The sequence below is a fragment of the Pseudomonas sp. GNP014 genome, from assembly GCF_054344005.1.
Genome location: NZ_JBTGUS010000001.1, coordinates 3226129 through 3283799, shown reverse-complemented (window position 1 = coordinate 3283799; position 57671 = coordinate 3226129). Strand labels below are relative to the sequence as shown.

General features: G+C 60.5%; 42 protein-coding genes (1 of these 42 running past the window's edge). 21 read left to right on the top strand and 21 right to left on the bottom strand.

The window, feature by feature from the left end; translation table 11 throughout:
• Nucleotides 1-64: 64 nt before the first annotated feature.
• Together ACXX9E_RS14795 and rlmKL are read right to left on the bottom strand one after the other, a co-directional pair.
• On the bottom strand, nucleotides 65-2446 hold the full coding sequence (locus ACXX9E_RS14795) for a sensor domain-containing diguanylate cyclase (RefSeq protein ID WP_128614965.1): 2382 nt from the start codon (nucleotides 2444-2446) through the stop codon (nucleotides 65-67).
• Nucleotides 2447-2591: 145 nt separating this feature from the next.
• Nucleotides 2592-4862, bottom strand: a complete 2271-nt coding sequence (gene rlmKL, locus ACXX9E_RS14790) for a bifunctional 23S rRNA (guanine(2069)-N(7))-methyltransferase RlmK/23S rRNA (guanine(2445)-N(2))-methyltransferase RlmL (protein ID WP_123463612.1) — start codon at nucleotides 4860-4862, stop codon at nucleotides 2592-2594.
• 530 nt (nucleotides 4863-5392) lie between these two features.
• On the opposite strand from rlmKL, the gene rmf reads away from it, so the two are divergent.
• The gene (gene rmf, locus ACXX9E_RS14785) at nucleotides 5393-5608 is read left to right on the top strand and encodes a ribosome modulation factor (protein WP_003223300.1); all 216 of its coding nucleotides are present in this window, start codon (nucleotides 5393-5395) and stop codon (nucleotides 5606-5608) included.
• 238 nt (nucleotides 5609-5846) lie between these two features.
• On the opposite strand, the gene ACXX9E_RS14780 is transcribed toward rmf, so the two are convergent.
• Entirely contained in the window at nucleotides 5847-6866 is a 1020-nt protein-coding gene (locus ACXX9E_RS14780; protein ID WP_128614208.1) for a quinone-dependent dihydroorotate dehydrogenase, read from the bottom strand.
• Nucleotides 6867-7092: 226 nt separating this feature from the next.
• On the opposite strand from ACXX9E_RS14780, the gene ACXX9E_RS14775 reads away from it, so the two are divergent.
• From ACXX9E_RS14775 to cobA, 8 genes are all read left to right on the top strand, one after another.
• The gene (locus ACXX9E_RS14775) at nucleotides 7093-8304 is read left to right on the top strand and encodes a CmpA/NrtA family ABC transporter substrate-binding protein (RefSeq protein WP_336347720.1); all 1212 of its coding nucleotides are present in this window, start codon (nucleotides 7093-7095) and stop codon (nucleotides 8302-8304) included.
• A gap of 15 nt (nucleotides 8305-8319) precedes the next feature.
• The gene (locus ACXX9E_RS14770; RefSeq protein ID WP_336347719.1) at nucleotides 8320-8895 is read left to right on the top strand and encodes an ANTAR domain-containing response regulator; all 576 of its coding nucleotides are present in this window, start codon (nucleotides 8320-8322) and stop codon (nucleotides 8893-8895) included.
• Nucleotides 8896-9601: 706 nt separating this feature from the next.
• A complete protein-coding gene (locus tag ACXX9E_RS14765; protein WP_458555608.1) occupies nucleotides 9602-10813 on the top strand; it encodes a nitrate/nitrite transporter in 1212 nt (403 codons plus the stop codon).
• Between the two features lie 7 nt (nucleotides 10814-10820).
• Nucleotides 10821-12491: a bifunctional protein-serine/threonine kinase/phosphatase gene (locus ACXX9E_RS14760; RefSeq protein ID WP_458555607.1), complete on the top strand. Its 1671-nt coding sequence runs from the start codon at nucleotides 10821-10823 to the stop codon at nucleotides 12489-12491.
• A gap of 421 nt (nucleotides 12492-12912) precedes the next feature.
• Nucleotides 12913-15366, top strand: a complete 2454-nt coding sequence (gene nirB, locus ACXX9E_RS14755) for a nitrite reductase large subunit NirB (protein ID WP_123463624.1) — start codon at nucleotides 12913-12915, stop codon at nucleotides 15364-15366.
• Entirely contained in the window at nucleotides 15363-15680 is a 318-nt protein-coding gene (gene nirD, locus ACXX9E_RS14750) for a nitrite reductase small subunit NirD (protein WP_123463626.1), read from the top strand. Before nirB ends, nirD begins: the two co-directional genes overlap by 4 nt.
• Nucleotides 15680-18391, top strand: a complete 2712-nt coding sequence (locus ACXX9E_RS14745) for a nitrate reductase (RefSeq protein WP_458555606.1) — start codon at nucleotides 15680-15682, stop codon at nucleotides 18389-18391. Before nirD ends, ACXX9E_RS14745 begins: the two co-directional genes overlap by 1 nt.
• 13 nt (nucleotides 18392-18404) lie before the next feature.
• The gene (gene cobA / locus ACXX9E_RS14740; protein WP_128616019.1) at nucleotides 18405-19172 is read left to right on the top strand and encodes a uroporphyrinogen-III C-methyltransferase; all 768 of its coding nucleotides are present in this window, start codon (nucleotides 18405-18407) and stop codon (nucleotides 19170-19172) included.
• 62 nt (nucleotides 19173-19234) lie between these two features.
• Here cobA and ACXX9E_RS14735 read toward each other — a convergent pair whose 3' ends face one another.
• From ACXX9E_RS14735 to ppsA, 8 genes are all read right to left on the bottom strand, one after another.
• A complete protein-coding gene (locus tag ACXX9E_RS14735; protein ID WP_128616020.1) occupies nucleotides 19235-20284 on the bottom strand; it encodes an OmpA family protein in 1050 nt (349 codons plus the stop codon).
• 107 nt (nucleotides 20285-20391) lie between these two features.
• The gene (sigX, locus tag ACXX9E_RS14730; protein ID WP_011333251.1) at nucleotides 20392-20982 is read right to left on the bottom strand and encodes an RNA polymerase sigma factor SigX; all 591 of its coding nucleotides are present in this window, start codon (nucleotides 20980-20982) and stop codon (nucleotides 20392-20394) included.
• 87 nt (nucleotides 20983-21069) lie between these two features.
• Nucleotides 21070-21894, bottom strand: coding sequence for a mechanosensitive ion channel family protein (locus ACXX9E_RS14725; protein WP_123463635.1), 825 nt, complete (start codon nucleotides 21892-21894; stop codon nucleotides 21070-21072).
• 2 nt (nucleotides 21895-21896) lie between these two features.
• Nucleotides 21897-22145, bottom strand: a complete 249-nt coding sequence (locus ACXX9E_RS14720) for a CrfX protein (protein WP_128616021.1) — start codon at nucleotides 22143-22145, stop codon at nucleotides 21897-21899.
• A gap of 63 nt (nucleotides 22146-22208) precedes the next feature.
• Nucleotides 22209-23204 (bottom strand): divalent cation transporter CmaX, encoded by a 996-nt coding sequence (gene cmaX / locus ACXX9E_RS14715; RefSeq protein ID WP_458555605.1) that lies wholly within the window; start codon nucleotides 23202-23204, stop codon nucleotides 22209-22211.
• 25 nt (nucleotides 23205-23229) lie between these two features.
• Nucleotides 23230-23721 carry a ribonuclease E activity regulator RraA gene (gene rraA / locus ACXX9E_RS14710; RefSeq protein ID WP_128616022.1) on the bottom strand — a complete coding sequence of 164 codons (492 nt, stop codon included), beginning with the start codon at nucleotides 23719-23721 and terminating at the stop codon, nucleotides 23230-23232.
• 226 nt (nucleotides 23722-23947) lie between these two features.
• A complete protein-coding gene (locus ACXX9E_RS14705) occupies nucleotides 23948-24937 on the bottom strand; it encodes an alpha/beta fold hydrolase (RefSeq protein WP_123463643.1) in 990 nt (329 codons plus the stop codon).
• Between the two features lie 98 nt (nucleotides 24938-25035).
• Complete coding sequence (ppsA, locus tag ACXX9E_RS14700; protein WP_186744811.1) at nucleotides 25036-27411, bottom strand: phosphoenolpyruvate synthase; 2376 nt, start codon at nucleotides 27409-27411, stop codon at nucleotides 25036-25038.
• A 174-nt stretch (nucleotides 27412-27585) separates the two neighbouring features.
• Between ppsA and ppsR the strand changes: the two genes are divergently transcribed.
• On the top strand, nucleotides 27586-28404 hold the full coding sequence (gene ppsR, locus ACXX9E_RS14695; protein ID WP_123463647.1) for a posphoenolpyruvate synthetase regulatory kinase/phosphorylase PpsR: 819 nt from the start codon (nucleotides 27586-27588) through the stop codon (nucleotides 28402-28404).
• A gap of 121 nt (nucleotides 28405-28525) precedes the next feature.
• Here the strand turns inward: ppsR and ACXX9E_RS14690 are convergent, their stop codons facing one another.
• The gene (locus ACXX9E_RS14690; RefSeq protein ID WP_458555604.1) at nucleotides 28526-29935 is read right to left on the bottom strand and encodes an aminotransferase-like domain-containing protein; all 1410 of its coding nucleotides are present in this window, start codon (nucleotides 29933-29935) and stop codon (nucleotides 28526-28528) included.
• Between the two features lie 91 nt (nucleotides 29936-30026).
• Between ACXX9E_RS14690 and ACXX9E_RS14685 the strand changes: the two genes are divergently transcribed.
• Together ACXX9E_RS14685 and ACXX9E_RS14680 are read left to right on the top strand one after the other, a co-directional pair.
• Nucleotides 30027-30947 (top strand): DMT family transporter, encoded by a 921-nt coding sequence (locus tag ACXX9E_RS14685; protein ID WP_458555603.1) that lies wholly within the window; start codon nucleotides 30027-30029, stop codon nucleotides 30945-30947.
• Nucleotides 30948-30980: 33 nt separating this feature from the next.
• On the top strand, nucleotides 30981-31733 hold the full coding sequence (locus ACXX9E_RS14680) for an alanyl-tRNA editing protein (protein ID WP_458555602.1): 753 nt from the start codon (nucleotides 30981-30983) through the stop codon (nucleotides 31731-31733).
• Nucleotides 31734-31924: 191 nt separating this feature from the next.
• On the opposite strand, the gene prpD is transcribed toward ACXX9E_RS14680, so the two are convergent.
• The 6 genes from prpD to ACXX9E_RS14650 all read right to left on the bottom strand — a co-directional run bounded on the left by prpD (nucleotide 31925) and on the right by ACXX9E_RS14650 (nucleotide 40530).
• Nucleotides 31925-33409 (bottom strand): 2-methylcitrate dehydratase, encoded by a 1485-nt coding sequence (gene prpD / locus ACXX9E_RS14675; protein WP_458555601.1) that lies wholly within the window; start codon nucleotides 33407-33409, stop codon nucleotides 31925-31927.
• A gap of 189 nt (nucleotides 33410-33598) precedes the next feature.
• The gene (prpF, locus tag ACXX9E_RS14670; protein ID WP_123463657.1) at nucleotides 33599-34789 is read right to left on the bottom strand and encodes a 2-methylaconitate cis-trans isomerase PrpF; all 1191 of its coding nucleotides are present in this window, start codon (nucleotides 34787-34789) and stop codon (nucleotides 33599-33601) included.
• A gap of 53 nt (nucleotides 34790-34842) precedes the next feature.
• Nucleotides 34843-37437, bottom strand: coding sequence for a Fe/S-dependent 2-methylisocitrate dehydratase AcnD (gene acnD, locus ACXX9E_RS14665; RefSeq protein WP_458555600.1), 2595 nt, complete (start codon nucleotides 37435-37437; stop codon nucleotides 34843-34845).
• Between the two features lie 206 nt (nucleotides 37438-37643).
• Nucleotides 37644-38771 (bottom strand): bifunctional 2-methylcitrate synthase/citrate synthase, encoded by a 1128-nt coding sequence (gene prpC / locus ACXX9E_RS14660; RefSeq protein WP_128615305.1) that lies wholly within the window; start codon nucleotides 38769-38771, stop codon nucleotides 37644-37646.
• A 146-nt stretch (nucleotides 38772-38917) separates the two neighbouring features.
• Nucleotides 38918-39811: a methylisocitrate lyase gene (gene prpB / locus ACXX9E_RS14655; protein ID WP_123463664.1), complete on the bottom strand. Its 894-nt coding sequence runs from the start codon at nucleotides 39809-39811 to the stop codon at nucleotides 38918-38920.
• Nucleotides 39808-40530: a GntR family transcriptional regulator gene (locus ACXX9E_RS14650; RefSeq protein WP_174377155.1), complete on the bottom strand. Its 723-nt coding sequence runs from the start codon at nucleotides 40528-40530 to the stop codon at nucleotides 39808-39810. The genes prpB and ACXX9E_RS14650 overlap by 4 nt, the downstream gene beginning before the upstream one ends.
• A 336-nt stretch (nucleotides 40531-40866) precedes the next feature.
• On the opposite strand from ACXX9E_RS14650, the gene rloA reads away from it, so the two are divergent.
• The 4 genes from rloA (at nucleotide 40867) to pabB (ending at nucleotide 46542) form a co-directional block, all read left to right on the top strand.
• Nucleotides 40867-41403, top strand: coding sequence for a retropepsin-like aspartic peptidase RloA (gene rloA / locus ACXX9E_RS14645; RefSeq protein ID WP_007916436.1), 537 nt, complete (start codon nucleotides 40867-40869; stop codon nucleotides 41401-41403).
• A gap of 5 nt (nucleotides 41404-41408) precedes the next feature.
• Nucleotides 41409-42944, top strand: a complete 1536-nt coding sequence (gene rloB / locus ACXX9E_RS14640) for an osmotic stress tolerance membrane protein RloB (RefSeq protein WP_123463666.1) — start codon at nucleotides 41409-41411, stop codon at nucleotides 42942-42944.
• A complete protein-coding gene (locus ACXX9E_RS14635; RefSeq protein WP_123463668.1) occupies nucleotides 42944-43930 on the top strand; it encodes an alpha-L-glutamate ligase-like protein in 987 nt (328 codons plus the stop codon). Before rloB ends, ACXX9E_RS14635 begins: the two co-directional genes overlap by 1 nt.
• A gap of 1268 nt (nucleotides 43931-45198) precedes the next feature.
• The gene (gene pabB / locus ACXX9E_RS14630) at nucleotides 45199-46542 is read left to right on the top strand and encodes an aminodeoxychorismate synthase component I (RefSeq protein ID WP_458555599.1); all 1344 of its coding nucleotides are present in this window, start codon (nucleotides 45199-45201) and stop codon (nucleotides 46540-46542) included.
• Between the two features lie 87 nt (nucleotides 46543-46629).
• Here the strand turns inward: pabB and thrH are convergent, their stop codons facing one another.
• Nucleotides 46630-47247, bottom strand: a complete 618-nt coding sequence (gene thrH / locus ACXX9E_RS14625) for a bifunctional phosphoserine phosphatase/homoserine phosphotransferase ThrH (RefSeq protein WP_123463671.1) — start codon at nucleotides 47245-47247, stop codon at nucleotides 46630-46632.
• Between the two features lie 163 nt (nucleotides 47248-47410).
• On the opposite strand from thrH, the gene ACXX9E_RS14620 reads away from it, so the two are divergent.
• The 3 genes from ACXX9E_RS14620 (at nucleotide 47411) to ACXX9E_RS14610 (ending at nucleotide 50958) form a co-directional block, all read left to right on the top strand.
• A complete protein-coding gene (locus tag ACXX9E_RS14620; protein WP_003223260.1) occupies nucleotides 47411-48145 on the top strand; it encodes a phosphoadenylyl-sulfate reductase in 735 nt (244 codons plus the stop codon).
• Nucleotides 48146-48636: 491 nt separating this feature from the next.
• Nucleotides 48637-50175 carry an NCS1 family nucleobase:cation symporter-1 gene (locus ACXX9E_RS14615; RefSeq protein WP_123463673.1) on the top strand — a complete coding sequence of 513 codons (1539 nt, stop codon included), beginning with the start codon at nucleotides 48637-48639 and terminating at the stop codon, nucleotides 50173-50175.
• Nucleotides 50176-50229: 54 nt separating this feature from the next.
• Nucleotides 50230-50958 (top strand): aspartate/glutamate racemase family protein, encoded by a 729-nt coding sequence (locus ACXX9E_RS14610; protein ID WP_458555598.1) that lies wholly within the window; start codon nucleotides 50230-50232, stop codon nucleotides 50956-50958.
• Nucleotides 50959-51089: 131 nt separating this feature from the next.
• On the opposite strand, the gene ACXX9E_RS14605 is transcribed toward ACXX9E_RS14610, so the two are convergent.
• Nucleotides 51090-52016, bottom strand: a complete 927-nt coding sequence (locus ACXX9E_RS14605) for a LysR family transcriptional regulator (RefSeq protein WP_123463692.1) — start codon at nucleotides 52014-52016, stop codon at nucleotides 51090-51092.
• A gap of 126 nt (nucleotides 52017-52142) precedes the next feature.
• On the opposite strand from ACXX9E_RS14605, the gene ACXX9E_RS14600 reads away from it, so the two are divergent.
• A complete protein-coding gene (locus ACXX9E_RS14600) occupies nucleotides 52143-52889 on the top strand; it encodes a 3-oxoacyl-ACP reductase family protein (RefSeq protein WP_128614918.1) in 747 nt (248 codons plus the stop codon).
• Nucleotides 52890-52962: 73 nt separating this feature from the next.
• Here the strand turns inward: ACXX9E_RS14600 and ACXX9E_RS14595 are convergent, their stop codons facing one another.
• Entirely contained in the window at nucleotides 52963-53658 is a 696-nt protein-coding gene (locus ACXX9E_RS14595; protein ID WP_123463679.1) for an HAD-IA family hydrolase, read from the bottom strand.
• A gap of 247 nt (nucleotides 53659-53905) precedes the next feature.
• On the opposite strand from ACXX9E_RS14595, the gene ACXX9E_RS14590 reads away from it, so the two are divergent.
• Nucleotides 53906-57671 carry the 5' portion of an RHS repeat-associated core domain-containing protein gene (locus ACXX9E_RS14590; RefSeq protein WP_458555597.1) on the top strand. Its footprint extends 1022 nt past the window's final position, so 3766 of the gene's 4788 nt are visible here — the first part of the coding sequence; its start codon is at nucleotides 53906-53908; the stop codon falls past the right edge of the window.

Sequence of the window (57671 nt, the reverse complement as noted above, 5' to 3'; positions counted from 1 at the left end):
TTTTGGCGACTGACCCGCCGCCTTCGCGAGCAAGCTCGCTCCCGCAGGGGAACCGCGTCGCGGCCTAACTCATCTGCTCGACGCGATCGCGCCCGCGCTGCTTTGCCATATACACCCCCGAATCCGCCCGCAGCAGCAACGCATCCGCGCCCTCCCCCGGCCGCCAGCTGGCGATGCCGAAACTCGCCGTCACCACCCCGACCACATCCACCGGCGCACTGCGCAAGCCTTGCCACAACTCCACCGCCAGCATGTACGCATGCTCACCGTCGATGTCCGGGCAGAGCACCATGAACTCTTCGCCGCCCAAGCGGCAAAACACATCGGTACGCCGCAAGCGATGACCAATGCGCTCGCACACCGCTTGTAACACCCGGTCGCCCATGGCGTGACCATACTGATCGTTGATGCGCTTGAAATGGTCGATGTCGAGCATGATCACCGACAACTCGCCGCCGCCCCGTTCGACGCGAGCCATTTCAGTGGTCAGGCGCTCCTGGAAATAGCGCCGGTTGTGAATCCCGGTCAGCGAGTCGGTTACCGACAGCGCACGCAATTCTTCTTCCACCCGCTTCAGGTCGGAGATATCCGAGATGTAGCCGTGCCACAACACGCCGCCACCCGGCAGTTCCTCCGGGGTCGCCTCGCCGCGCACCCAACGCAGGCCGCGCTCGGGTAATTGCACGCGATACTCCTCGCGCCACGGGCTGAGGCTGTCCGCCGAAGCACGAATCGAGGTGCGGACGCGGGTGACGTCCTGCGGATGAATACGCGTGAAGATTGCCTCGGCATTGAACAGCAACACGTCGGGTTCCAGCTCGTAGATCTCACGGATGCCGTCGCTGGCGTAGATCACGCTGAAACGCCCGTCGAATTCCATCTTGAACTGATAAATGCCGCCGGGCACGTGGGCGCTGAGTTTCTTCAGCAACACGTCCCGCGCCGCCAGCACTTCGTGCACACGCTTGCGCTCGGTGATGTCGATGCAAATCGCCAGATGGCCGACCCACAAGCCCTGCTCATCCAGCACCGGAGTCGCGAGCATGTTCACCGGCAAATGGCTGCCATCGCTGCGCACCAGCGTCCATTCGCGTGCTTCGTGGCCACCGACTTCACCGCCCTCGACCAACATCGCATGGCAGGTAGGAATGCTTTTGCCATAACGCGCGCTCAATTCCGCCGCCCGCGCACTCAACTCGCGGGGCAAGTGCAGGTTTTCCAGAGTCATGTGGCCGACGACATCGGCACTGCTGTAACCGAGCATCTGCTCGGCGCCGGGATTGAAGGTGTTGATCACCCCGCGCAGGTCGGTGGCGATGATTGCCACCTGGGTCGCGGCGTTCAACACCCCGCGCAACTGGCCGTGGGTGCCGCGCAACTCCTGTTCGCGCTCGTGCAATTCCTGGGTGCGCAACTGGACCATGCGCAAGGCACGCTGGCGCTGGCTGACCAGCACATACAGCAAGGCGCTCAGCAGCAGGCTGAGCAAACCACCGAGAATCACCACACTGCCGACCGACGAATGGTTGGCCTGCATAAAGGCTTCGCTCGGCAGGATGTCCACCTGGTAATCATGATCGGCCATGCGCAGCAAACGGGTGGCCGACAAATCGCTGGCCGCCGGCTCGTTGGTCGATTCGAACAGCACCTCATGCTGATCAGTGACTGACAGATCGAGGATGCGCACCGACAGGTAGTCATGAGACGCATCCGGCAAGCCGTCGGCCAGCAACTGGCGCATGCTGATCACGGCCATCGCGTAGCCGAACGGTCGCGGCTGGCCCTCGCGGCTCACCGGCGCCACCAGCAGCACGCCGCGGGCGTAAGACGGCTCGATGCTGACCAGATGCATCGGTTGCGACACCGCCAGACTGGCGAGCTTGTCCGCGCGCTGCAGGGTGTCGCGGCGCAGCGGCTGGGCCAGCAAATCGTAGCCCAACGGCGAGCCGAGACGGCTCTGGGTCTGGCTGTACAGCACCGGCACGTATTCGTCGCGGATCGCGGCCAGTTGCAACTCGCCCTGGGCATTAAGTTCGCGGATGGTAAACGTGCTCAGGCCTTCGTCACGCACGCGCTGCTCGAACGCGGCGCGCTCGGCACCGCTGACCCGCAGGGCAAACGAATAGGCCTGGGTGCGCAGCAACAGAGGGCGGGTATAACCGTCGAATTCGGCGCGGGACACCGACTCGGAGTTGGCGAAGAAGCGGCGCAGGCCATCCAGGCGTTGCTCCTGATCCTGAAAGCGCTCTTCGATGCGGCTGTAACGTTCATTGGCCAGCAGTTGAAAACGCTGACGCAATTGCTGATGGAACTGGTTGAGGGTGGCCCAGGCGAGCAGCCCCGTGAGAATCCCGCCGGCGAGCAATACCAGCAGCGCGACCAGCCAGGCCGAGACTTCTTCGCTGATAAAACCCAGGATCTTTGGGCGCACGGGGTGCAACGACATAAAGGCAACTCACTACGCCAGTGTTCCGGGGAAACCCCATTGGCCATGAGTTGAGTTATAGCTATTAGCCATTAATTTGGCTAGCACTGAACGGATCCAAGAGCCTTTAAAAATCAAGGCTCTGTGGATCCAACTTTGGCAAGTGTCAACGAGCCGTGATTTTCCAGGCGCGGTGGATCTTGGTGTTGCGGGCGAAATCCGGATCAATGGTTTGCGCGCTGATTTCCTCGACCGCATAGCGCTCGGTCAGGTTTTCCTCCAACTGGAACTTGCGGAAGTTGTTGGAGAAATACAGCACGCCACCGGTTGCCAGACGCGCCATCGCCAGGTCGATCAACTGCACCTGATCACGCTGCACGTCGAAGATGCCTTCCATGCGCTTGGAGTTGGAGAAGGTCGGCGGATCAATGAAGATCAGGTCGTACTCGTCGCGGCTGCTTTCCAGCCACGCCATCACATCGCCCTGCTCCAGACGGTTCTTGTCAGAGAAACCGTTCAGCGACAGGTTGCGGCGTGCCCAGTCGAGGTAGGTTTTCGACAGGTCGACGCTGGTGGTGCTGCGTGCGCCGCCCTTGGCCGCGTGCACGCTGGCGGTCGCGGTGTAGCAGAACAGATTGAGGAAGCGTTTGCCGGCGGCCTCTTTCTGAATGCGCATGCGCATCGGCCGGTGGTCGAGGAACAGGCCGGTGTCGAGGTAGTCAGTGAGGTTGACCAGCAACTTCACACCGCCTTCGCTCACCTCATTGAACTTGCCCTGCGCCGCCTGACGCTCGTACTGCTTGGTGCCACTCTGGCGCTCGCGGCGTTTGACCACCACGCGGCTCTTGTCGACATTCAGTGCCTGCGGGATCGCTGCCAAGGCGTCGAACATGCGCGCCGAGGCTTTTTCCGGGTCGATCGACTTCGGCGCGGCGTATTCCTGGACGTGCACCCAGTCGTGGTACAGGTCGATGGCCATGGCGTATTCCGGCATGTCGGCATCGTAGACGCGGTAGCAGTCGATGCCTTCGCGCTTGACCCACTTGCTCATCGCCTTGAGATTCTTTTGCAGGCGGTTGGCAAACATCTGCCCGCCCTCACTCAAGCGCGGCTGCTCGATCACCGGGGCCGGAGCGGGCGTCGGTTTGATCGGGTTGCCGTTCTTGTTGAACTTGCGCTCTTGCGGCTCGTCCGGGGTCTGGTCGTAAGCCGCTTGTTCGCGTTCGGCCTGACGCTGCTCCGGGGTACGACGCTCGCCAGTGACGAACTGATCCGGCAGCACCTTGATCAGCAGCAGCTTGCACGGCAGCGCGCCGTTCCAGAACGAATACTGTTTGTGGCTGCGGATGCCCATGCGCTTGCCCAGGTCCGGCGCGCCGGTGAACACCGCGGCTTCCCAGTTCAGGCAGGCCTGACGCAGGCGCTCGCCGAGGTTCTGGTAGAGGTACAACAGACTGGCTTCGTCACCCAGACGCTCGCCGTACGGCGGGTTGCAGATCACCAGACCTTTCTGGTTCTGGTCCGGACGCGGCTCGAAGGTCGCGACTTCGCCCTGGTAGATCTTGATCCACTCGCTCAGACCGGCGCGCTCAACGTTGTTGCGGCCCGGCTGAATCAGACGCGGGTCGGCTTCGTAGCCGCGAATCCACAGCGGTGGCTTGGCCAGACCGGCAGCGGCACGCTCGACGGCTTCTTCATGGAGCTTTTTCCACAGCGCCGGGACGTGACCGAGCCAGGCGGTGAAGCCCCACTGCTCGCGGCGCAGGTTCGGCGCCATGTCGGCGGCGATCATGCCGGCCTCGACCAAGAACGTACCGACACCGCACATCGGGTCAGCCAGCGCGCCGCCTTCGGCCGCAATGCGTGGCCAGCCGGAACGGATCAGAATCGCCGCGGCGAGGTTTTCCTTCAGCGGCGCCGCGCCCTGCTGCAAGCGATAGCCGCGCTGGTGCAGGCTGTGGCCAGAGAGGTCGAGGGAGAGGATCGCTTCGCCGCGATCCAGACGCAGGTGAATGCGCAAGTCCGGGTTGAGCTTGTCGATGCTCGGGCGATCACCCTGCGGGGTGCGCAGTTTGTCGACGATGGCGTCTTTGACTTTGAGGGCACCGAAGTGGGTGTTGTCGATACCCGAGCCGTGGCCGCTGAATTCGACAGCCAGGGTGCCGTCGGCCAGCATGTGATCCTGCCAGTCGATGTCGAGCACGCCGTGATACAGGTCTTCGGCGTCCTTCATCGGGAAACGCTTGAGCACCAGCAACACGCGGTTGGCCAGACGCGACCAAAGGCACAGGCGATAAGCGGTTTCCATGCTCGCCATGCCACGCACGGCGGAAGTGTGCTCGCGCGCTTCTTCAAGGCCAAGCCCGACGGCTTCCTCGATGAGCAGGCCTTCAAGGCCTTTAGGGCAAGTGAGGAAGAGTTCGAAACGGTCGGACATGGTATTTCCAGAGCCTTTGGCTAGTGAATCGGCAACGCATTGCCGATCCGGTTTTCAATCAGGCGCTTTTCTAAAAGAGCGCCCGCGTGGCACGAAGGTGTGCCGTTCCATCCCCGCTGCTCGGGTTAAAGGAGCTTAGATGCCGGGACAGATAAAAAAGTTGATGAAACAAAAAGTCTTAAAGCGACCCTTCGTCGCTTATTAACCTAGCGCAAACGTGGGTCATTCTCACTAAAGGATTAACCCCACCATCCGCCGCGGAGCCGATCATACCGGGGTTTGCTGAAAAAACGTTCATGAAACCCGTCGTTACTTATGGCTGTAGCACTATTTTCGTTACGTCCTTATGACAAAACGATCATTCCCTCGGTGTGACTCATTGGTTAGAACTGACCACAGGTTGACGTCGCAACGGCGTCAACACCTTGGCTCGCCACGCCGGCAGCGAGCCGCACCCCGGCAGAGTTTTCTGCCAGACCTCGGTTGAGGTCAACGCGACACAAACAGTCAACAAGTGAGGGAAACACCCTATGAGAAGACTTAAGCGTGATCCGTTGGAAAGAGCATTTTTGCGCGGATATCAATATGGCGTTGGTGGCAAATCCCGTGAGCTTTGCCCATTTACTCTACCGTCGGTACGCCAAGCCTGGATCAACGGCTGGCGAGAAGGACGCGGCGACAACTGGGACGGTATGACCGGCACTGCGGGAATCCACAGACTCAACGAACTTCACGCCGTTGGCTGACACAGGGCACTGACTGCAACACGACAATCTGAATTTCTAGCGACTTACCATGCACGTCCTTCCCGGACGGCGGGCTACGGCCCAAGGGCTCCTTCGAGGAGCCCTTTTTTATGCCTGTCACATTATTTGTGCTGCACACACCTGTGGGAGCGAGCTTGCTCGCGAAAGCGTCTATTCAGTCAATATCTACAGAGACTGACACACCGCTTTCGCGAGCAAGCTCGCTCCCACAATTGGATCAGCGCAGGGCAGCGATGGCGTCGACCGATTCGCGGATCAGCGCCGGGCCTTTATAGATGAAGCCCGAATAAATCTGCACCAGGCTCGCACCCGCCGTAATCTTCTCGGCCGCATGCTTGCCTTCAGTAATGCCGCCGGCCGCGATGATCGGCAACCGGCCACCCAGTTCCGCCGCCAGCACCTTCACGGTGTGGGTGCTCTTGTCACGCACCGGGGCGCCAGACAGACCGCCCGCCTCGTCACCGTGCTCCATGCCTTCGACGCCGACGCGGCTCAGGGTGGTGTTGGTGGCGATCACCGCGTCCATTCCGGTCTCGATCAGCGCCTGAGCCACTTGCGCGGTCTCTTCATCGGTCATGTCCGGAGCGATCTTGATCGCCAGCGGCACATGCTTGCCGTGGCGCAGGGCCAGCTCGGCGCGACGCGCCGCCAGATCCGCCAGCAACTGCTTGAGCGAATCACCGAACTGCAGGCTGCGCAGGCCCGGGGTGTTCGGCGAGCTGACGTTGACCGTGACATAGCTGGCATGGGCATACACCTTGTCCAGGCAGATCAGGTAATCGTCCACCGCGCGCTCGACCGGGGTGTCGAAGTTCTTGCCGATGTTGATCCCCAGCACGCCGTTGTATTTGGCTGCAGCGACCCGCGCCAGCAGGTTATCCACACCGAGGTTGTTGAAGCCCATACGGTTGATGATCGCCTCGGCTTCCGGCAGACGGAAGATTCGCGGTTTCGGGTTGCCCGGCTGCGGACGCGGGGTCACGGTGCCGATTTCGACAAACCCGAAGCCCAGTTGCGCAAAGCCGTCGATGGCCGCGCCGTTCTTGTCCAGACCGGCCGCCAGACCCACCGGGTTCGGGAAGTCCAGGCCCATGACCGTCACCGGCACGTGCGCCGGCTTCTTGCACAGCATGCCGTTGAGCCCCAGACGCCCACCCGCGCCGATCAGATCCAGCGACAGATCGTGAGAGGTTTCCGGGGAAAGTTTGAACAACAGCTGACGGGCCAGGGTGTACATGGGCGGCGATGACTCGGGCGGCGAAAAGAGGCGGCGATTATAGCCGGGCAACACCCCGGCGCGCGAGGCGCACGCGCAAATCGCCGCGAGTGGCATATGCCTTGCACCTTTCCCCGGTATCAGCCTGCAAGCCAACGACGGCGTGCGGCTCAGGACAATGGCGTCGTCCTCGGTTTTTGCCTGTGCAAAAGCCCGGGACGGCGTTTTTTTTTCAAGGTGGCTTTTTATGAATGATTCGTCCGTCGGGCCGCTGGCCTGGGTCAATGGCAGTGATGCCCCGGAAAAAAGCGCGATCGACCTCGGTTTCATGGCCCTGAGCGATTGCGCCTCGGTCGTCGTCGCTGCCACTCAAGGCTTCGCCCAGCCTTATGGCCTGACCCTCAACCTCAAGCGCCAGACGTCGTGGGCCAATCTGCGCGACAAACTGGTCAGCGGTGAACTCGACGCCGCCCATAGCCTTTACGGCCTGATCTACGCCGTCCATCTGGGCATCGGCGGCGTCGCTTCGACGGACATGGCGGTGTTGATGGGCCTGAACCAGAACGGTCAGAGCCTCAACCTTTCCCACGGCCTGCAAAACCTCGGCGTGATCAGTCCTGAAGCGCTGGATCGCCACGTGCACCAAAGCCGCGCAAAACTGACCTTCGCCCAGACGTTTCCCACCGGCACCCATGCCATGTGGCTCTACTATTGGCTGGCGAGCCAGGGCATTCATCCGTTGCAGGATGTCGACAGTGTGGTGGTGCCGCCGCCGCAAATGGTTGCGCACTTGCAGGCCGGGCGCATCGACGGATTTTGCGTTGGCGAACCGTGGGCAGCCAGCGCGGTGCAGCAGGATCTCGGTTTCACGATGGCGACCAGCCAGAGTATCTGGCCCGATCACCCGGAAAAAGTCCTTGGCTGCACCCGCGAATTTGTCGAGCAGTACCCCAATACCGCGCGGGCGCTGGTGATGGCGGTCCTGGAAGCCAGCCGCTTTATCGAAGAAAGCCCGGAAAACCGCCGCAGCACCGCACAATTGCTCAGCGCGCCGGAATATCTGGACGCTCCGCTTTCGTGCATCGAACCGCGTTTTCTCGGTGATTATGCCGACGGCCTCGGCAATCGCTGGCAGGATCCGCACGCGCTGCGTTTTCACGGCAACGGCGAGGTGAATCTGCCGTATCTGTCGGACGGTATGTGGTTCATGACCCAGTTCCGCCGCTGGGGCCTGCTGCGCGAAGACCCGGATTACCTCGCCGTCGCCCGCCAGGTTCAGCAACTGGATATCTACCGCGACGCCGCCACCGCTGTCGGCGTCGCCGCGTGGGGCACCGACATGCGCAGCAGCCAGTTGCTCGACGGCAAGGTCTGGGACGGCAGCGATCCGGCCGGTTTCGCCCGCAGCTTTAAGCTGCACGCCCTGAGCGATGACGCTCCCCTACTCGCCCGCCGCTGACAGGAGACCGCCAACATGTTGCGCATTCTGCTGATCAACGACACGGCGAAAAAAGTCGGGCGTCTGAAAGCCGCGCTGATTGAAGCCGGTTTCGAGGTGATCGACGAATCCGGTCTGACCATCGACCTGCCAGCCCGCGTCGAAACGGTGCGCCCGGACGTAATCCTGATCGATACCGAGTCACCCGGCCGCGATGTCATGGAACAAGTGGTGCTGGTCAGCCGCGACCAGCCCAGGCCGATCGTGATGTTTACCGATGAACATGATCCGGGGGTGATGCGTCAGGCGATCAGGTCCGGGGTCAGCGCCTACATCGTCGAAGGCATTCACGCACAACGCTTGCAGCCGATTCTGGATGTGGCCATGGCGCGCTTCGAAAGCGATCAGGCCTTGCGTGCGCAACTGCAGGCGCGCGACCAGCAACTGGCCGAGCGCAAGCGCATCGAGCTGGCCAAGGGGTTGCTGATGAAGATGAAGGATTGCAATGAGGAAGAGGCCTACACCCTGATGCGCCGCCAGGCCATGAGCCGGCAGCAGAAGCTGATTCAGGTGGCGGAGCAGATCATTGCCATGAGTGAGTTGCTTGGCTGAAAAGCTCTGGCTGCTTGAAAAGCCCCTCACCCTAGCCCTCTCCCGGAGGGAGAGGGGACCGATCGAGGTGTGCTGGCGTAAAACATCGACCTGAAAGACCGAGTCGATTATGGATTCACAGCAGAAATCACAGGTCGGCGTACTTCGCGAGCATCCCCCAATCAGTCCCCTCTCCCTCCGGAAGATGGAGAGGGGACTGATCGAGGTGTCTGGCGTCAAACATCGACCTGAAAGACCGGGTCGATTATTGATTCACAGCAGAAATCACAGGTCGGCGTACTTCGCGAGCATCCCCTAATCAGCCTCCTCTCCCTCCGGAAGAGGGAGAGGAGGCTGATCGAGGTGTCTGGCGTCAAACATCGACCTGAAAGACCGGGTCGATTATGGATTCACAGCAGAAATCACAGGTCGGCGTACTTCGCGAGCATCCCCCAATCAGTCCCCTCTCCCTCCGGGAGAGGGCTAGGGTGAGGGGCTTTTGATCTTTCACTTGTTGGCACAAATCTCGCTAAGTAAAACGCACAGGTAACCAACGGCGGTTGCCCCACCCACGACAAAGACGTCGCTCACCCGTTTGCCCTTCATGGCGAAACAGGTAGCGGCGTTTTTTGCGTTTTGGCCCCACAGCCCGGGGCCGGTGGTGCGGCCGTGGTGGCGCCCCACCTGCTGTGACTCCTATCGAGACTCTTTTCAGCTGAGGTGCGCGATGAATTCAAGCTTCTGGAAATCCGGCCATACCCCGACCCTGTTCGCGGCCTTCCTGTATTTCGACCTGAGTTTCATGGTCTGGTACCTGCTCGGCCCGCTGGCGGTGCAAATCGCCGCCGACCTGCACCTGACCACGCAACAACGCGGTCTTGTGGTGGCGACGCCGATTCTGGCCGGGGCGGTGCTGCGCTTTGCGATGGGCATGCTGGCTGATCGTCTGTCACCGAAAACTGCCGGTCTGATCGGCCAGGTCATCGTGATCTGCGCACTGTTCGGTGCGTGGAAACTCGGTATCCACAGTTACGAACAGGCTCTGCTGCTGGGTCTGTTCCTCGGCATGGCCGGTGCGTCGTTCGCTGTGGCCCTGCCATTGGCGTCACAGTGGTATCCGCCGCAGCATCAGGGCAAAGCCATGGGCATTGCCGGTGCAGGCAACTCTGGCACCGTGTTCGCCGCGCTGATTGCACCGGTGCTGGCGGCTTCGTTTGGCTGGAGCAATGTGTTCGGTTTCGCCTTGATCCCGCTGATACTGACACTGGTGCTGTTCGCCTGGCTGGCGAAAAACGCCCCTGAGCGGCCGAAAGCCAAAGCGATGGCTGACTACTTCAAAGCCTTGGGCGACCGCGATAGCTGGTGGTTCATGTTTTTCTACAGCGTCACCTTCGGCGGTTTCATCGGCCTGGCCAGCGCCCTGCCCGGCTACTTCAACGACCAATACGGCCTGAGCCCGGTCACGGCGGGTTACTACACCGCGGCCTGCGTATTCGGTGGCAGTTTGATGCGGCCGCTGGGTGGCGCGCTGGCGGATCGCTTCGGCGGCATCCGCACCTTGCTGACGATGTACACCGTCGCTGCCGTCTGCATCGCTGCCGTCGGGTTTAACCTGCCAAGTTCCTACGCCGCGCTGGCACTTTTCGTCTGCACCATGCTCGGTTTAGGGGCAGGCAACGGCGCAGTGTTCCAACTGGTGCCGCAGCGTTTTCGTCTGGAGATCGGCGTGATGACCGGGTTGATCGGCATGGCCGGCGGTATCGGCGGATTTGCCTTGGCCGCCGGCATGGGCGCGATCAAACAGAGCACCGGCAGCTACCAACTGGCCCTGTGGTTGTTCGCCAGCCTCGGCGTACTGGCGTGGTTTGGCCTGCACGGCGTCAAGCGTCGCTGGAGAACCACCTGGGGTTCGGCAGCCGTGACGGCGGCGCGGGTCTGAGGCGTCGATGGCCCTGCAACTGAGTTTTGCCGAAGCCAGCGCCACCGGGCCGCGTGCGGAGAATCAGGACGCTTTGCGTCTGGTCACGCCCGCTCCGGCACTGGCGGCGAGCAAGGGTTATCTGTTCGCTATCGCTGATGGCGTCAGCCAGTGTGCCGATGGCGGACTGGCTGCGCGTTCGACCTTGCAGGCGCTGGCGCTCGACTACTACGCCACACCGGAAACCTGGAGCGTGGCACAAGCACTGGATCGCCTGCTGCTCGCGCAAAATCGTTGGCTGCAGGCCAATGGCGGTGGCCAACCCTTGCTCACCACCGTCAGTGCTGTGGTCATGCGTGGTCGGCGTTTTACCCTCGCCCACGTTGGAGATTGCCGGGTGTATCGCTGGCACGGCGATAGTTTGCAGCGGATCTCTGAAGATCACGTCTGGGATCAGCCGGGTATGCAGCACGTGCTCAAGCGCGCGCTGGGGCTGGATCAGCATCTGGTGCTGGATTTTCTCGACGGAGAGCTGCGTGACGGTGAAAGCTTTGTGCTGCTCAGTGACGGTGTCTGGTCAACGCTGGGCGATACCGCGATTGCAGCGATTCTGCGTGATCAGCCGGATCTGCGCAGCGCCGCGCAAACACTGGTCAACGCGGCGCATCTGGCGGGGAGTCAGGACAATGCCAGTGCATTGCTGGTGCGCGTCGATGCGCTGGGTGAAGCAAATATCGGCGATGCATTGATTCATTTGCAGCAATGGCCGCTGCCGCCGCCGCTGAAACCTGGCCAATCCTTCGAAGGCTGGCAGGTTCAGGGGATTGTCGCTCAGAGTCAGCAATCGCTGCTGTATAGGGTTGTCGATGGACAAGGCCAGATGTGGTTGCTGAAAACCCTGCCGTCGCGCAGCGCCGATGATCCTCACGCCGGGCAAGCGCTGCTGTCCGAGGAATGGTTCCTGAAACGTGTGGCCGGCCGGCACTTTCCTGAAGTCCATGCCTGCCAGCAGCGTCAGCATTTGTACTACGTGATGCGGGAATATTCCGGGACGACGCTGGCGCAGCTGTTTCAACAGTACGGCCCATTGCCGCTGGCGCAATGGCAGGATATTGCCGAGCGCCTGCTGCGCGCGGTGGGGCTTTTGCATCGACGGCAGATTGTGCACCGGGACATCAAACCGGAAAACCTGCATTGGGGTGACGACGGTGAGTTACGTCTGCTGGATTTTGGTTTGGCGTATTGCCCGGGCTTGTCCGAAGACGCGCCGTCAACGCTGCCCGGAACCCCAAGTTACATCGCCCCGGAAGCGTTTCGCGGGGATCCGCCGAGTGTGCAGCAGGATTTGTATGCGGTCGGCGTGACCCTGTATTTCCTGCTCACCGGGCATTTTCCCTATGGCGAGATTGAGGCGTTTCAGCGGCCGCGCTTTGGCGTGCCGGTAAGCGCCAGTCGTTATCGGCCGGATCTGCCGGAATGGTTGGCGCAGAGTCTGGAGCGTGGTGTGGCAGCGGATCCGCAGCAGCGTTTTGAAACGGCTGAAGAGTGGTTGCTGGTGTTGGAACAGGGCGAGCGGCGCAGTTTGAGCGTGCGTCCTCGACCGTTATTGGAGCGGGAGCCGCTGAAGGTCTGGCGGACGATGGCGTTGCTGGCATTGCTCGGGAATCTGGTGCTGCTGGTTTTGTTGTTTCACAGTTGAACCGCATCGCGCCATTCGCGAGCAAGCTCGCTCCAACAGGGGATTTGTGAACACCACAGCCCCCAGTGGGAGCGAGCTTGCTCGCGAAGGCGCCCGCCCAATCACCACAAATTCAACTGCCTGAAGGCCCCACGAACGAGCAACCCGCTTCGAATCAGTGCAAAAAAACCATCCTCAAAATCCGTCACCCCCAATAAACCCGCCACCGTCCCCACTTGGCACAACCACTGCATTACCCCACTCAACACACACATAAAGCCCAACCTTCAACGACGAAGGCCGGGCTTCCCGAGAGAACGGGACCAGGACAAAGGCGTCCTCGCTAGGCAACTAGCGGGACGCCTTTTTTTGTTTGCGCAAAATTTCTCGAGCAAGGCCTGACTGCCCACAAGAGGCCAGCCGCCGCTCCCCGGAGACCCTGATGAAAAAACTCAAACTGGTGATGATCGGCAATGGCATGGCCGGCGTCCGCACCCTGGAAGAACTGCTCAAACTGAGCGACGAGCTCTATGACATCACCGTCTTCGGCGCCGAACCGCACACCAACTACAACCGCATCCTGCTCTCGCCAGTGCTGGCCGGTGAGCAGACTTTCGAAGAGATCGTCCTCAACGATCTGGACTGGTACCTGGAAAACAACATCAAGCTGCTGCTCAACCGCAAAGTGGTGGAGATCGACCGGGTCAAACGTCGGGTAATCGCCGAGGACGGCACCGAAGCTGAATACGATCGCCTGTTGATCGCCACCGGCTCGACGCCGTTCATCCTGCCGATCCCCGGTAACACTCTGCACGGGGTGATCGGCTACCGCGACATCGCCGACACCCAGGCAATGATCGACACCGCGAAAACCCACAAGCACGCGGTGGTCATCGGCGGTGGCCTGCTCGGCCTCGAAGCCGCCAACGGCCTGATGCTGCGCGGCATGCACGTCACCGTGGTGCACCTTGGTGAATGGCTGCTGGAGCGGCAACTGGACAAGACCAGCGGCCAACTCCTGCAAAGCGCCCTCGAATCACGCGGCCTGCATTTTCGCCTGTGCGAGCAAACCCAGGCACTGCATGACGCCGGCAACGGTCGGGTCGGCTCGGTGCAATTCAAGAACGGCGACATCATCCCGGCCGATCTGGTGGTGATGGCCGCCGGCATTCGCCCCAATACCGAACTGGCGGAAAAGGCCGGCATCCCGTGCAACCGCGGGATTCTGGTCAACGACACCCTGCAAACCTACGACCCGCGTATCTATGCCATCGGCGAGTGCGCCAGCCATCGCGGCATCGCCTATGGCCTGGTAGCACCGTTGTTTGAACAAGCCAAGGTCTGCGCCAACCACCTCGCACAATTGGGATTCGCCCGTTATCAGGGCTCGGTAACCTCGACCAAATTGAAAGTCACCGGCATCGACCTGTTCTCCGCCGGCGACTTCATGGGCGGTGAAGGCACGGAAACCATCACCCTCTCCGATCCGATTGGCGGCGTGTACAAAAAACTGGTGATCAAGGATGACGTACTGGTCGGCGCCTGTCTGTACGGCGATACGGCGGATGGCGGTTGGTATTTCCGGCAGATTCGTGAGAATCACGCCATCGGCGAGATCCGCGATCATCTGATGTTTGGGGAAAATGCGTTAGGCGATGTAGGACATCAAGGCCAGGACAAAGCCATGAGCATGGCCGACACCGCCGAAGTCTGCGGCTGCAACGGCGTGTGCAAAGGCACCATCGTCAAGGCGATCCAGGAACACGGCCTGTTCAGCGTCGACGAGGTGAAAAAACACACCAAAGCTGCCAGTTCCTGTGGTTCCTGCACCGGGCTGGTCGAGCAGATCCTGATCAACACCGTCGGCGGCGCGGCGGACGTCAAACCAAAAAGCGAAAAAGCCATCTGCGGCTGCAGCGACCTCAATCACGGGCAGATTCGCCAGGCCATTCGCGAGCAGCATCTGCTGACCATCGCGGGCGTCATGAGCTACCTCAACTGGCGTACACCCAATGGCTGTGCAACCTGCCGGCCGGCGCTCAACTACTACCTGATTTCCACCTGGCCCGGCGAAGCCAAGGACGATCCGCAATCGCGCCTGATCAACGAACGCGCCCACGCCAACATTCAGAAGGACGGCACCTACTCGGTGGTTCCGCGGATGTGGGGCGGCGTGACCAACCCTTCGGAACTGCGGCGGATAGCCGACGTGGCCGACAAGTACAACGTGCCCATGGTCAAGGTCACCGGCGGCCAGCGCATCGACCTGCTGGGGATCAAGAAGCAGGACTTGCCCGGCGTCTGGAAGGACCTCGACATGCCCTCCGGCCACGCCTACGGCAAATCTATCCGCACCGTTAAAACCTGCGTCGGCAGCGAGTTCTGCCGCTTCGGCACGCAGAATTCGACGCAGTTGGGCATCGAACTGGAACACGACCTGTTCAACATGTGGTCACCGCACAAAGTGAAGCTGGCCGTCTCCGGTTGCCCACGCAACTGCTCGGAAGCGGGGATCAAGGACGTCGGCATTATCGGCGTCGACTCCGGCTGGGAGATGTACATCGGCGGCAACGGCGGGATCAAGACCGAAGTCGCCGAGTTCTTCGTCAAGCTCAAGACCGCCGAAGAAGTCCGTGAATACAACGGCGCCTTCCTGCAGCTCTATCGCGAAGAAGCCTTTTACCTCGAACGCACCGTGCACTACCTGCAACGGGTCGGCATGGAGCACATCAAGCAAGCGGTGCTTGAAGACCCGGAGCGCCGCAAAGCCCTCAACGAACGCCTGCAATTCTCCCTGTCGTTCGAACAGGACCCGTGGAAAGAGCGTCTGGCGCAGCCGCAACTGAAGAAAGAATTCGACGTGATTCCCGTGAAAAACCTGGAGGTACCGGCATGAACTGGCTCGATATCTGTGCCCTGGATGAAATCAATGCGCTCGGTTCGCGGATCATTGCTGGCCCCAAAGGCGACATCGCGATTTTTCGTACAAGCGACGATGAGGTTTTCGCTCTCGATGACCGCTGCCCACACAAGGGCGGCCCGTTGTCGCAGGGTTTGATCTACGGTAAGCGCGTGGCCTGTCCGTTGCACAACTGGCAGATCGACCTGCAAACCGGCGAAGCCCAGGCCCCGGACATCGGCTGCGCGCACCATCATCCGGCCCGGGTCGAGAACGGCCGGGTGCAACTGGCGCTGCGGGATGCCGTCTGATGAACCGCCAGACGACCGCCTCGACCTGCTGCTATTGCGGGGTCGGCTGCGGCGTGCTGATCGAACATGACGGCGAGCGCATCCTCGGCGTCAGCGGCGATCCGGCGCATCCGGCCAACTTCGGCAAACTGTGCAGCAAAGGCTCGACCCTGCACCTGACTGGCGACCTTGCGGCCCGCGCGCTGTACCCGGAGCTGCGCCTGGGCAAGGGCCTGGCGCGCAGCCGCACCGATTGGGACACCGCACTGGAACACGCCGCCAACGTATTCGCCGAGACCATCGCCGAACACGGCCCGGACAGCGTGGCGTTCTATATTTCCGGTCAGTTGCTGACCGAGGACTACTACGCCTTCAACAAACTCGCCCGGGCGCTGGTCGGCACCAACAACATCGACAGCAATTCACGGCTGTGCATGTCTTCGGCAGTGGTTGGCTACAAGCGCAGCCTCGGTGCCGACGCGCCCCCATGCAGCTACGAGGATCTGGAACTCAGTGATTGCGTGATGATCGTCGGCAGTAACATGGCCTACGCACATCCGGTACTTTTTCGTCGGCTTGAAGAGGCAAAATCCCGCCGCCCACAGATGAAGGTCATCGTCATCGATCCCCGCCGCACCGACACCTGCGACTTGGCGGATCTGCATCTGGCCATTTTGCCGGGCACCGATGTCGCTTTGTTTCATGGGATTTTGCATCTGCTGTTGTGGGAAGACTGGATCGATCGCGACTTCATCAAGGCGCACACCGAAGGCCTTGCCGAGTTGAAGAACCTGGTGCGCGATTACACCCCGCAAATGGTTGCGCAACTGTGCGGGATCAGCCTCGAGCAATTGCAGCAATGTGCTGAATGGGTGGGCACGTCAGCGAGTTTTCTGTCCTTGTGGTGCATGGGCTTGAACCAGTCCACGGCCGGCAGCGCGAAAAACAGCGCATTGATCAATCTGCATCTGGCCACCGGGCAGATTGGCCGCCCGGGAGCAGGACCGTTCTCCCTTACCGGTCAGCCGAATGCCATGGGCGGGCGGGAAACCGGCAGCCTGGCGAATCTGTTGCCCGGCCATCGAGAGGTCGCCAACCCGCAACACCGCGCCGACGTGGCGCACTACTGGGGTGTAGAGCGGCTACCGGAAACCCCCGGGCTCAGCGCCATCGAACTGTTCGAGCAGGTGCGCAATGGCAAGATCAAGGCGCTGTGGATTGCCTGCACGAATCCGGCGCAATCGCTGCCGGATCAGAGCGCGGTGCGGGCAGCGCTGCAAGCCTGCCCGTTTGTCGTACTGCAAGAAGCCTTCCGCACCACCGAAACCGCTGCGTTCGCCGACCTGCTCTTGCCCGCTGCCAGTTGGGGCGAGAAGGAAGGTTCGGTGACCAATTCCGAGCGCCGTATTTCCCACGTGCGCAAAGCCATTCTCCCACCCGGTGAAGCGCGAGCGGATTGGTCGATCACGGTGGACTTTGCACAACGGCTGGAGAAACGCTTGCGCCCCGAGGCGCCAAGCCTGTTTGCCTTCGATCAATCCGCGCAGTTATTCGATGAATACAAACTGCTGACGCGCGGTCGGGATCTGGACTTGTCCGGAATCAGCCATGCGTTGATTGATGAGATCGGGCCGCAGCAATGGCCCTTCCCCATCGGCGCCCGAAAAGGGACGGCGCGCTTGTACGCAGACGGCATTTTTCCTACGGCCAACGGGCGCGCTCAGTTCATGGCCGAGCCTTACCGAGCTGCCAAAGAGCAGCGTGATGCGCGCTTCCCGTTGACATTAATCACCGGGCGCCTGCGTGATCAGTGGCACGGTATGAGCCGTACCGGTACCGCTGCTCAATTGTTTGGGCATGTCAGCGAGGCGCAGTTAAGCCTGCATCCGGATGAATTGCGTCGGCATCGCTTGCAGCCAGGCGATCTGGTCAACCTGAAAAGCCGTCGGGGCGCCGTGATCGTTGCTGTTGGCAGCGACGACAGCGTGCGTCCGGGACAGGCGTTTTTACCCATGCATTGGGGCGATCGTTTTCTCAAGGGCGGTGTGAACAATCTGACCCAACCGGCGTTCGACCCGTTGTCGAAGCAACCGGAGCTCAAACACAGTGGCGTGCGCCTGGAGAAAGTGGACTTGCCGTGGCAACTGTTCGCCCTGATCGAGGGCGATGTTCAACGGCATATCGAGGCCCTACGCCCCCTCTGCGAGGCGTTTTCCTACGTCAGTCTCAGCCTTGTCGGACGTGAACGATCAGCAATGCTGATACGCGCAGCCAGCCACGAGGCACCGGATGCGCCATTGCTCGGTGAAATCGACCGATGCCTTTCGCTCAGCGACGGCCCGGTATTGGCCTACGACGATCCGCGCCGTGCCATTGGCAAGCGTGTGCGCATTGAAAACGGCCGGATCACGGCGATTCGCCTCGCCGGCGAAACCCTCGCCCAGCATTGGCTGCAAGGGTTGTGGCTGGAAGGCCGTGCGGATGAACAACTGCGGCGCTGGCTGCTGGCGCCCATGAGCACGCCGCCGGGCAGTGCCGGGGCGCAAATGGCTGTGGATAAAACCCTGTGCAACTGCAAAAACGTCAGCCTCAACGCAGTCTGCGCCGGCATTCGCCGGGGCATGGACCTGCAGGGTCTGAAGAGCCAGCTGGGCTGCGGCACGCAATGCGGCTCGTGTGTCCCGGAAATAAAACGCTTGCTGGCTGCCAACCTGCAGCCAGCCGTCATCTGATGAGGAACACACCATGAATGCGAAAGTCTGGCTGGTGGGTGCAGGGCCGGGTGATCCGGAACTGCTGACCCTCAAAGCGGTACGCGCCTTGCGCGAAGCCGATGTGGTGCTGATCGATGACCTGGTCAACGGCGCGGTGCTGGAACACTGCCCTGCCGCGCGCATCATTGCGGTGGGCAAACGGGGTGGATGCCGATCGACACCGCAGGCCTTTATCCATCGACTGATGCTGCGCTATGCCCGCCAGGGCAAGTGCGTGGTACGGCTCAAGGGCGGCGATCCGTGCATTTTCGGACGTGGTGGTGAAGAGGCACAGTGGCTGCGTGAGCGTGGCGTTGAAGTGGAATTGGTCAATGGCATCACTGCCGGGCTGGCCGGGGCGACGCAATGTGATATTCCGCTGACGTTACGCGGCGTGGCGCGTGGGGTGACACTGGTGACTGCACACACGCAGGACGACAGCCAGTTGAACTGGCAGGCACTGGCGCAGGGCGGCACCACGCTGGTGATTTATATGGGCGTGGCCAAGCTGGGCGAGATTCGCGATCAACTGTTGGCGGGCGGGATGGCGGCGGATACGCCGGTGGCGATGATCGAGAATGCGTCGTTGCCAGCGCAGCGCGAATGCCGGAGCAATCTGACGTCAATGAGTGACGATGCGTGCAGGTTTGAACTCAAGAGCCCTGCCATTCTGGTGATCGGCGCAGTGGCGGCTGTTGTTGAAGATCAAAAGATCGCAGCCTGCGGCAGCACCTGCACAGGGACCGCGTGCGTCTCGTAAGCCCAAATCGCAGGCAAAGAAAAGCCCGGCCTGAGCCGGGCTTTTCTCGGAGCGGCAGCTAATTACTTAGCTTGAGCTTCAACCTGCGCTTCTACGCGACGGTTTACAGCACGGCCAGCTTCAGTTTTGTTGTCAGCAACTGGGCGGGTTTCGCCGTAGCCGATCGACTGAACGCGGGACGATTCAACACCGTACTGGTTGGTCAGAACTTGCTTAACGGCGTTTGCACGACGCTCAGACAGTTTCTGGTTGTAAGCGTCAGGACCGACGGAGTCAGTGTGACCTTCAACAGTGGTGTGAGTGGCTGGGTACTGCTTCATGAAGTCAGCCAGGTTCTTGATGTCAGCGTAGCTGTTTGGCTTGACGACCGACTTGTCGAAGTCGAATTTCACGTCCAGCTCTACACGAACAACTTCAGCAACTGCTGGGCAGCCATCAGCGTCAACAGTTACGTTGGCTGGGGTGTCCGGGCACTTGTCAACGTTGTCGCAAACGCCATCGTTGTCGCTGTCGGAGCAGACTTCAGCCGGAGCTGGAACTGGAGCAGCAGCTGGCTTGCCGCCGCCACCGAAGTTCACACCCAGACCAACCGATGGAGCGTAGTCCCAACGGCCGTTGTCCAGTTTGTAGTCAGCTTCTACGCCAGCACGGGCGAAGAAGTTTTCGGCGAAGTAGTACTTAACGCCAGCGCCTGCAGTCAGGAAAGTCGACTGGTCGCGACCGGTGTGACCGTCAGCTGCTACGTTGGTCAGAGTGCCGTGCTTAACGCCACCTTCAACGTATGGACGCAGAGCGTCGCCAGCGTTGTTGAAGTGGTATTGAGCGGTCAGACCAAAGTTGTCGCCTTTGATTTTCTGGCTGCCGGTGCCATCGTTCGAACGGGTGTGGTTGTTACGATCCCAGCCGAAGTTGATCGAGACGTCATCGGTCAGGAAGTAACCGATTTTGGCGCCTGGGTTGAAGCCGTCTTCGACATGATCAATGCTGTCGTTGTACTGCTTCTTGTAGTTGATCTCGCCTTCAACTGCGCCTTGGCCTTGTGCCAGTGCGCCGAACGAAGTAGCGGCAATAAGAGAACCAATGGCCAAGCCCAAGGTGTTTTTCAGTTTCATCCGTTAAATCCCCATCTGGTGATTGTGAAGCAGTCCCGCAAACCGGGGGACAACTCGGCGGCAAGTCTATCAGAACTTGCCTACACGTAAGAGATATTTGCGCTGAACTAAGTTTCAGCAATGCCTGCAAATTTCTCACGCAATTTATCTAGAGCACGTTTGTACCGCATTTTTGTCGCACTCAAACCCATGTGCATGATGTCTGCGATCTCCTGAAACTCCAGTTCTGCGACAAATCGTAGCACCAGAATTTCACGGTCAATCGGGTTCACATACACCAGCCAGCGATCGAGTCCGCCCTTCTCCTCGGGTTTCGGCGCCTTTTCTTCCGACGCTTCTTCCAGGGGGTCCAGACTCAAAGCGTCCATCAAGCGACGCTTGCGCCGTTCCTTCCGATACTGCGTGATGCATTCGTTGTAGGTGATGCTGTAAAGCCAGGTTTTGAACTTCGATTTCCCCTCGAAGTTCTTCAGGCCGTACAGCACCTTCAACATCACTTCCTGACAGACATCGTCTGCGTCGCGATCGTTCCCAAGATATCTCGCACAAACGTTAAATAATGTTCGCTGGTAACGCCGCATCAGCTCTTCATAGGCGCGCGTAACGTGAAACAGCTCGGTATGCGAGCGCGCGACCAACTCCTCATCAGAGAGCTCACGGGGGTCATAGCGCGTGGATAGCGTTTGGGCTTTATTCAAAACAAGTCGTGCCGACAGTCAGGTCAATGTCCGCCGCTACCCTCTCAGGGCATTTTGCGGCGGCATACATTAGCAGGGTTTGCCGGGTTAGCGGCTACTCACATGCTGTTCCAGCAGGATCCGATTGGAGAGTGAGACTAGCTCACCCTCATCGGTCAACAATGTGGTTTTAACCGTGCCGATCTCCTCGATCTGGCCTTCGACCTCACCAACACGCACTTGTTGCCCAACCTGATACAACTCACGCACATAGATTCCCGCAAGAATCTGACCGGCAATTTCCCGGCTGCCCAGCCCCATTGCCAGCGCAACCGCCAGACCAACGGTAATCAAAACGATGACGATCACATGGTTCAACAGGTCGGTCTTGACCTCGAGCTGGCTGATTGCGACCGAGATGCTGATGATGATCACCAACCCTTGGGCAATTCGACCCAAACCCGAAGCGTAGTCCAGCCCTACGCCTTCTGCCGCCCCGCGCACCAGCCCGTTGGCCAGTTGTGCGAGCAAAACACCCACCAGCAGCACCAGGCCAGCACCGAAAACCTTCGGCAAATACAACGCCAGCATGTCGAGCGTAGCTGAAACTCGCTCAAGCCCAAGAGACTCTGCCGCAGAAACCAGAAAAATCAGCAGAACGAACCAATAGACGATTTTGCCGATCAAGGTCGAAATCGGCACCTGCAACCCCGCCCGCGACATCAACTTGGTCAACCCGGTGCCACCCATCAGGCGATCGAGGCCCAGTTTGGCGAGCAATTTGGACAGCAAGGTATCGAGCAGCTTCGCCACCACGAAACCCAACAGCAGCACCACCAGGGCGCCGAACAGGTTCGGAATGAAGTTGGCGACTTTGGTCCACAACGCAGTCATTGCAGTGACGAGGCTCTGAGTCCAGAGATCAAGTTCCATATTCAATCAGCCTTATCAGCAGTGCGGTCAGCAGGTTTACGAAGACGGGAAACCGGCGATACGTGGGCCGATCCGTTATTCAGGGCGATCATCAGCGCGGGCAGCCAGCGGCCCAGCAGGCTGAACAGATCACCGGCGCCAACCTGGCGGTTGGCGGTTTTGAGTACGCGGCCCAGGCACGCGTCGTCGTCGCGGCCGGACGGCGAGGCGTTGAGCATGTCGCGCAAAGACTGTTCAAACGGATCGTGCATACGCACCTCTCGTGATGTCTGTGAAAGACGCGGGCAGATTTGGTCGGGTCACATGCGCCATCTTCATACCCAGCGCAAACGACGGAATAACCACCACTGACCGAAGGCCAGGGCGAGTACCGTCAGACAGGCAATCAGGAAACCATAAGGGCTGCTGGAGAACGGGATACCGCCGACGTTTATGCCCAGCAGACCGGTGATGAAACTCATCGGCAAAAAGATGCAGGTGATGATCCCGAAGCGGTACATGGTGCGATTCATGCGCTCGCTCAAACGCCGGTCTTCGGCCTCCAGCACAAGCCCCACGCGCTCTCGGGTCAATTCGAGCTCTTCGAGATAGCGGGTCAGGCTGTTGTTGAGTTCGTTCCAGTAATCGGCATCGTCATCGACAAACCACGGCAGTTTTGTCCGCGTGAGTTGTCCGAAAATATCCCGCTGCGGTGCAAGAAAACGCTTTAGTCCGGCCGCCCGACGACGGATGTGCAAAATGGCGCCATGCTCGGGAGTATACCGTTCGTCGGCATCCATCTTTTCTTCTTCCTCATCGGCGATTTCCGAGAGGCAAGTGACCAGATCCTGCACCTTGTTGGTGAGGAACTGCGCCAGATAAAGCATGAGTTCGGAGGAAGTTTTCGGGCCTTTGCCGTCCGCCAGTTGAGCCAGCAACTCATCGGTGGCACGCAATGGACGCAGACGCAGGGAGATCACACGTTGGGCGCTAGCAAAAATCCGCACCGAAACCATGTCTTCAGGTTCAGCCCCCGGATTGAGATTGACCCCGCGCAGAAACAGCAGCAGCTCGGAATCGGGCAACGGCAACAGACGCGGACGGGTGTTCTCTTCCAGCAGCAGGTCGCAGGTGAACTCGTTGAGACCACTGGACCGACGCAGCCAGGTCTGGGTTTGCGGATGGCTGCGATCCCAGTGCAGCCACAGGCTTTCATGCGCCTGCAGCTGCAAATCGTCGAGCTCGGTCCGGGCTATCGAACGCGCACCGCCTTTACCGTCCAGCACCAGGGCATGCACCAGCCCCCATTGCGCGTTTTCTTCCTCGAACATCCGCATCCCTTGGTCGTACCGCAGTTTATTCAGGCATCTTCAGCGGACTCGGCGAGACGATCACGCCGTTGTTGTCCGCATAAATGTACTGGCCGGGGTGAAACGTCACGCCCGCGAAGGTCACCGGGACGTTGAGGTCGCCGATGCCGCGTTTTTCAGTCTTCTTTGGATGGCTGGCCAGGGCCTGAACGCCCAGATCGGTCTGCGCGATCACGTCAACGTCACGGATGCAGCCGTAGATCACCAGCCCTTCCCAGCCGTTTTTCGCAGCTTTCTCGGCAATCATGTCGCCCAGCAGCGCGCAACGCAGCGAACCGCCGCCATCGACCACCAGCACCTTGCCATTGCCCTGGTGTTCGGCTTGTTCTTTGACCAGCGAGTTGTCTTCGAAGCATTTGATGGTCACGATTTCGCCGCCGAAGGAATCACGGCCGCCGAAATTGCTGAACATCGGTTCCAGCACCTGCACCAGCTCCGGATAGGCGTCGCACAGGTCAGGCGTGAGGTAATGGTTCATCGAAAAACTCCTGTAACAAGGAAGACGATCAAGGATGTCGCACTCTGTTGAAACGAGTCCCGGCGGTCGCTGTTTACCTTAGTTCATGCAATGGTCGCTGAACGAACCTGAACAATTGCTGAAACGTAATAGCTAAACAGCCACTAAATATGACCAGAATTGCACAATGCGTCATATCTTAGCCGCAAGCCGATCTGAACGAAATGGCCTTTTCAGCGCCTGCAGCTCAAACCGCCGCGGCCAGATCCGGTTTCTCGCCCAGCAGTGGCGTGTGCTGATCCTGCAGCCAGCGCGCAACCAGTGGCCAGACTTCGGCCTGCGCCGCTTTGCTGACCAGCATCTCGACATGCCCGAAGTTGTCGCTAAAGCCCTGCTCACGCCCCAGGTTGACGAACTGTTTGTGCTCGGAACCGATTTGCTCGAACAGCTTGCGACAGGCCCACGCCGGGTCCTGATGATCTCCCGCTGCCGTCACCGCCAGCACCGGCACCTGAACCTCGGCGAGACCGGCCCACCAATCCTTGTCCTTGTCGCCAAAACGGCCGAACAGGCCGTACCAGCGCATGCTTTCCAGCGCCAGACCGATCGGCTCGTCTTCCGGACCGCGCTTGAGACGCGAGCCGGACAATTGCGCGAAACGCTTGAGAATGAAGCGCCCGCTCCACTCCACTGGCGGGATCTTCAGCGGCCAGTAGGTGCGGCTGACCTGGGTGCCGAAAAACGCCGCAGAAGCTACGGCAGGCTCGCCAAGGTATTCGCCGCCGAGCGCCGCCGCCAGGGTGATGCCGCCCAGCGAATGGCCGATCCAGTGCGGCACCTGCCCGCTCTGCTCGCGCACGAACGCGGCAATCGCCGGCAGATCGTAACGGGCGTAGTCAGCCACACGATTGCGGCGGTAATCCTCATTGCGCTGCGACAGGCCGTGGCCGCGCATCTCCGGGATCCACACGTCGTAGCCCAGACGCGTGAGATACGCGCCCAATCCCAGGCCCTTGGGGGAAAACCAGAAACGCCGGTTGGAGAAACTGCCGTGCAGCAAGATCACCGGCACGCCACGGGACGCCGGTTCATCGGCCATGCCCAAGCGGGTCACGGCGATTTCCACGGACCAGTCCGGGCTGTTACCGGGTTTCAAGCGATACACGTCTTCGCTCAGATCACCGCGACGTTCGGCGCTGATCAGGGCGACGGGAAATAGGTTGCTGCTGCTTTGCATAATGCTCTTGCACAAAAAAGGGCGGCATCTACAGGAGCCCGCCCTACTTGAATTTCAAGGCTCCGCCCCCCGAAGGGAGCGGGCCGTTCACATACTGATCAGGCCTGCGCCTGACCTTCCGCCAGGAAGAACCAGGTTTCAAGCACGGTGTCCGGGTTCAGCGACACGCTTTCGATGCCCTGCTCCATCAGCCACTTGGCCAGATCAGGGTGGTCGGACGGGCCCTGACCGCAGATACCGATGTATTTGCCGGCCTTGTTGCACGCAGCAATCGCATTGGCCAACAGCTTCTTGACCGCCGGATTACGCTCGTCGAACAGGTGCGCGATGATACCGGAGTCGCGGTCCAGGCCCAGCGTCAGCTGAGTCAGGTCGTTGGAACCGATCGAGAAACCGTCGAAGAATTCGAGGAATTCCTCAGCAAGGATCGCGTTGGAGGGCAATTCGCACATCATGATCACGCGCAGACCGTTGTCGCCGCGCTTCAAGCCGTTTTCGGCCAGCAGATCGACAACCTGGCTCGCTTCGCCGAGGGTACGGACGAACGGCACCATGATTTCGACGTTGGTCAGGCCCATCTCGTTGCGTACACGCTTCAGCGCGCGGCATTCGAGTTCGAAGCAGTCACGGAACGATTCGCTGATATAACGCGAAGCGCCACGGAAGCCCAGCATCGGGTTTTCTTCTTCCGGCTCGTAGAGCTTGCCGCCGATCAGGTTGGCGTATTCGTTGGACTTGAAGTCCGACAGACGCACGATGACTTTCTTCGGTGCAAACGCAGCCGCGAGGGTGCTGATGCCTTCAACCAGTTTCTCGACATAGAAGCCGACCGGATCGTCGTAACCGGCGATGCGTTTATCGACGCTGTCCTTGATCTCTTGTGGCAGACCGTCGTAGTTCAGCAGCGCTTTCGGGTGCACACCGATCATGCGGTTGATGATGAATTCCAGACGGGCCAGGCCGACACCGGCGTTCGGCAGTTGCGCGAAGTCGAAAGCGCGGTCCGGGTTGCCGACGTTCATCATGATCTTGAACGGCAGCTCTGGCATGGCGTCGACGGAGTTCTTCTTGATGTCGAAACCCAACTCGCCTTCGAAGATGTAACCGGTGTCGCCTTCGGCGCAGGACACGGTCACGCCCTGGCCATCCTTCAGCAGTTGGGTGGCGTTACCGCAACCGACCACTGCCGGAATGCCCAGCTCGCGAGCGATGATCGCTGCGTGGCAGGTACGACCGCCGCGGTTGGTGACGATGGCGCTGGCGCGTTTCATCACCGGTTCCCAGTCCGGGTCGGTCATGTCGGACACGAGGACGTCGCCCGGCTGGACTTTGTCCATCTCGGACACGTCTTTGATGATGCGCACTTTGCCGGCGCCGATGCGCTGGCCAATCGCACGACCTTCAACCAGCACGGTGCCGGTTTCTTTCAACAGGTAACGTTCCATGACGTTGGCCTGGGTGCGGCTCTTCACGGTTTCCGGACGGGCCTGCACGATGTACAGCTTGCCGTCGTCACCGTCCTTGGCCCACTCGATGTCCATCGGGCAGCCATAGTGCTTCTCGATGATCATCGCTTGCTTGGCCAGCTCGCTGACTTCAGCGTCGCTCAGGCAGAAACGCGCGCGCTCGGCCTTGTCGACATCGACGGTCTTGACCGAACGACCGGCCTTGGCCTCGTCGCCGTAGATCATCTTGATCGCCTTGCTGCCCAGGTTGCGCCGCAGGATCGCCGGACGACCGGCCTCCAGCGTGCCCTTGTGCACGTAGAATTCATCCGGGTTCACCGCGCCTTGTACAACGGTTTCGCCCAGGCCGTAGGCGCCGGTGATGAACACCACATCACGGAAACCGGATTCGGTATCGAGGGTGAACATCACGCCGGCAGTACCGGTTTCCGAACGCACCATGCGCTGCACGCCAGCCGACAGGGCGACCAGTTTGTGGTCGAAGCCCTGGTGCACGCGGTAGGAAATCGCACGGTCGTTGAACAGCGAAGCGAACACCTCTTTGGCAGCGCGGATAACGTTTTCCACGCCACGGATGTTCAGGAAGGTTTCCTGCTGACCGGCAAACGAGGCATCCGGCAAGTCTTCGGCGGTGGCGGAAGAACGGACGGCCACGGCCACGTCAGGGTTACCGGCCGACAGCGCGGCGAATGCGGTGCGGATCTCGGTGTTCAGTTTTTCAGGGAATTCGGCGTCCATGATCCATTGGCGGATCTGCGCGCCGGTCTTGGCCAGCGCATTGACATCGTCGACGTCCAGGGCGTCGAGAGCCTTGTGGATCTGATCGTTGAGGCCGCTCAGTTCGAGAAAGTCGCGATAGGCCTGCGCGGTGGTGGCAAAGCCGCCGGGGACCGAAACACCGGCGCCTGCTAGGTTACTGATCATCTCGCCCAGGGATGCGTTCTTGCCCCCCACATGCTCAACATCGTGTTTGCCGAGCTTATCGAGGGAAACTACGTACTCTACCAAGGTGATCTCTCCACTAACTGTGTTGGAAAAGCTCAGAAACCGGCAGCTCGGGGGAGCGTTGGCCGGTTGTATGGCCTGGACCTGGAAAATAAGTGAGAATGCGGGCCAATGGCGGCCGACAAATCGCGCCTATCATATCCAAGATTGATGACTAGCTTAAGGCCTAAGGTGCAAATGAAACGATCTGCTTTCTTTATCTCCGATGGCACCGGCATCACCGCCGAAACCCTGGGTCAAAGCCTTCTGGCGCAGTTCGAAAACATTACCTTCACCAAGCTCACGCGGCCGTATATCGACAACGCGGACAAAGCGCGGGCCATGGTACAACAAATCAACAAAGCCGCTGAAACCGACGGCTTTCGGCCGATTATCTTCGACACCATCGTCAATCAGGACATTCGTGAGATTCTCGCGACCTCCAATGGTTTCATGATCGACATTTTCTCGACCTTCCTCGCCCCTCTCGAACAGGAACTGACCGAGCATTCGTCCTACACCGTCGGCAAGTCCCATTCGATCGGGCACAACTCCAATTATATGGAGCGCATCGAGGCGGTGAACTTTGCCCTCGACAATGACGACGGCGCGCGTACCCACTATTACGACAAGGCCGACCTGATACTAGTGGGCGTGTCGCGTTGTGGTAAGACGCCGACGTGTCTGTACATGGCGATGCAATTCGGCATCCGCGCCGCCAACTATCCGCTGACCGAAGACGACATGGAGCGCCTGACCCTGCCGTCCGCGCTGCGCGCCCACCAGCACAAGCTGTTCGGCCTGACCATCGACCCGGATCGCCTCACCGCAATCCGCAACGAGCGCAAGCCCAACAGCCGCTATTCGAGCTACGCCCAGTGCGAATTCGAAGTGCGCGAAGTGGAAAACCTGTTCCGCCGCGAGAACATTCCGCACATCAACTCCACGCATTTTTCGGTGGAAGAGATTTCGGCGAAGATTCTGGTGGAGAAAGGTGTGGAGCGGCGTTTCAAGTAGCTTTGCCGTGTCTGACAAGACGCCATCGCGGGCAAGCCACGCTCCCCCAGGGCTTTGTTGTGAATACAAAACCTGCAGGCGCCCAAAACCCTGTGGCAGCGGGCTTGCCCGCGATGAACGATTACACGGTCTCGGTCAATGCCCTGGCCAGGGCCTCGAACCCGCCGAGCAACAACCGATCATCCCCCACCGAATTGCACACACTCGCCCGAATAAACTGCGGCACTGCGGCATGCCCGACCGCAAACGCCTCGGCGGTGGACACCAAATAACTGTTTTCCTTCAGTTCCGCCGCAATCTGCGACGCGCGCCATGCCTCTGGCACTTCGATCCAGAAATGCGGGCTGTGGACGTGAGTCCGGTACACCAGGTCGGTCAGTGCGGGGCTGACCAACGCCTTGCGCCGGCCGATTTCACTGATTTGTTCGTTGAGCAGTTGGGTGGCAATGCCGCTTTCGATCCAGCGGCAGGCCACTTCCATTGCCAACGGATTGGCCATCCAGCACGTCCCGCGAATGGCTGAATTCAATCGCCCGAGCAACGCGTGCGGCGCGTGCAGGTAACCGACACGCAGCCCGGCCGAAACTACTTTGCTCAGGCTCCCGATCAGCACCGAGCGTTCTGCGGCAAACGCACTCAGGGGCAACGGTCGCTGGCGGTCCAGCAGCGCATGCGCCTCGTCCTCGAAAATCAGCAGATTGTGTTGCCGGCAGATTTCGGTAATGGCTTCGCGCCGTGGCACCGACATCACCGCCGCCGTAGGATTCTGGATGGTAGGCGTGCAATACAACGCCGACACCCGATGCTGTCGGCAGACGTCCTCCAGCGCTGACGGCAACAAGCCTTCGGCATCCATGGCGACACCGATCAGTTTGATCCCGAGTTGGCGTGCGACGCTGATCAACCCCGGGTAGGAAAGATGCTCGGTGACCACGGTGTCACCGGCCTTGAGCAAGCCCATCAAAGCGCACAGCAGTCCGTGCTGACCACCGTTGACACACAGCACCTGATTGGCATCCGCCTGAAATGCCCCATGACTCAGCCAGTACGCCCCCGCCTGCCGATGTCGGGGCAAGCCGCTTTCGGCGGTGTACCCGGTCAACTGCTGCAAGCTGTGCGAATCGTTGGCCAACGCCTGCAGCGTCAGACTCATAAACGCGCTTTCCTGCCCGGGAATTGGCTGATTCCGACTCATGTCGAAGCAGGCCCGCGGCTCTTCGCTGACATTGCGAAACCCCTTGTCCCGCAAACGCTCCAGGCCGCGCTCACGCACGTAAGTGCCATCGCCGACACGCGCCACCACCCGCCCGACTCGCTCCAGCTCGCCATAAGCGCGACTGATGGTGCCGATGGTCACACCCAGGCTGTCAGCCAACAGCCTGTGCGGCGGCAATTTCGCGCCGGCGGCGATCACGCCTTCGGCTAGGGCGCGTTCCACCGCATCCGCCAGCCGCTTGTACTTCACGCCGACGCCATTGGCGAGACCGTCACGCAGGATTGACACCGTGGCAATACTTATTTTGACAGTCATTGTCACCCCGAATAGCGTGCTGAAAACAGGTGCAATCAGGGATAGTCCTTTTCACCCACGAGGTCAATTCCTCTGCTGCGGAGCACAATGCATGTCGACTGTCATCAGCACGCCATTGAATGCCAGCAAACCCTGGCTCGCCGGATTGTTCACCTGCACGCTGTTTCTGATCGTCTGCCTGAGCTGGGGTACCACCTGGCTGGGGATCAAGATTGCCGTGGAAAGTGTGCCGCCGCTGACGGCCGCGGGCCTGCGTTTTCTGATTGCCTTTCCGCTGTTCCTGAGCTTTGCCGTGTGGCGCAAGGAGCCGCTGCTGTTCCCACGGCAAAGCCACTGGTTTTTCCTGTTCGTCACGCTGTCGTATTTCAGCCTGCCGTACTACTTGCTCAACTACGGCGAGTTGCATGTTTCGTCGGGCCTGACCGCGCTGCTGTTCAGCTGCATGCCGGTGTTTATCTTGGTGTTTTCCTCGTTGTTTTTGCGCGAGAAAATCCTCCCGACACAAATGCTCGGTATCGCCATCGGTTTCGCCAGCCTGTACATGATCATTCGCAGCCAGGGCCTGCATCTGGATCAAGCGGAATGGCTCGGCGTGCTGGCGATTCTGTGTGCGGCGATCCTGCATGCGCTGTGCTACGTGGTGACCAAGCAACACGGCAGTGCAATCAGCGTGATCACCTACAACACCCTGCCGATCGGCATCGCCGGACTGATGTTATTGATTGTCGGATTAAACCTGGAAACACCGGTCTTCAAGGACATCAGCGCACGCTCCTGGGGCGCCCTGCTCTACCTCGGACTGGTGGCGTCGGTAGGCGGCTTTATCGTGTATTTCATCCTGCTCAAACGCCTGAGTCCGGTACTGCTGTCGTTCGTGTTCATCATCTTCCCGGTGTTCGCCCTGCTCATCGGCGCCTGGTACGAAGGCACGCCGATCTCCCGGGACCTGATGCTGTACTCGGCAATCCTGCTCGCCGGTTTCGCGATCACCAAGCTGCCGCTTAAACGCTGACTCCCCCACAATCATTGAACATCGGAGGTTCAAATGTCGGTCCACACCCTGGAAACCCTGAGCCTGTTTAACGCAGAACCTTATCGGCGCGATTTCAGCGCGCGGGTGATCGCCGTGGTCGATCAGGCTGTGGTGCTCGAACATACGCTGTTCTATCCCAGCGGTGGCGGGCAGCCGGGAGACAGTGGCCACTTCAGCCTCGCGGACGGTACCCGGATTGATGTCACCGGCACCCTGCGCGACCCGGCGCTGCCGTCGATCATCTGGCATCAGGTGGCGCAATGTCCGCCGCACCTTGGCGTCGGCACCCAGCTCAACGCCAGCCTCGACTGGCAGCGGCGTTACCAGCACATGAAAATGCACACTTGCCTGCATCTGCTGGGCGCGCTGATCAATGCGCCGGTCACCGGTTGCAGCATCAGCGCCGACAAGGGCCGGCTGGATTTCGACCTGCCGGACATGACCCTCGACAAGGACCGCATCACCCACGATCTCAACGCGCTGATCGCACAGGCCTGCGCGGTCAACGCCCTGAGCCTGCCGGCCGCGGAATATCCTGCGCTGCTGGAAAGGATCGGCAGCAAGACCACCCGGCCAGCGGCGATCCAGGGCGATCTGCGGGTAATTGAGGTGGCGGGCGTTGACATTCAGCCGTGTGGTGGCACACACGTACTCAATACCCGCGAAATCGGCCGGGTGTATTGCGAAAAAATCGAGAAGAAAAGCCAACACAACCGCCGGGTGATCCTGCGTTTTGCCACCGATGACGCGGCATCCTCTGGATGAGAATTTCTTCACTCAAAACCGACACAGTCTTTACGTCCTTGTAACATCTGGAAATATGCAATCCGCGCAAGCAGCGCATGCGGACTAACCCCCCGATGCGCCCGCCCTCCCGGCCTGTCGAAAGCAACAGGCCGTTCAGCCTGGAGGATGCCGAGGGCTGCCTTTAGCCCTCGGCAACTCTGGCGCCGCACCTAAATCACAAACAGATCGACAAAGCGATTGACCGGGGTAGCTTCGAGCATTTGCTGATCCTTGCACAGGGCGAAGATCTGGTGGCTGCGCTGACCGGTGAAGCGCGTTGCCAGGTTGGCCTTGAACTTGTCTTCCAGTAACGGAATGCCTTCGGCACGACGGCGACGGTGGCCGATCGGATATTCGACCACCACGTTCTCGGTGCTGGAACCGTCCTTGAAAAACACCTGTACCGCGTTGGCAATCGAGCGTTTGTCGGGCTCCAGATACTCGCGGGTGAAACGCGGGTCTTCGACGATGACCATCTTCTCGCGCAGCACGTCGATGATCGGGTGCGCGGCGTGGAAGTCGTCCTCGTAATGCTCGGCCACCAGATTGCCGAATGCCAGTGGCACGGCGGTCATGTACTGGAGGCAGTGATCGCGGTCGGCGGCGTTGGCCAGCGGCCCGACCTTGGAAATGATGCGAATCGCCGACTCGTGGGTGGTGATGACGATGCGGTCGATGTCATGCAAGCGGTTGCGCACCAACGGATGCAATGCCACCGCCGCTTCGCAGGCCGTTTGCGCGTGGAACTCGGCGGGGAAGCTGATCTTGAACAGCACGTTTTCCATGACATAGCTGCCGTAGGGTCGCGAGAAACTGAAGGCGCGTCTGTTCTCAGGCTTGAGCGCCAGATCGTTATTGGTGTGGCTGAACGACACGTCATAGAAGCCCCACTGTCTGGCCGTCAACACCCCGGGAATGCCCATCTCACCTCTTAGGGCGATGTCGGCCAGACGAACGCCACGACTGGTTGCATCCCCTGCCGCCCAGGATTTGCGCGAACCGGCATTTGGCGCGTGGCGATAGGTGCGCAGCGCCTGGCCATCGGCGAAGGCATGGGACAACGCCGACAACAATTGCTCGCGATTGGCGCCCATCAGTTTCGCGGTGACGGCGGTCGAAGCGACTTTCACCAGCAGAACGTGGTCGAGTCCGACGCGGTTGAAGGCGTTTTCCAGGGCGATCACGCCTTGAATCTCATGGGCCATGATCATCGCTTCGAGCACGTCACGCATTGTCAGCGGTGCCTCACCGTTGGCAATGCGCTTTTGCGACAGATGATCGGCCACCGCGAGAATTCCGCCGAGGTTGTCCGACGGATGCCCCCATTCGGCCGCGAGCCAGGTGTCGTTGTAATCGAGCCAGCGCACGATGCAGCCGATGTCCCACGCGGCTTTCACCGGATCGAGGCGATACGACGTGCCGGGCACGCGCGCACCGAACGGCACGACGGTGCCTTCGACGAGCGGGCCAAGGTGTTTGGTGCATTCGGGAAAACGCAGCGCCAGCAGGCCACAGCCCAGGGTGTCAATCAGGCAGTTGCGGGCGGTGGCGAGGGCTTCGGCAGACTCGATGTTGAAGGTGAGGACGTAATCGGCGATGTCCTGCAGGACACGGTCGTAGTCGGGGCGGTTGTTCAGGTCGACGTTGGCGCTCATGTTCGATTCACTCTGGCAGTGTTCGTTGATGGGACCTCGGTTCAGGGCTAACTGTTTTCTTATGGTTGAAATGCAATCCACTGCAGGAGTGAGCCTGCTCGCGATGGCGGTGTGTCAGGCAACGTTGACGTTGAATGTCAGTCCACTATCGCGAGCAGGCTCACTCCTGCAGTTGTGTTCGGTGTTGGCTCAGAAGGAATCGCCGGGGATGCGCACGTAGCCTTCCATCAGCACCCGCGCACTGCGGCTCATGATGGCTTTCTTCACCACCCACTCGCCGTTTTCCAGACTGGCCTCGGCGCCGACGCGCAGGGTCCCGGACGGATGACCGAAACGCACGGCGTTGCGTTCAACGCCACCCGCTGCGAGATTCACCAGTGTCCCGGAAATCGCCGCCGCCGTGCCGATCGCCACCGCCGCCGTGCCCATCATCGCGTGGTGCAACTTGCCCATCGACAGCGCACGCACCAGCAAATCCACATCAGCGGCCGCAATCGCCTTGCCACTGGACGCAACGTAATCCGCAGGCTTGGCGACGAACGCGACTTTCGGCGTGTGCTGCCGCTTGGCTGCCTCATCCAGACTGGAAATCAGGCCCATGCGCAGCGCACCGTAGGCGCGGATGGTTTCGAACATCTGCAGCGCTTTCGGATCGCTGTTGATCGCGCTTTGCAGCTCGGTGCCGGTGTAGCCGATGTCTTCGGCGTTGACGAAAATCGTCGGGATCCCGGCGTTGATCATAGTCGCCTGGAACGTGCCAACGCCCGGCACCTCAAGCTGATCGACCAGGTTGCCGGTGGGGAACATCGAACCGCCGCCGCCCTCTTCTTCTGCCGCCGGGTCCATGAATTCGACCTGCACTTCGGCCGCCGGAAAAGTCACGCCGTCGAGTTCGAAATCACCGGTTTCCTGCACCTCACCGTTGGTGATCGGCACGTGAGCGATGATGGTCTTGCCGATGTTGGCCTGCCACACGCGCACCACCGCCACGCCGTTGTACGGAATGCGGCTGGCATCAACCAGACCATGGCTGATGGCGAACGAACCGACCGCCGCCGAGAGGTTGCCGCAGTTGCCGCTCCAGTCCACGAACGGCTTGTCGATGGACACCTGACCGAACAGGTAATCGACGTCGTGATCGGCCTTGATGCTTTTCGACAGGATCACGGTTTTGCTGGTGCTCGAGGTGGCACCGCCCATGCCGTCGATCTGCTTGTCGTACGGGTCGGGGCTGCCGATCACCCGCAGCAGCAAGGCGTCGCGGGCCGGGCCGGGAATCTGCGCGGCTTCAGGCAGATCCTTGAGGCTGAAAAACACGCCTTTGCTGGTACCGCCGCGCATGTAGGTGGCGGGGATTTTGATCTGTGGTGCGTGAGCCATGGTTGCTCCTCAAAGGACCAAGGGACTTATCATCCCTTGGTCGCTTAACTGGTTTAAACGGCAGCCGCCGACTCTTCGAGGAAGTCCTGGGCGAAGCGCTGCAACACGCCGCCGGCCTCGTAGATCGACACTTCTTCAGCGGTATCGAGGCGGCAGGTCACCGGCACTTCGACGCGCTCGCCGTTGTTGCGATGGATCACCAGCGTCAGGTCGGCGCGTGGCGTGCGGGCGCCGATCACGTCGTAGGTTTCGCTGCCGTCGATGGCCAGGGTGTGGCGGTCGGTGCCGGGTTTGAACTCCAGCGGCAACACCCCCATGCCCACCAGGTTGGTGCGGTGGATGCGCTCGAAACCTTCGGCGACGATCGCTTCGACGCCTGCCAGACGCACGCCCTTGGCCGCCCAGTCACGGGACGAACCCTGGCCGTAATCGGCACCGGCAATGATGATCAGCGGCTGCTTGCGCTCCATATAGGTTTCGATGGCTTCCCACATGCGCATCACTTTGCCTTCCGGCTCCACTCGCGCCAGGGAACCCTGTTTGACCTTGCCGTTTTCCACGACCATTTCATTGAACAGTTTCGGGTTGGCAAAGGTCGCGCGTTGCGCAGTCAGGTGGTCACCCCGGTGCGTGGCGTAGGAGTTGAAGTCCTCTTCCGGCAGGCCCATTTTCGCCAGGTATTCGCCAGCGGCGCTGTCGAGCATGATCGCGTTGGAGGGCGACAGGTGATCGGTGGTGATGTTGTCCGGCAGCACCGCCAGCGGGCGCATGCCCTTGAGCGGACGGGCCCCGGCCAGTGCGCCTTCCCAGTACGGCGGACGACGGATGTAGGTGCTCATCTCGCGCCAGTCGTACAGCGGCGTGACTTTCGGGCCGGTGTCTTCGTGAATGGCGAACATCGGAATGTAGACCTGACGGAACTGCTCCGGCTTCACCGACGACTTCACCACCGCGTCGATTTCTTCGTCGCTCGGCCAGATGTCTTTCAGGCGAACTTCCTTGCCGTCGACCACGCCCAGCACGTCCTTCTCGATGTCGAAACGGATGGTGCCGGCAATGGCGTAAGCGACCACCAGCGGCGGCGAAGCGAGGAACGCCTGCTTGGCGTACGGGTGAATGCGGCCGTCGAAGTTACGATTACCGGAGAGCACTGCAGTCGCGTAAAGATCGCGGTCGATGATCTCTTGCTGGATCACCGGATCGAGTGCGCCGGACATGCCGTTGCAGGTGGTGCAGGCGAACGCGACGACACCGAAACCCAGTTGCTCCAGCTCCGTGGTCAGCCCCGCTTCATCGAGGTACAGCGCGACGGTTTTCGAGCCCGGCGCCAGCGAGGATTTGACCCACGGCTTGCGGGTCAGGCCGAGTTTGTTGGCATTGCGCGCCAGCAGGCCGGCGGCAATCACGTTGCGCGGGTTGCTGGTGTTGGTGCAACTGGTGATGGCGGCGATGATCACTGCGCCGTCAGGCATTTGCCCCGGCACGTCATCCCACTGCCCGGAGATGCCTTTGGCCGCCAGATCCGCCACCGCGACGCGGGCGTGCGGGTTGCTCGGGCCGGCCATGTTGCGCACCACCGACGACAGGTCGAACGTCAGGCCGCGCTCGTATTGCGCGCCTTTCAGGCTGTCAGCCCACAGGCCGTTGAGCTTGGCGTACTGCTCGACCAGTTGCACTTGCTGATCTTCGCGACCGGTGAGTTTCAGGTAGTCGATGGTCTGCTGGTCGATGTAGAACATCGCCGCGGTGGCGCCGTATTCCGGGGCCATGTTGGAGATGGTCGCGCGGTCGCCGAGGGTCAGCGCCGAGGCGCCTTCACCGAAGAACTCCAGCCATGCGCCGACGACTTTCTGTTTGCGCAGGTACTCGGTCAGCGCCAGCACCATGTCGGTGGCGGTGATGCCCGGTTGCAGCTTGCCGGTCAGTTCGACGCCGACGCTTTCCGGCAGGCGCATCCACGAGGCACGGCCGAGCATCACGCTTTCGGCTTCGAGGCCACCGACGCCGATAGCAATCACGCCCAGCGCATCGACGTGCGGGGTGTGGCTGTCGGTGCCGACGCAGGTGTCAGGGAACGCCACGCCATCGCGCACCTGGATCACCGGCGACATTTTCTCCAGGTTGATCTGGTGCATGATGCCGTTGCCTGGCGGGATCACGTCGACGTTCTTGAAGGCCTTTTTGGTCCAGTTGATGAAGTGGAAACGGTCTTCGTTGCGTCGGTCTTCGATGGCGCGGTTCTTCTCGAACGCCTGCTTGTCGAAACCGCCCGCTTCCACCGCCAGCGAGTGGTCGACGATTAATTGCGTCGGCACCACCGGGTTGACCTGCGCCGGGTCACCGCCCTGCAAGGCGATCGCGTCACGCAGGCCGGCGAGGTCGACCAGTGCGGTCTGGCCAAGAATGTCGTGGCACACCACGCGCGCCGGGAACCACGGGAAGTCGAGGTCGCGTTTACGCTCGATCAGTTGTTTGAGGGAATCGGTGAGCGTGGCCGGATCGCAGCGACGCACGAGGTTTTCCGCCAACACGCGGGAGGTGTACGGCAGGGTGTCGTAGCTGCCGGGCTGAATCGCCTCGACCGCCGCACGGACGTCGAAGTAATCCAGGGAACTGCCGGGCAGGTTCTTGCGGAATGCTGTGTTCATCGGGTCAGGACTCGGGTCACGGTGGTTTCAAGAGGTGGGGCCGGACACTGACCTTGAAATTCACACTGAACCCTGTGGGAGCTGGCTTGCCAGCGATAGCGGTGGGTCAGTCGACATCAATGTTGGATGTGACTCGGTCATCGCTGGCAAGCCAGCTCCCACAGGGTCTTCGGTGAACATCGAGATTAGTGTTCGGCCCTCACCATTCAGCGACGTTCGATTGGCACGAACTTGCGCTGTTCTACGCCGATGTACTCGGCGCTCGGACGGATGATGCGGTTGTTGGCGCGCTGTTCGAACACGTGGGCGGCCCAGCCGGTCAGGCGCGAGCAGACGAAGATCGGCGTGAACAGCTTGGTCGGGATGCCCATGAAGTGGTACGCCGAGGCATGGTAGAAGTCGGCGTTGGGAAACAGTTTCTTCTGCTCCCACATGGTCTTGTCGATGGCTTCGGAGACCGGGAACAGCACCTTGTCACCGACTTCGTCGGCGAGTTTTTTCGACCAGCCCTTGATCACCTCGTTGCGCGGATCGCTGTCCTTATAGATCGCATGGCCGAAGCCCATGATCTTGTCCTTGCGCTCAAGCATGCCGAGGGTGCCCTTTATCGCCTCTTCCGGCGACGAGAAGCGTTCGATCATTTCCATCGCCGCTTCGTTGGCGCCGCCGTGCAGCGGGCCGCGCAGCGAACCGATGGCAGCCGTGACGCAGGAATACAGGTCAGACAGAGTCGACGCGCACACCCGCGCGGTAAAGGTCGAGGCGTTGAATTCATGTTCGGCGTAAAGAATCAGCGACACGTTCATCACTTTGACGTGGAGTTCACTCGGCTTCTTGTCGTGCAGCAGGTGCAGGAAGTGGCCGCCGATGGTCGGCTCGTCGCTGACGCAGTTGATGCGCTTGCCGTCGTGGCTGAAGCGATACCAGTAGCACATGATTGCCGGGAACGCCGCCAGCAGGCGGTCGGTCTTGTCGCGCTGTTCGGAGAAGTCTTTCTCCGGCTCGATATTGCCGAGGAACGAGCAACCGGTGCGCATCACGTCCATCGGGTGGGCGTCGGCGGGAATGCGTTCGAGCACTTCTTTCAGTGCTTGCGGCAGGTCGCGCAGCTTGCTCAGCTTTTGCTGGTAGGCGTCGAGTTGTGCCTGGGTCGGCAGCTCTCCGTACAGCAGCAGGTAAGCCACTTCTTCGAACTGCGCATCTGCCGCCAGTTCACGCACGTCGTAGCCGCGATAGGTCAGCCCGGCACCGGCCTGGCCCACGGTGGACAGTGCGGTTTGCCCGGCCACCTGGCCACGGAGCCCGGCGCCACTGAGTACTTTTGCTTCGGCCATTGCTGTCTCCAATCTTCTTGAATTTGTAGGGAAACTTGTAGGAGCGAGCCTGCTCGCGAAGGTGGCTGGAACACCTCGGCACATCAGGAACACCGCGTTATCGTTAACGCCCATCGCGAGCAGGCTCGCTCCCACAGGGGTCTTGGTCAGCCTTTCTTTTGTGCAAACAACGCATCGAGCTTCTGCTCGAAGGTGTGGTAGTCGATGCGATCGTAAAGCTCCATGCGAGTCTGCATGGTGTCGATGACATTCTGCTGCGTGCCGTCGCGGCGGATCGCGGTGTAGACATTTTCCGCCGCCTTGTTCATCGCGCGGAACGCCGACAGCGGGTACAGCACCAGCGACACATCCGCTCCCGCAAGCTGCTCGGTGGTGTACAGCGGCGTCGCGCCGAACTCGGTGATGTTGGCGAGGATCGGTGCCTTCACGCGGCTGGCGAACAGTTTGTACATCTCCAGTTCGGTGATGGCTTCCGGGAAGATCATGTCGGCGCCCGCCTCGATGCACGCGGCGGCGCGATCCAGGGCCGATTCCAGGCCTTCCACCGCGAGCGCATCGGTACGCGCCATGATCACGAAGCTGTCGTCGGTACGGGCATCGACGGCGGCCTTGATGCGATCGACCATTTCCTGCTGGCTGACGATTTCCTTGTTCGGACGGTGGCCGCAGCGCTTGGCACCGACCTGGTCTTCGATGTGAATCGCCGCCGCGCCGAACTTGATCATCGACTTGACGGTGCGCGCCACGTTGAACGCCGACGAACCGAAACCGGTATCCACATCCACCAGCAGCGGCAGGTCGCAGACATCGGTGATACGACGCACGTCGGTCAGCACGTCATCCAGGCCGGTGATGCCCAGGTCCGGCACACCGAGCGAACCTGCAGCGACGCCGCCACCGGACAGGTAGATCGCTTTGAAACCGGCGCGCTTGGCCAGCAGCGCGTGGTTGGCGTTGATCGCGCCGACCACTTGCAAGGGATGCTCGCTGGCGACCGCATCGCGGAAACGCTGGCCTGGAGTGTTCTGCTTGGAACTCATGACTCACCTCGTTCAGTGGCTGTCTTATTGTCGGCGCCGTCCTGGTAATGACGGGCGATGTTGCGTTTCGAGGCGCCGATGTGGCGGCGCATCAACAATTCCGCGAGCTCGCCGTCACGGTCGGCGATGGCATCGAGAATCCGGTGGTGTTCGGCAAAGGCCTGACGCGGGCGGTTCGGCGTGGTGGAAAACTGGATACGGTACATGCGCACCAGTTGGTACAACTCGCCGCACAGCATCTGGGTCAGGGTGCGATTGCCGCTGCCCTGGATGATCCGGTAATGGAAGTCGAAATCGCCTTCCTGCTGGTAGTAGCCGACGCCGGCCTGAAACGCCGCATCGCGCTCATGGGTTTCCAGCACCCGGCGCAGTTCGTCGATGTCTTCGACGCTCATGCGTTCGGCCGCCAGACGGCAGGCCATGCCTTCGAGGGACTCGCGGATTTCGTAGAGTTCGAGCAGTTCGGCGTGGCTGAGCGACACCACTCGTGCGCCGACGTGCGGTACCCGTACCAGCAGGCGCTGGCCTTCGAGCCGATGAATGGCCTCACGCAGCGGCCCGCGGCTGATGCCGTAGGTGCGCGCCAGCTCCGGCTCGGAGATCTTGCTGCCCGGGGCGATCTCACCCTTGACGATGGCCGCCTGGATGCGTCGGAAGACGTTTTCCGAGAGCGTCTCGGAATCGTCGCCGCTGATGACCGGGGGATCGAGTTGATCCAGCATGATTGTCGACACCTTTAAATCCAATGCGGCAAAAACTAGCCAATTCACCCGCATCCGTCAAAGGATAAATACACATTGTCGACAATCGTCTAATAACCACAGCCGATGGTCCTTTTGATCAGCCAATCACCTGTGGGAGCAGGAACCCCAGGGTTATAGACCGCCGCAGGCGCTGGCGCCATAAAACCACCGTGCTAGAATGCCGCCCGCATTTGCTGGCCATTTGTACGGCTTGTCATAAAAAGCTGATAGGCACACGAAGGTGCTGGCGCAGGCAGGAAAGCCTGCTGCCAAGCCCTTGAACCGAGAACGGAACGCTGCGCACCAGGATTTATGAGACTCAAGCCCTTCCCCACCTTTTTTGCTCTGTTTTGCCTGCCCGGCCTCGCCGCAGCGGGGGAAAAAACCGTGTACGGCCTTAACGAATACGCGTCGCTCGATGGCATCAATCTGGAAGTCGCGGCCAAACTCGACACCGGTGCGAAAACCGCATCACTGAGCGCCCGCGACATCAAACGCTTCAAACGCAACGGCGAGTCGTGGGTACGCTTTTATCTGGCGATCGACGCCGCGCATTCGCACCCGATCGAACGGCCGCTGGCGCGGGTCAGCAAGATCAAGCGCCGCGCCGGCGACTACGACCCGGAAGAAGGCAAAAAGTACACTGCCCGCCCGGTGATCGAGCTGGACATCTGCATGGGTTCGGCTTTGCGCAGCATCGAAGTGAACCTGACCGACCGTAGTGCGTTCCAATACCCGCTTTTGATTGGCTCCGAGGCGCTGAAACGCTTCGATGCGCTGGTCGATCCCAGTCTTAAATACGCTGCCGGCAAACCCGCCTGCACCATCGCCGCTCATACCGCCGAGTAATTTCCATGCGTTCTCTAACCTTCCACCTGAAAATCCTGATCACCATTCTGGTGTTGCTGGGCGTTTCGGTTACGGCCTATCAGATTTTCGTGCTCGGGATTCCGGTGACCGAAGACGCCACCGACGACTTGTGGAACATCGACGCCAAGGTCGAGTTCGTCGCCAGCACCAAGGATCCGGTGAAGATCCAGATGTTCGTGCCGCCCCTGAGCCGCGACTACGTCAGCCTCAACGAAAGCTTCATCTCCAATAACTATGGCGTCGCCGTCAACCGCGTCGACGGCAACCGCAAGGTCACCTGGTCGGCGCGCCGGGCCAAGGGCAACCAGACCCTTTATTACCGTCTGGTCCTGACCAAGCGCTACACCGCAGAAAAAACCAAGATCAAAGGCCCGACCTTCCGCGACAGCATCGCCATCGAAGGCCCGGAAAAAATCGCCGCCGAAGCCCTGCTCGCACCGATCCGCCAGCACTCGGCCGACGTCGAAACCTTTATTGGCGAGGCGATCAAGCGGGTCAACAACGTCAACGACGACAACGTCAAACTGCTGCTGGCCGGCGACCCGTCGACGCCACACAAGGCGAAGATCGTCGAGTTGCTGCTGTCCATCGCCCACGTGCCGGTGGAAAAAGTCCACACCATCCGCCTCGTTGCCGATCAACCGCAAACCCCGGAACTGTGGCTGCGCAGCTTCAACGGCAACGACTGGCTGTACTTCAACCCGGAAACCGGCGAGCAAGGCCTGCCGACCGACCGTCTGCTGTGGTGGACCGGTGACGAGAACCTGATCACCGTCGACGGCGGCAAGAAAGCCAACGTGACCTTCAGCCTGAACAACAGCGAGATGAACGCGATTCGTCTGGCCAAGCTGACGGATGAAAACACCGACGCCAACTTCCTCGAATACTCGCTGTACGGCCTGCCGCTGCAGACTCAACAGACGTTCATGATCATGGTGATGATCCCGATCGGCGTGCTGGTGATCCTGATCCTGCGCAACCTGATCGGCCTGCAGACCCTCGGCACGTTCACCCCGGTGCTGATTGCCCTGGCCTTCCGCGAAACGCAGCTGGGCTTCGGCATTCTGCTGTTTACCGTGATCACCGCGCTGGGCCTGTCGTTACGTTCGTATCTGGAACACTTGAAGCTGCAAATGCTCCCGCGCCTGTCGGTGGTGCTGACCTTTGTCGTGGTGTTGATCGCGGCCATCAGCCTGTTCAGTCACAAGCTCGGCCTGGAGCGCGGCTTGTCTGTTGCGTTGTTCCCGATGGTGATTCTGACCATGACCATCGAACGCCTGTCGATCACCTGGGAAGAACGTGGCGCCAGCCATGCGATGAAAGTGGCGATCGGTACGTTGTTTGCCGCCTCGCTGGCACACCTGATCATGACCGTGCCGGAGCTGGTGTACTTCGTGTTCACCTTCCCGGCGATCCTGCTGATCATGGTCGGTTTCATGCTGGCGATGGGTCGCTATCGCGGCTACCGCCTGACTGAACTGGTGCGTTTCAAGGCATTCGTCAACAAGGCTGATCACTGATGTTCGGTTTCTGGAAGACCTGGAAGGCTCTGGAGGCGCGGGGCATCATGGGCATCAATCGGCGTAACGCCGACTACGTGCTCAAGTACAACAAGCGCAGCCTGTACCCGATCGTCGATGACAAGATCATCACCAAGGAGCGCGCCATCGCAGCCGGCATTCATGTGCCGGAGCTGTATGGCGTGATTTCCACGGAGAAGGAAATCGACAAGCTCGACGCGATCATCGGCGGGCACAATGACTTCGTGATCAAGCCGGCCCAGGGTGCCGGCGGTGACGGCATCATCGTCATCGCCGACCGCTTCGAGGGCCGCTATCGCACGGTCTCGGGCAAGATCCTCGCCCACGAAGAACTCGAGCACCACATCTCGAGCATTCTCACCGGTCTGTATTCGCTGGGCGGTCACCGCGACCGTGCACTGATCGAATACCGAGTGACCCCGGATCAGATCTTCAAAAGCATCAGTTACGAAGGCGTGCCGGACATCCGCATCATCGTGCTGATGGGCTACCCGGTGATGGCCATGCTGCGCTTGCCGACCCGCCAGTCCGGCGGCAAGGCCAACCTGCATCAGGGCGCCATCGGCGTCGGTGTCGATCTGGCCACCGGCCTGACCCTGCGCGGCACTTGGCTGAACAACATCATCAACAAACACCCCGACACCACCAACGCGGTGGATGGCGTGCAACTGCCCTACTGGGACGGTTTCATGAAACTCGCCGCCGGCTGCTACGAGCTGTGCGGGCTGGGTTACATCGGTGTGGACATGGTGCTGGATCAGGAGAAAGGCCCGCTGATTCTGGAGCTGAACGCGCGGCCGGGACTGAATATCCAGATCGCCAACGATTGCGGGCTGACCCAGCGTACGCATGCGGTCGAGGCGCACCTGGAAGCGCTGAAGGCGCGTGGGGTGACGGAGTCGGTTGAGGAACGAGTGGCGTTTACCCAAGAAATGTTTGGGCATATTCCTGCTGTGGAAGGCTGAAAAGCCCCTCACCCTAGCCCTCTCCCAAAGGGAGAGGGGACTGACCGAGGTGGATGCTGGAAATACGCCGACCTGAAAGTCTTGAGTCGAACTCAGGCTTTGAAAAGCATGAAGATCTGTTCCCTTCCCCCTCGCCGCACTGAGGGAGAGGGGACTGACCGAAGTGGATGCTGGAAATACACCGACCTGAAAGTCTTGAGTCGAACTCAAGCTTTGAAAAGCATGAAGATCTGCTCCCTTCCCCCTCGCCGCCTTGAGCGAGAGGGGACTGACCGAGGTGGATGCTGGAAATACGCCGACCTGAAAGTTGTGAGTCGAACTCAAGCTTTGAAAAGCATGAAGATCTGTTCCCTTCCCCCTCGCCGCACTGAGGGAGAGGGGACTGACCGAAGTGGATGCTGGAAATACGCCGACCTGAAAGTCTTGAGTCGAACTCAAGCTTTGAAAAGCATGAAGATCTGTTCCCTTCCCCCTCGCCGCCCTGAGGGAGAGGGGACTGACCGAGGTGGATGCTAGAAATACGCCGACCTGAAAGTCTTGAGTCGAACTCAGGCTTTGAAAAGCATGAAGATCTGTTCCCTTCCCCCTCGCCGCACTGAGGGAGAGGGGACTGACCGAAGTGGATGCTGGAAATACACCGACCTGAAAGTCTTGAGTCGAACTCAAGCTTTGAAAAGCATGAAGATCTGCTCCCTTCCCCCTCGCCGCCTTGAGCGAGAGGGGACTGACCGAGGTGGATGCTGGAAATACGCCGACCTGAAAGTCTTGAGTCGAACTCAAGCTTTGAAAAGCATGAAGATCTGTTCCCTTCCCCCTCGCCGCACTGAGGGAGAGGGGACTGACCGAAGTGGATGCTGGAAATACGCCGACCTGAAAGTCTTGAGTCGAACTCAGGCTTTGAAAAGCATGAAGATCTGCTCCCTTCCCCCTCGCCGCCCAAAGGGAGAGGGGACTGACCGAAGTGGATGCTGGAAATACGCCGACCTGAAAGTCTTGAGTCGAACTCAAGCTTTGAAAAGCATGAAGATCTGCTCCCTTCCCCCTCGCCGCCCTGAGGGAGAGGGGACTGACCGAGGTGGATGCTGGAAATACGCCGACCTGAAAGTCTTGAGTCGAACTCAGGCTTTGAAAAGCATGAAGATCTGCTCCCTTCCCCCTCGCCCCCTTGGGGGAGAGGGCTGGGGTGAGGGGGTAGGCTTTTGATTTTGATCTGACAGCGGAGAGGACTACAATCCCTACCCCGCCTCGATGGCCGATCTGCCCCGCCCATGTTGACCTGTTCCGTACACCCGCTGCCTTACCGCGCCAATCCCGCCGACTACTTCGCGGCCATCCGTCATGCCCCCGGCGCCGTGTTGCTCGACAGCGGCCGGCCGAGTGCCGACCGTGGTCGCTATGACCTGCTCAGCGCCTGGCCGCTGGCACAACTGGCGGTGTTGCCCGACGAAAGCGGCAGCGTTTTCCTGCAACGCCTGCGGGACAATCTGACTCGTCTGGGCCAGGCGCAGCTGCCGGCGGAATATGAGCTGCCGTTCGCTGGCGGCCTGATCGGCTATCTGAGTTACGACTTCGGCCGGCACCTGGAACAGCTGCCCAGCCAGGCCCGGGATGATCTGCAACTGCCCGACGCACGCTTCGGCCTGTACGACTGGGCGCTGATCAGCGATCACCAGACCGCCACCAGCCAACTGGTTTTTCACCCGTCGTTGGCCGACAGTGAGCGGCAACGCCTGATCAGCCTGTTCAGTCAATCGGCCGCCGCCACGCTGACGCCGTTCAAGCTGAACACGCCGATGACCGCCGACCTGTCGGCCGATGACTATCGCCAGGCGCTGGAGCGCATTCATCAATACATCCAGGCCGGCGACTGCTACCAGGTCAACTTCGCCCAGCGTTTCCGCGCAACCTGTCAGGGCGATCCGTGGCTGGCTTATTGCGCTTTGCGTGAAGCCTGCCCGACGCCGTTTTCCGGCTTCCAGAGCCTGCCCGACGGCGGCGCGGTGCTGAGCCTGTCGCCGGAGCGTTTCGTCAAAGTCAGCCAGCGCCAGGTCGAAACCCGCCCGATCAAAGGCACCCGCCCCCGTGGTCTGACGCCCGCCGAAGACGCGGCCAATGCCGCCGAACTGCTGGGCAGCCCCAAGGATCGCGCCGAGAACCTGATGATCGTCGACCTGCTGCGCAACGACCTCGGCCGCACCTGCCGCATCGGCTCGGTGCGGGTACCGGAGCTGTTCAGCCTGGAAAGCTATCCCAACGTGCATCACCTGGTCAGCAGCGTGACCGGTGAACTGGCGCAGGATCGCGACGCTCTGGACCTGATCGCCGGCAGCTTTCCCGGCGGCTCGATCACCGGCGCACCAAAGATTCGCGCAATGCAGATCATCGACGAACTGGAACCGACCCGGCGTGGATTGTATTGCGGGTCGCTGTTGTATCTGGACGTGCGTGGCGAGATGGACAGCTCCATCGCCATTCGCAGTCTGCTGGTCAAGGATGGGCAGGTGTGTTGCTGGGGCGGCGGCGGGATCGTGGCTGATTCGGACTGGCAGGCGGAGTATCAGGAGTCGATAACCAAAGTGAAGATCCTCCTGGAAACCCTGCAAAACCTCTAAAAGCTATCGCGAGCAGGCTCACTCCTGCATTTGGAATGCGTTCCCTTGTAGGAGTGAGCCTGCTCGCGATGGCGTCTTTTCAGACGACTACAAACTCAACTCTCTGTTAGAAGCTTTGAGGAATTCCTGCTTCAACTCGGCAAACGTATGCACCGCCGGAAACTGCGGGAACTCCCGGATCACGTTGTCCGGCGCGTGGAACAGAATCCCGGCGTCCGCCTCACCCAGCATGCTCGTATCGTTATACGAATCCCCCGCCGCAATCACCCGGTAGTACAGGCTCTTGAACGACAGCACCGACTGACGCTTGGGATCTTTCTGACGCAGTTGATAGCTGGTCACCCGCCCGCTGTCGTCAGTGATCAGACGATGGCAAAGCAAGGTCGGGAAGCCCAGTTGTCGCATCAGCGGCTGGGAGAATTCGTAGAAGGTGTCCGAGAGAATCACCACCTGAAAGCGCTCGCGCAGCCAGTCGACGAATTCCACCGCGCCGTCCAGCGGCTTGAGCGTGGCGATCACTTCCTGAATATCCGAAAGCTTCAGACCGTGCTCGTCGAGGATGCGCAGACGCTGTTTCATCAGCACGTCGTAATCGGGAATGTCCCGGGTGGTGGCCTTGAGGGAGTCGATTCCGGTTTTTTCGGCAAAGGCGATCCAGATTTCCGGTACCAGTACCCCTTCAAGATCCAGGCAAGCAATTTCCACAAGACACTCCCGTTTGTATTGATTATTGAGTCGAGCGAGCCCGAACTCTAGCGACTCCCCCGCCACGGCGCAACGCAGCGACCACCCCGTACCCCGCCGCTTTTTGTTAACATCGCCGCCATATAGAGCGCCCAGCGCCACCGACCTGTAGGAAGCCGCCCTGATGAGCCCAACGTTCGACGTCGTGGAACTCGCCACGACCTATGCCAACAAATCCGCGCAGGACATCCTGAAACTCGCGTTTGCCGAGTTCGGCGACGAGCTGTGGATATCTTTCAGCGGCGCCGAGGATGTGGTGCTGGTGGACATGGCCTGGAAGCTCAACAAGAACGTCAAGGTGTTCAGTCTCGACACCGGCCGCCTGCACCCGGAAACCTACCGGTTCATTGATCAGGTGCGCGAGCACTACAAGATCGACATCGAACTGGTGTCGCCGGACTACACGAAACTGGAACCGTTCGTGAAGGAAAAAGGCCTGTTCAGTTTCTACAAGGACGGCCATGGCGAATGCTGCGGCATTCGCAAGATCGAGCCGCTGCGCCGCAAATTGTCCGGCGTCAAAGCCTGGGCCACCGGCCAGCGCCGCGACCAGAGCCCGGGCACCCGCAGCGCCGTGGCGGTGCTGGAAATCGACACCGCGTTCTCTACGCCAGAACGCACCCTGTACAAGTTCAACCCGCTGGCACAGATGACCAGCGAAGAGATCTGGGGTTACATCCGCATGCTTGAGCTGCCTTATAACAGCCTGCATGAACGCGGCTTCATCAGCATCGGCTGCGAACCCTGCACCCGTCCTGTGCTGCCGAACCAGCACGAACGCGAAGGCCGCTGGTGGTGGGAAGAAGCGACGCAGAAAGAATGCGGTTTGCATGCGGGGAATATCATCAGCAAGGCTTAAATCCCTGCCTAAATGATCTCCCCTACAGTGCTGTGCGGAAACCTCAAGAATGTGTACACACAAATGTCACCGTCGGTGCCATTTATGTGTGCACTTTTTTGTTTCCACGCCCTGAAAAGTTACATCCCGCCTGAAAATCCTTTCTCGTCACTCGCTGGCGAAATCCCCCGCCAAAAATAAATACCTGTTCATTCGGTCAATTTTTAACCACTTATTTTCAAACACTTAGCGCTTGTCGATAACTTTTCGAAATGAGCACTGCTACGCATAGATCGCTAATTGGCACAGATCTGGCTTTAGTGCATACATGTTTTGTATACAAAACTGCAAAACATGACCCCACACTTTCGATCCGCAAGCCTGAAGCGCCCTATCCCGTACAGGCTGCAGATGCCCCGTAACCAGTGATGTTTGCTGGCCGCGACGAAGATTTGTCGAGCCCCGGGCTCATGCACAGTCATCGCGGCCCCGTCCATCAGGAGCCTGCCGGAATGCGTACAAGTCTCTCCAACAACATCGCGCTGAATCTGCCCGCCTCTGCCCTCGATCAGCCATTGCCCGACGATGGCCTGACCGAACCGTTACAACTGAGTCCCCGCCTGCACAACAGCGATCTGGCACCGACCCGGGCCGAAGGTCGGCGCTGGGGCAAATACAGCATCTTCGCCCTGTGGACCAACGATGTGCACAACATCGCCAACTACTCGTTCGCCATCGGACTGTATGCGCTGGGCCTGGGGGGCTGGCAGATTCTGCTGTCGCTGGGGATCGGTGCGGCGCTGGTGTACTTCTTCATGAACCTGTCCGGCTACATGGGACAGAAAACCGGGGTGCCGTTTCCGGTGATCAGCCGGATCAGTTTCGGCATCCACGGCGCACAGATTCCGGCGCTGATCCGGGCGGTGATCGCCATCGCCTGGTTCGGAATCCAGACGTACCTGGCGTCGGTGGTGTTTCGCGTGCTGTTGACGGCGATTCACCCAGGCTTCGCCGAGTACGACCACAACTCGATCCTCGGATTGTCGTCCCTGGGCTGGGTATGTTTTGTAGCGATCTGGTTCGTGCAACTGGCGATCCTCGCCTACGGCATGGAAATGGTTCGTCGCTACGAAGCCTTCGCCGGGCCGGTGATTCTGCTGACCGTCGCCGCCCTCGCCGCGTGGATGTATACCCAGGCCAATGCAACCATCGCCTGGTCGATCCGTGAACCACTGACCGGTGGCGAAATGTGGCGCAACATCTTTGCCGGCGGCGCGTTGTGGCTGGCGATCTACGGCACGCTGATTCTCAACTTCTGCGATTTCGCCCGATCCTCGCCGTGCCGCAAGACCATCAAGGTCGGCAATTTCTGGGGCTTGCCGGTGAATATTCTGGTGTTCGCGGCGATCACCGTGCTGCTGTGTGGCGCGCAGTTCCAGATCAACGGACGGGTGATCGAGAGCCCGACTGAAATCATTGCGTCGATTCCCAACACATTCTTTCTGGTGCTCGGCTGCCTGGCGTTTCTGATTGTCACCGTCGCGGTGAACATCATGGCCAACTTCGTCGCCCCGGCGTTTGTCCTGAGCAATCTGGCGCCAAAGTACCTGACCTTCCGCCGCGCCGGGCTGATCAGCGCGACCATCGCCGTGTTGATCCTGCCGTGGAACCTCTACAACAGCCCGTTAGTGATCGTGTACTTCCTCTCCGGCCTCGGCGCCCTGCTCGGTCCGCTGTACGGAGTGATCATGGTCGACTACTGGCTGATCCGCAGAGGCCGGATCAACGTCCCGCAGTTGTACAGCGAAGATCCCAACGGCGCTTATTACTACAGCCGCGGGGTGAATATCCGTGCCGTGGCGGCGTTCATTCCTGCGGCGCTGATCGCCATCGTCCTGGCGCTGGTGCCGGGTTTCCACAGCATCTCGCCGTTCTCCTGGCTAGTGGGCGCCGGCATTGCCGCGATGCTCTACCTGATCATCGCCCAGCGTCAGCCGCACTACGCCGACGTCAGCGGCGAAGCCATCGCCGTCGACAACGTCAGCCATTAACTTCCTCGCGGCCCGGTTTTCGGGCCGCAGAACTGCCCGCTATAAGGACTTCCCATGCGCATTCTCGTGGTCAACGTCAACACCACCGAATCGATCACCCAGGCCATCGCCCGCTCGGCTCAGGCTGTCGCGTCACCCGGTACGGAAATCATCGGCCTGACACCGTTCTTCGGCGCCGACTCGGTGGAAGGCAACTTCGAAAGTTACCTGGCTGCCATCGCCGTGATGGATCGGGTGATGTCTTACGATCAACCCTTCGACGCGGTGATTCAGGCCGGCTACGGCGAGCATGGCCGTGAAGGCTTGCAGGAATTGCTTAACGTGCCGGTGGTGGACATCACCGATGCGGCAGCGAGTACGGCGATGTTTCTCGGCCACGCCTACTCAGTGGTGACCACTCTGGATCGCACGGTGCCGCTGATCGAAGACCGGCTGAAGTTGTCCGGCCTGTGGGACCGCTGCGCATCGGTGCGGGCCAGCGGTCTGGCGGTGCTGGAACTGGAACATGAGCCGCACCGCGCACTGGAAGCCATCGTGCATCAGGCCGAGCTGGCGGTGACGCAAGACAAGGCCGAAGTGATTTGCCTGGGCTGCGGCGGGATGGCCGGGCTGGATGAGCAGATTCGTCGCCGCACCGGGGTGCCGGTGGTCGATGGCGTAACGACGGCGGTGACCATTGCTGAATCGCTGGTGCGGCTGGGGTTGTCGACGTCGAAGGTGCGAACTTACGCGACGCCGAGGCCAAAAAACATTGTGGGCTGGCCGGGGCGGTTTGCTCGCTAGACCGCGTTATCGTTCATCGCAGGCAAGCCACGCGCCCACAGGGTTCGCGTTGTTCACCATTATGTGAACGACAAAGAACCTGTGGGAGCGTGGCTTGCCCGCAATGGCCGCAACTCGATCAAAAGCCAAACTCAGAAAGCACTGAACCGCCGAGCCAACCCTCGCTCCGCAAACTGCTCAATCACAAAATCGACAAACGCCCGAGTCTTGCCCGGCAACAATTTATGTTCGGCGTAGTAGATCGAAATGTTGCCGTCATCGATGTACCAGTCCGGCAGCACGCGCTGCAACGTGCCCGCCTCGAGGTAACCCACGGCAAACGGCATGCTGACCAGCGCGATCCCCAGCCCTTGTGCTGCCGTGGCGCAGGCGGCTTCGGAGTCACTCATGGTCATTCGCGTTTTGAGGGTCAAGGGCTGGCAGAGCTGACTGCCGCTACTGATCAACTGCCAGGAGCGCACCCGGCCGGTTTGCGGCGAACGAATCAGGATCCCATCGTGACGTTGCAGGTCATCAGGTTCGACGATCGCCTCGTGCTTTTGCAGATAGTCCGCAGACGCCACCAACACGCGATGCGCGGGTGCCAATTTGCGTGCGACGACACCTTGGGGCAATTCGAAGCCCCCGCCAATCGCCGCATCGAACCCCTGCCCGATCAGATCGACCTGACGGTTATCAAAATGCCAATCAGGGTTGATCGCCGGAAACCGACGCAAAAACTCTTGCAACAACGGCACGATGTACAAGCGCCCGAATACCGTGCCCATGCTGACTTTCAACGTCCCCGCCGGCAGTCCCTCCACACTCGACAGATTGGCCACCGCATTCTGAATCGTCGTCAGGCTGCCACTGACCTGGCTCAAAAACAGCTGACCGGCCTCGGTCAGCGTCAGGCTGCGTGTACTACGCTGGAACAGCCGTACACCGAGACGCCCCTCAAGCTTCGCGACACTCTTGCCGACGGCTGCGGGGGTCAGGCTCAAGCGCCGCGCGGCCTCGGCAAAACTGCCGACTTCGGCGCTGCGCACGAAGCATTCGATACTGCTGAAGGTTTCCATGATCGCCACTATAAACTTCTGGTTTACACAGACTATAGCAATCAGGGTCTACACGGTTGTCGATGCGAGGCCGATACTCGGCTCCAACACCAAGGCATTCCGCCTTCAACTTTCTGGAGATCGAACATGACCACTCAACTCCTCAGCGGCAAAGTCGCTCTGATTCAAGGCGGTTCCCGTGGCATCGGCGCTGCCATTGTCAAACGTCTGGCCGCCGAAGGCGCTGCAGTCGCATTTACCTACGTCAGCTCCACCGCAAAAGCCGAAGAACTGCAGAACAGCATCACCACCACTGGCGGCAAAGCCTTGGCGATCAAGGCTGACAGCGCCGACGCCGCCGCCATCCGGCATGCCGTCAACGCCACTGTCGAAGCGTTTGGTCGCCTCGACATCCTGGTCAACAACGCCGGCGTACTGGCCGTAGCCCCCCTGGAAGATTTCAAACTGGAAGATTTCGACCAGACCGTGGCAATCAATATTCGCAGTGTCTTCATCGCCTCCCAGGAAGCCGCGAAACATATGGGTGAAGGCGCACGCATCATCAACATCGGCAGCACCAACGCTGACCGCATGCCCTTCGCCGGTGGCGGTGTGTATGCCATGAGCAAATCGGCGCTGGTCGGTCTGACCAAAGGCCTGGCACGTGATCTTGGCCCTCGCGGCATCACCGTCAACAACGTGCAGCCCGGCCCGGTCGACACGGACATGAACCCGGCGCACGGTGACTTTGCCGAAAGCCTGATTCCGTTGATGGCTGTCGGTCGCTACGGTAAAGCCGAAGAAATCGCCAGTTTCGTCGCTTATCTGGCAGGGCCCGAAGCCGGCTACATCACCGGTGCCAGCCTGACGATCGACGGTGGTTTCGGCGCCTGATCCTTCTGAGTCGCCGGTAAAAAAACGCCGCCCCTCCTACAACAGAGGGGCGGCGTTTTTGTTCACAGCCTGATCAGGCCCAATCCAGCGCCGGCAAGCCACAGGCACTCGGCGTGAACGCTTTCAACGACCGGAGAATCCCGTCGGCGTGGGCGTATTTCTCATCGGCCATGGCGGCATCGGGAATGGCGATGGCAGTCATGCCCGCCGCTTTGGCGGCGGTCACGCCGAACGGTGAATCTTCAAACACCAGACAATCTTCCGGCGCGACCCCCAGGCGACGGGCCGCCGTGAGGAAAATATCCGGTGCCGGTTTGGCCGCACCGACTTCCGGATCGTCCGCTGTCACAATGAAGTCGAACAGCGCGAACCAGTCGCGGTGCAGCGTGGTTTTCTGGCCGAACGACTGACGCGAGGAACTGGTGCCCACGGCGATCGGAATGTTGTGCGCCTTGAGGTGACGAATCAGCTCTTGCGCGCCCGGCATGGCCTGGGCCTTGGGAAAACGCTCGCGCATCAGTGGCTCGCGGATCAGCAGAAACTCTTCGGCGGAGATCGGCAGATCCAGCGCCTGCACCACGTAGTTCGCCAGATCGTTGGCACCGCGACCAATGATGTTCTGTTTAACGCTCCAGTCGAAGGTTCGCCCGTAGCGTTCGGCAATCAACGAGGTGACCTCGGTGTAAATGCCCTCGGTGTCCAGCAGCAAACCGTCCATATCGAAAATCACGGCCTTGATCGGGCCGAACGTCTTCAGCGGTGCATTCATCATCGGATCCGTTATCAAAGACATCCCGGGCGGCAAAGGGCATGCCGCTGCTCGGATCTGATTAAAGGGTTCAGCAGCATAACGAGCACAACCGACATTGAGCAACGGGCAACGCTCTCTGCGGCGATGAACAACTCGCATTAATTTGGCGAAACGTCCTACAGATATTGCCTACTTGCCCGACTTCTTTCCCTTCTGATCCCCCGCAAAGTCCGCGCACCTCTTTCACGTGCGCGAGTGCCTGCGAATGTTCCAAACCGATCGGCTTCTGGCCCTGAACAACAGCATCGGCCTGCTGGTGGTTGCCGCCCTGAATCCGGACCGTCCGGATTTTGAAAACCTGATCCGCGAGTTTCGCCTCTGCCTCAACCACTACGAGGCCTGGGCCGAGCAGTTCTGGACCGGATCGGTGCTGGATATCGAGCAGGTGTTCACGGTCGGCAACGATGTACGCCTGAGTGCACCGATCAACCGTCGAAAGCCCATCAGTTCATCCGTGGTCATGTGCCCCGCCGCAGGCCCTCTGACCCTGGTGCATATGTTCGAAGCCGCACGCTTTGTCCCGATCGGCGATACCCCGGTGATGCTCGAACCGGTGATTGCCGAAGTCGACGGGGTGCTGAGCTTCGGCGAACCGCTGCGCCATACCATCGGCCCGAGCGGCATTCTGGAGGTGAGCGACTGCGACCGGGGCCAGCGTTATCGCATCACCTTCTTTCCCGATGTTTCTACCGCGCATGTCCGCGCACTGTATGCCTCTTATGAAGGCATTCTCGACGAGCTGGAAGGCTGGTTACGCTCGGAATGGGCAGGCTTCCAGCCACTGTGGGCGGAGTTTTCCAGCGCCGGGTTCGCTGAGCGTTATGGCCAGTTGCAACAGGCGGACTGGCGTGGATTCGAAAATGCTCTGCAGCGGGTATGGGATGACATCAAACAAGTCTTCGCCCTCCTCGCCGATCTGCAGGCCAATAGCCAAAAGCTGCTGGAGTACCTGACCGATGCCGAACTGGACGCGCTGCTGCAAGCCTCCAGCGAAGCCATTGCCAACGGCCTGCTGCTCCTCAGCGACGAACCGCTGCTGTTCATCCATCTGGCCGCGTTCACCAGTTGGCTGAAGATGTTGCCGCCGCAGCACCTCGCCGAGGTGGTGGCGGAGGTGCGGGTCGAACTGCTGATCAGTTTTCTGTTGGTGCGCGTGTCCGGCGGCGTCGGTGTGTCGCTGCGCTTGAGCAACAAAGTGCTGGCGAAGATCAAATCGCCGCGGACGCGGGAATGGCTGGCGGCTTCTGCGTTGCGCCTGGCTGAGATGACCGCCACCAGGGACTTGAACTCGCATGCAGGCGTGCTGAAACCGTTGGTGGTCAATGTGCGTGATGTGCCGTTGAAACCAACGGCGTCGATCCCGCTGAACATCCGCCAGGCTGATTCGCTGGTTTTGTCGGTGCCCAATCCGGCGCCGCTTGCGCGAGACAAGTCCCGTGGCATGAGCCGGATGGAACGCCATGAACCGCATGATGACGCCCCCGCTCAAGCGAAAAACCCCAACGGCGACAGCGCCGATTGCGTGTCGCGCACCTGCACCAATGGTTGTCCGGTGTCGATGGTCACCGGCGAAGAACTGCTGACCCTGACCGATGGCACGCTCGACGGGCTGTTGCCCTTCACTTTTACCCGTCTGTATCGCACCAGCGCAGTCGAGATCGACCTCGGCCTGGGCTTTGGCTGGAGTCATTCGCTGGCGCATCGGCTTGAGTTCGATGGCGATGTGGTGGTCTGGGTCGATCACGAAAACCGCCGCACACGCTTTCCGTTGCCCAGCGTTGAACGGCCGGCGATTCACAACAGCCTGTCTCGGGCGGCGATTTTTCTGGGGAATGAGCCGGAGGAGTTAGTCCTCGCGCTGGCCGGGGACGCGGCGCGGTTTTATCACTTTCGCGCCGGGCGGCTGACGGCGGTCAGTGATGCGTATGGCAATCGTCTGACGGTTTCTCGCGATCATCAGGAGCGGATTGTTCGTTTAGACAACGGCGCGAGTCGGTCGCTGCTGTTGCGCTATGAGCGTGCGCATCTGATCGGTGTCGAGTACCAGATTTTTCGCGAAGGTGACTGGCACACCGAACAGCCCCTGGTCAGTTACCGCTACGACGCCCAACAGCGACTGATCGAGGCAACCAACGCCGCCGGCGACAGCGAGCGTTACGACTACGACGATCAACACGTCATCCTGCAACGGCAATTGACCGGGGGCGCCAGTTTCTTCTGGGAGTGGGAGCGGTCCGGCAAGGCGGCCCGCTGCGTGCGGCACTGGGCGTCGTTCTCGCAGGTGGACACGCGTTATGTCTGGAACGACGACGGCAGCGTGGCGGTGCATTACGTCGATGGCACCGAGGAAACCTACGTCCACGATGACCGCGCACGCCTGGTGCGCAAGGTCGAGGCCAACGGTGGCGAACAGCTCAAGGCCTACGACTCCTCGGGGCGCTTGGTCGCCGAGCAAGATGCGTTAGGCGCGATCACCGAATACCGCTACGACGAGGCCGGACGGCTGGTGGCGCTGCTTGCGCCGGACGATGAGCCGACGTCCTACGAATACCGTAACGGTTTCCTGCACAGCCGTGCACGGGGCGAGGCGGTGTGGACCTGGCGGCGCAATGCCCAGGGCGATGTCACCGAGGCGGTCGATCCTGACGGCCATGTCACCCATTACCACTACGACGCCCGTGGGCGGTTGCTGTCGATCCGTTACCCGGACAGCAGCCGCCATGTGCGGGTCTGGAACGACCTCGGCCAGCTCGTTGAAGAAACCTTGCCCGACGGCGGCGTGCGGCGCTTTTCCTACGATGCGCTGGGGCGACGGACCACCACGTGCGACGAACATGGCGCTGTTACGCGTCGGCAGTGGGATGCATTGGGCCGGCTGGTTCAGACGACGGCGCCTACCGGTGCCACCCGCGCCTACAGCTACGGCGCCTACGGTCAGGTCACCGCCGAGCGTGACGAACTCGGGCGCATCACCCGTTACGAGTATAACGATGACCTGCACCTGGTCTCGCGCAAGATCAACCCCGACGGCACGCGGGTGCAGTACCGCTACGACCATGCGCAGTTGTTGCTCACCGAGATCGAGAACGAGTCCGGGGAAACATACCGCCTGGACTACACGTCCACCGGATTGATCCGACAGGAAACCGGCTTCGACGGCCGCCGTACGGCGTATGCCTATGACCTCAACGGGCATCTGCTGGAAAAGACCGAGTTCGGCGATGACGGCTCAACGCTGGTCACCGCTTACGAGCGCGATACCGCCGGCCGCCTGCTGATCAAGACCCTGCCCGACGGGGTCAAGGTCGAATACCGCTACGACCGCCTCGGGCGTCTGGTGGGCGTCGATGACGGGCAAAAACATTCGCTGGCCTTCGAATACGACCTGCAGGATCGGCTGATCACCGAGCATCAGGGCTGGGGCACCCTGCGTTACGCCTACGACGCCTGCGGTCAGCTCAAGCGCCAGCGCCTGCCGGACAACAGCAAGCTCGACTATCACTATGCCAAGGGCGGCGCGCTCACCGCCATCGACCTCAACGGCGCATCGCTGACCCGCCACGTCTACCAGTCCGGTCGCGAACAACAACGTCAGCAAGGCCTGCTGCTCAGCGAATATGCCTACGACGACCAGGGCCGTTTACTCGCCCACGCTGTAGGCCATCAGCACGCTTCGCTGTACCGCCGCGATTATGCCTACAGCGCCAACGGTAACCTCGAGCACATTGCCGACAGCCGCCACGGCCAGCGCACCTACGGTTACGACGCCCTCGACCGCCTGATCCGCGTGCGCCACTCGCGCGACGAACTGCCGGAAACCTTCGCCCACGACCCGGCCGGCAACCTGCTGATGCAGGACCGCCCCGGCCCGACACAAATCAGGGGCAACCGCCTGCTGATGCAGGGCGACCGCCATTACGACTACGACGCCTTCGGCAACCTGATCCGCGAACGCCGTGGCCGCGACCAGC

Bases quoted from the DNA above. Each gene is read 5' to 3' on its own strand.
- cobA (WP_128616019.1), top strand. From the start codon at position 18,405: ATGAATGCGAAAGTCTGGCTGGTGGGTGCAGGGCCGGGTGATCCGGAA.
- pabB (WP_458555599.1), top strand. From the start codon at position 45,199: ATGTTGACCTGTTCCGTACACCCGCTGCCTTACCGCGCCAATCCCGCC.
- nirD (WP_123463626.1), top strand. From the start codon at position 15,363: ATGAACTGGCTCGATATCTGTGCCCTGGATGAAATCAATGCGCTCGGT.
- ACXX9E_RS14780 (WP_128614208.1), bottom strand. From the start codon at position 6,866: ATGTACACCCTGGCCCGTCAGCTGTTGTTCAAACTTTCCCCGGAAACC.
- ACXX9E_RS14775 (WP_336347720.1), top strand. From the start codon at position 7,093: ATGAATGATTCGTCCGTCGGGCCGCTGGCCTGGGTCAATGGCAGTGAT.
- cmaX (WP_458555605.1), bottom strand. From the start codon at position 23,204: ATGTTCGAGGAAGAAAACGCGCAATGGGGGCTGGTGCATGCCCTGGTG.
- rlmKL (WP_123463612.1), bottom strand. From the start codon at position 4,862: ATGTCCGACCGTTTCGAACTCTTCCTCACTTGCCCTAAAGGCCTTGAA.
- rloA (WP_007916436.1), top strand. From the start codon at position 40,867: ATGAGACTCAAGCCCTTCCCCACCTTTTTTGCTCTGTTTTGCCTGCCC.
- ACXX9E_RS14680 (WP_458555602.1), top strand. From the start codon at position 30,981: ATGTCGGTCCACACCCTGGAAACCCTGAGCCTGTTTAACGCAGAACCT.
- ACXX9E_RS14615 (WP_123463673.1), top strand. From the start codon at position 48,637: ATGCGTACAAGTCTCTCCAACAACATCGCGCTGAATCTGCCCGCCTCT.
- ppsR (WP_123463647.1), top strand. From the start codon at position 27,586: ATGAAACGATCTGCTTTCTTTATCTCCGATGGCACCGGCATCACCGCC.
- nirB (WP_123463624.1), top strand. From the start codon at position 12,913: ATGAAAAAACTCAAACTGGTGATGATCGGCAATGGCATGGCCGGCGTC.
- ACXX9E_RS14600 (WP_128614918.1), top strand. From the start codon at position 52,143: ATGACCACTCAACTCCTCAGCGGCAAAGTCGCTCTGATTCAAGGCGGT.
- prpB (WP_123463664.1), bottom strand. From the start codon at position 39,811: ATGAGTTCCAAGCAGAACACTCCAGGCCAGCGTTTCCGCGATGCGGTC.
- ACXX9E_RS14610 (WP_458555598.1), top strand. From the start codon at position 50,230: ATGCGCATTCTCGTGGTCAACGTCAACACCACCGAATCGATCACCCAG.
- prpD (WP_458555601.1), bottom strand. From the start codon at position 33,409: ATGAGCGCCAACGTCGACCTGAACAACCGCCCCGACTACGACCGTGTC.
- ACXX9E_RS14605 (WP_123463692.1), bottom strand. From the start codon at position 52,016: ATGGAAACCTTCAGCAGTATCGAATGCTTCGTGCGCAGCGCCGAAGTC.
- rmf (WP_003223300.1), top strand. From the start codon at position 5,393: ATGAGAAGACTTAAGCGTGATCCGTTGGAAAGAGCATTTTTGCGCGGA.
- ACXX9E_RS14620 (WP_003223260.1), top strand. From the start codon at position 47,411: ATGAGCCCAACGTTCGACGTCGTGGAACTCGCCACGACCTATGCCAAC.
- ACXX9E_RS14735 (WP_128616020.1), bottom strand. From the start codon at position 20,284: ATGAAACTGAAAAACACCTTGGGCTTGGCCATTGGTTCTCTTATTGCC.
- rloB (WP_123463666.1), top strand. From the start codon at position 41,409: ATGCGTTCTCTAACCTTCCACCTGAAAATCCTGATCACCATTCTGGTG.
- ACXX9E_RS14690 (WP_458555604.1), bottom strand. From the start codon at position 29,935: ATGACTGTCAAAATAAGTATTGCCACGGTGTCAATCCTGCGTGACGGT.
- ACXX9E_RS14725 (WP_123463635.1), bottom strand. From the start codon at position 21,894: ATGGAACTTGATCTCTGGACTCAGAGCCTCGTCACTGCAATGACTGCG.
- prpF (WP_123463657.1), bottom strand. From the start codon at position 34,789: ATGGCTCACGCACCACAGATCAAAATCCCCGCCACCTACATGCGCGGC.
- ACXX9E_RS14685 (WP_458555603.1), top strand. From the start codon at position 30,027: ATGTCGACTGTCATCAGCACGCCATTGAATGCCAGCAAACCCTGGCTC.
- ACXX9E_RS14595 (WP_123463679.1), bottom strand. From the start codon at position 53,658: ATGAATGCACCGCTGAAGACGTTCGGCCCGATCAAGGCCGTGATTTTC.
- ACXX9E_RS14720 (WP_128616021.1), bottom strand. From the start codon at position 22,145: ATGCACGATCCGTTTGAACAGTCTTTGCGCGACATGCTCAACGCCTCG.
- rraA (WP_128616022.1), bottom strand. From the start codon at position 23,721: ATGAACCATTACCTCACGCCTGACCTGTGCGACGCCTATCCGGAGCTG.
- ACXX9E_RS14745 (WP_458555606.1), top strand. From the start codon at position 15,680: ATGAACCGCCAGACGACCGCCTCGACCTGCTGCTATTGCGGGGTCGGC.
- ACXX9E_RS14635 (WP_123463668.1), top strand. From the start codon at position 42,944: ATGTTCGGTTTCTGGAAGACCTGGAAGGCTCTGGAGGCGCGGGGCATC.
- ACXX9E_RS14770 (WP_336347719.1), top strand. From the start codon at position 8,320: ATGTTGCGCATTCTGCTGATCAACGACACGGCGAAAAAAGTCGGGCGT.
- prpC (WP_128615305.1), bottom strand. From the start codon at position 38,771: ATGGCCGAAGCAAAAGTACTCAGTGGCGCCGGGCTCCGTGGCCAGGTG.
- ACXX9E_RS14760 (WP_458555607.1), top strand. From the start codon at position 10,821: ATGGCCCTGCAACTGAGTTTTGCCGAAGCCAGCGCCACCGGGCCGCGT.
- ACXX9E_RS14705 (WP_123463643.1), bottom strand. From the start codon at position 24,937: ATGCAAAGCAGCAGCAACCTATTTCCCGTCGCCCTGATCAGCGCCGAA.
- acnD (WP_458555600.1), bottom strand. From the start codon at position 37,437: ATGAACACAGCATTCCGCAAGAACCTGCCCGGCAGTTCCCTGGATTAC.
- ACXX9E_RS14795 (WP_128614965.1), bottom strand. From the start codon at position 2,446: ATGTCGTTGCACCCCGTGCGCCCAAAGATCCTGGGTTTTATCAGCGAA.
- ACXX9E_RS14765 (WP_458555608.1), top strand. From the start codon at position 9,602: ATGAATTCAAGCTTCTGGAAATCCGGCCATACCCCGACCCTGTTCGCG.